At 51.7% G+C, this 57,671-nt stretch carries 51 protein-coding genes and 1 riboswitch (1 of these 52 running past the window's edge); of the genes, 16 read left to right on the forward strand and 35 right to left on the reverse strand.

Annotated features, from left to right (window positions below; genetic code table 11):
* Positions 1-145: 145 nt before the first annotated feature.
* The 8 genes from OMQ46_RS11430 to OMQ46_RS11465 form a co-directional block, all read right to left on the reverse strand.
* Positions 146-403 (reverse strand): DUF1244 domain-containing protein, encoded by a 258-nt coding sequence (locus tag OMQ46_RS11430; protein ID WP_266237058.1) that lies wholly within the window; start codon positions 401-403, stop codon positions 146-148.
* Positions 381-2,411, reverse strand: a complete 2,031-nt coding sequence (locus tag OMQ46_RS11435) for an ABC transporter ATP-binding protein (RefSeq protein WP_266237059.1) — start codon at positions 2,409-2,411, stop codon at positions 381-383. Before OMQ46_RS11435 ends, OMQ46_RS11430 begins: the two co-directional genes overlap by 23 nt.
* Positions 2,408-3,820 (reverse strand): ABC transporter permease, encoded by a 1,413-nt coding sequence (locus tag OMQ46_RS11440; RefSeq protein WP_266237061.1) that lies wholly within the window; start codon positions 3,818-3,820, stop codon positions 2,408-2,410. Before OMQ46_RS11440 ends, OMQ46_RS11435 begins: the two co-directional genes overlap by 4 nt.
* 15 nt (positions 3,821-3,835) lie before the next feature.
* Complete coding sequence (gene ispH / locus OMQ46_RS11445; RefSeq protein WP_266237063.1) at positions 3,836-4,792, reverse strand: 4-hydroxy-3-methylbut-2-enyl diphosphate reductase; 957 nt, start codon at positions 4,790-4,792, stop codon at positions 3,836-3,838.
* Positions 4,793-4,937: 145 nt separating this feature from the next.
* Entirely contained in the window at positions 4,938-6,032 is a 1,095-nt protein-coding gene (gene pheA, locus OMQ46_RS11450) for a prephenate dehydratase (RefSeq protein WP_266237064.1), read from the reverse strand.
* A 9-nt stretch (positions 6,033-6,041) separates the two neighbouring features.
* Positions 6,042-7,088: a 3-phosphoserine/phosphohydroxythreonine transaminase gene (gene serC / locus OMQ46_RS11455; protein ID WP_416234845.1), complete on the reverse strand. Its 1,047-nt coding sequence runs from the start codon at positions 7,086-7,088 to the stop codon at positions 6,042-6,044.
* 35 nt (positions 7,089-7,123) lie between these two features.
* Positions 7,124-9,706, reverse strand: a complete 2,583-nt coding sequence (gene gyrA, locus OMQ46_RS11460) for a DNA gyrase subunit A (protein WP_266237067.1) — start codon at positions 9,704-9,706, stop codon at positions 7,124-7,126.
* Positions 9,707-9,813: 107 nt separating this feature from the next.
* The gene (locus tag OMQ46_RS11465; protein WP_266237068.1) at positions 9,814-10,452 is read right to left on the reverse strand and encodes an ABC-type transport auxiliary lipoprotein family protein; all 639 of its coding nucleotides are present in this window, start codon (positions 10,450-10,452) and stop codon (positions 9,814-9,816) included.
* 100 nt (positions 10,453-10,552) lie between these two features.
* On the opposite strand from OMQ46_RS11465, the gene OMQ46_RS11470 reads away from it, so the two are divergent.
* The 4 genes from OMQ46_RS11470 (at position 10,553) to OMQ46_RS11485 (ending at position 14,642) form a co-directional block, all read left to right on the forward strand.
* Positions 10,553-11,068 carry an adenine phosphoribosyltransferase gene (locus tag OMQ46_RS11470; RefSeq protein ID WP_266237069.1) on the forward strand — a complete coding sequence of 172 codons (516 nt, stop codon included), beginning with the start codon at positions 10,553-10,555 and terminating at the stop codon, positions 11,066-11,068.
* Positions 11,068-11,916: a flagellar protein MotY gene (locus OMQ46_RS11475; RefSeq protein WP_266237070.1), complete on the forward strand. Its 849-nt coding sequence runs from the start codon at positions 11,068-11,070 to the stop codon at positions 11,914-11,916. The genes OMQ46_RS11470 and OMQ46_RS11475 overlap by 1 nt, the downstream gene beginning before the upstream one ends.
* An 80-nt stretch (positions 11,917-11,996) precedes the next feature.
* Positions 11,997-13,874 (forward strand): cation:proton antiporter, encoded by a 1,878-nt coding sequence (locus tag OMQ46_RS11480; protein WP_266237072.1) that lies wholly within the window; start codon positions 11,997-11,999, stop codon positions 13,872-13,874.
* Positions 13,875-13,940: 66 nt separating this feature from the next.
* A complete protein-coding gene (locus OMQ46_RS11485; protein WP_266237073.1) occupies positions 13,941-14,642 on the forward strand; it encodes a hypothetical protein in 702 nt (233 codons plus the stop codon).
* Between the two features lie 2 nt (positions 14,643-14,644).
* On the opposite strand, the gene thiE is transcribed toward OMQ46_RS11485, so the two are convergent.
* From thiE to thiC, 5 genes are all read right to left on the reverse strand, one after another.
* On the reverse strand, positions 14,645-16,096 hold the full coding sequence (thiE, locus tag OMQ46_RS11490) for a thiamine phosphate synthase (protein WP_266237075.1): 1,452 nt from the start codon (positions 16,094-16,096) through the stop codon (positions 14,645-14,647).
* A gap of 1,191 nt (positions 16,097-17,287) precedes the next feature.
* Complete coding sequence (locus tag OMQ46_RS11495; RefSeq protein WP_266237076.1) at positions 17,288-18,082, reverse strand: thiazole synthase; 795 nt, start codon at positions 18,080-18,082, stop codon at positions 17,288-17,290.
* Positions 18,083-18,090: 8 nt separating this feature from the next.
* A complete protein-coding gene (gene thiS, locus OMQ46_RS11500) occupies positions 18,091-18,303 on the reverse strand; it encodes a sulfur carrier protein ThiS (protein ID WP_266237077.1) in 213 nt (70 codons plus the stop codon).
* On the reverse strand, positions 18,293-19,372 hold the full coding sequence (locus OMQ46_RS11505; RefSeq protein ID WP_266237078.1) for an FAD-dependent oxidoreductase: 1,080 nt from the start codon (positions 19,370-19,372) through the stop codon (positions 18,293-18,295). Before OMQ46_RS11505 ends, thiS begins: the two co-directional genes overlap by 11 nt.
* A 202-nt stretch (positions 19,373-19,574) precedes the next feature.
* On the reverse strand, positions 19,575-21,395 hold the full coding sequence (thiC, locus tag OMQ46_RS11510; RefSeq protein WP_416234842.1) for a phosphomethylpyrimidine synthase ThiC: 1,821 nt from the start codon (positions 21,393-21,395) through the stop codon (positions 19,575-19,577).
* A gap of 101 nt (positions 21,396-21,496) precedes the next feature.
* A riboswitch (TPP riboswitch) is annotated at positions 21,497-21,602 on the reverse strand.
* 92 nt (positions 21,603-21,694) lie between these two features.
* Between thiC and OMQ46_RS11515 the strand changes: the two genes are divergently transcribed.
* The 5 genes from OMQ46_RS11515 to OMQ46_RS11535 all read left to right on the forward strand — a co-directional run bounded on the left by OMQ46_RS11515 (position 21,695) and on the right by OMQ46_RS11535 (position 26,426).
* Positions 21,695-22,249 (forward strand): Smr/MutS family protein, encoded by a 555-nt coding sequence (locus tag OMQ46_RS11515; RefSeq protein WP_266237079.1) that lies wholly within the window; start codon positions 21,695-21,697, stop codon positions 22,247-22,249.
* A gap of 288 nt (positions 22,250-22,537) precedes the next feature.
* Entirely contained in the window at positions 22,538-23,257 is a 720-nt protein-coding gene (locus tag OMQ46_RS11520; RefSeq protein ID WP_266237080.1) for a hypothetical protein, read from the forward strand.
* Positions 23,258-23,332: 75 nt separating this feature from the next.
* Positions 23,333-24,007: a hypothetical protein gene (locus OMQ46_RS11525; protein ID WP_266237082.1), complete on the forward strand. Its 675-nt coding sequence runs from the start codon at positions 23,333-23,335 to the stop codon at positions 24,005-24,007.
* A 54-nt stretch (positions 24,008-24,061) separates the two neighbouring features.
* The gene (locus tag OMQ46_RS11530) at positions 24,062-24,400 is read left to right on the forward strand and encodes a thioredoxin family protein (RefSeq protein WP_266237084.1); all 339 of its coding nucleotides are present in this window, start codon (positions 24,062-24,064) and stop codon (positions 24,398-24,400) included.
* 196 nt (positions 24,401-24,596) lie between these two features.
* Positions 24,597-26,426, forward strand: coding sequence for a lytic transglycosylase domain-containing protein (locus tag OMQ46_RS11535; protein ID WP_266237086.1), 1,830 nt, complete (start codon positions 24,597-24,599; stop codon positions 26,424-26,426).
* A 63-nt stretch (positions 26,427-26,489) separates the two neighbouring features.
* Here OMQ46_RS11535 and OMQ46_RS11540 read toward each other — a convergent pair whose 3' ends face one another.
* Positions 26,490-27,791 carry a GspE/PulE family protein gene (locus tag OMQ46_RS11540; protein WP_266237087.1) on the reverse strand — a complete coding sequence of 434 codons (1,302 nt, stop codon included), beginning with the start codon at positions 27,789-27,791 and terminating at the stop codon, positions 26,490-26,492.
* 187 nt (positions 27,792-27,978) lie between these two features.
* Positions 27,979-28,290 carry a hypothetical protein gene (locus tag OMQ46_RS11545; RefSeq protein ID WP_266237088.1) on the reverse strand — a complete coding sequence of 104 codons (312 nt, stop codon included), beginning with the start codon at positions 28,288-28,290 and terminating at the stop codon, positions 27,979-27,981.
* 353 nt (positions 28,291-28,643) lie between these two features.
* On the opposite strand from OMQ46_RS11545, the gene OMQ46_RS11550 reads away from it, so the two are divergent.
* The 3 genes from OMQ46_RS11550 to OMQ46_RS11560 all read left to right on the forward strand — a co-directional run bounded on the left by OMQ46_RS11550 (position 28,644) and on the right by OMQ46_RS11560 (position 32,144).
* Positions 28,644-29,078 carry a DUF4174 domain-containing protein gene (locus OMQ46_RS11550; protein ID WP_266237089.1) on the forward strand — a complete coding sequence of 145 codons (435 nt, stop codon included), beginning with the start codon at positions 28,644-28,646 and terminating at the stop codon, positions 29,076-29,078.
* A 74-nt stretch (positions 29,079-29,152) separates the two neighbouring features.
* Entirely contained in the window at positions 29,153-29,668 is a 516-nt protein-coding gene (sodC, locus tag OMQ46_RS11555; protein WP_266237091.1) for a superoxide dismutase [Cu-Zn] SodC, read from the forward strand.
* Between the two features lie 352 nt (positions 29,669-30,020).
* Positions 30,021-32,144 (forward strand): TonB-dependent receptor, encoded by a 2,124-nt coding sequence (locus tag OMQ46_RS11560; RefSeq protein ID WP_266237093.1) that lies wholly within the window; start codon positions 30,021-30,023, stop codon positions 32,142-32,144.
* Positions 32,145-32,218: 74 nt separating this feature from the next.
* On the opposite strand, the gene OMQ46_RS11565 is transcribed toward OMQ46_RS11560, so the two are convergent.
* Together OMQ46_RS11565 and OMQ46_RS11570 are read right to left on the reverse strand one after the other, a co-directional pair.
* A complete protein-coding gene (locus OMQ46_RS11565; RefSeq protein WP_266237094.1) occupies positions 32,219-32,698 on the reverse strand; it encodes a hypothetical protein in 480 nt (159 codons plus the stop codon).
* 15 nt (positions 32,699-32,713) lie between these two features.
* Entirely contained in the window at positions 32,714-33,802 is a 1,089-nt protein-coding gene (locus OMQ46_RS11570) for an AI-2E family transporter (RefSeq protein ID WP_266237095.1), read from the reverse strand.
* Positions 33,803-34,003: 201 nt separating this feature from the next.
* Here OMQ46_RS11570 and OMQ46_RS11575 point away from each other — a divergent pair, with 201 nt between their 5' ends.
* Both OMQ46_RS11575 and OMQ46_RS11580 read left to right on the forward strand, forming a co-directional pair.
* Positions 34,004-35,386 (forward strand): dicarboxylate/amino acid:cation symporter, encoded by a 1,383-nt coding sequence (locus OMQ46_RS11575; protein WP_266237097.1) that lies wholly within the window; start codon positions 34,004-34,006, stop codon positions 35,384-35,386.
* Positions 35,379-35,699, forward strand: coding sequence for a cupin domain-containing protein (locus OMQ46_RS11580; RefSeq protein ID WP_266237099.1), 321 nt, complete (start codon positions 35,379-35,381; stop codon positions 35,697-35,699). Before OMQ46_RS11575 ends, OMQ46_RS11580 begins: the two co-directional genes overlap by 8 nt.
* A gap of 62 nt (positions 35,700-35,761) precedes the next feature.
* Here OMQ46_RS11580 and OMQ46_RS11585 read toward each other — a convergent pair whose 3' ends face one another.
* From OMQ46_RS11585 to purL, 5 genes are all read right to left on the reverse strand, one after another.
* A complete protein-coding gene (locus tag OMQ46_RS11585) occupies positions 35,762-36,187 on the reverse strand; it encodes a plastocyanin/azurin family copper-binding protein (protein ID WP_266237101.1) in 426 nt (141 codons plus the stop codon).
* A gap of 203 nt (positions 36,188-36,390) precedes the next feature.
* Positions 36,391-37,359: a universal stress protein gene (locus tag OMQ46_RS11590; RefSeq protein WP_266237103.1), complete on the reverse strand. Its 969-nt coding sequence runs from the start codon at positions 37,357-37,359 to the stop codon at positions 36,391-36,393.
* Positions 37,356-39,008: a cation:proton antiporter gene (locus tag OMQ46_RS11595; RefSeq protein ID WP_266237105.1), complete on the reverse strand. Its 1,653-nt coding sequence runs from the start codon at positions 39,006-39,008 to the stop codon at positions 37,356-37,358. Before OMQ46_RS11595 ends, OMQ46_RS11590 begins: the two co-directional genes overlap by 4 nt.
* Positions 39,009-39,097: 89 nt before the next feature.
* On the reverse strand, positions 39,098-41,245 hold the full coding sequence (locus OMQ46_RS11600; RefSeq protein WP_266237107.1) for a sensor domain-containing diguanylate cyclase: 2,148 nt from the start codon (positions 41,243-41,245) through the stop codon (positions 39,098-39,100).
* A 6-nt stretch (positions 41,246-41,251) separates the two neighbouring features.
* A complete protein-coding gene (purL, locus tag OMQ46_RS11605) occupies positions 41,252-45,136 on the reverse strand; it encodes a phosphoribosylformylglycinamidine synthase (RefSeq protein WP_266237108.1) in 3,885 nt (1,294 codons plus the stop codon).
* 90 nt (positions 45,137-45,226) lie between these two features.
* Between purL and OMQ46_RS11610 the strand changes: the two genes are divergently transcribed.
* A complete protein-coding gene (locus OMQ46_RS11610) occupies positions 45,227-45,658 on the forward strand; it encodes an RDD family protein (RefSeq protein ID WP_266237110.1) in 432 nt (143 codons plus the stop codon).
* Between the two features lie 112 nt (positions 45,659-45,770).
* Positions 45,771-46,121, forward strand: coding sequence for an endonuclease domain-containing protein (locus OMQ46_RS11615; protein WP_266237111.1), 351 nt, complete (start codon positions 45,771-45,773; stop codon positions 46,119-46,121).
* A gap of 140 nt (positions 46,122-46,261) precedes the next feature.
* Here OMQ46_RS11615 and OMQ46_RS11620 read toward each other — a convergent pair whose 3' ends face one another.
* From OMQ46_RS11620 to OMQ46_RS11680, 13 genes are all read right to left on the reverse strand, one after another.
* The gene (locus tag OMQ46_RS11620; protein ID WP_266237112.1) at positions 46,262-46,486 is read right to left on the reverse strand and encodes a DUF2835 domain-containing protein; all 225 of its coding nucleotides are present in this window, start codon (positions 46,484-46,486) and stop codon (positions 46,262-46,264) included.
* A 3-nt stretch (positions 46,487-46,489) separates the two neighbouring features.
* Positions 46,490-46,903: an HIT domain-containing protein gene (locus tag OMQ46_RS11625; protein ID WP_266237113.1), complete on the reverse strand. Its 414-nt coding sequence runs from the start codon at positions 46,901-46,903 to the stop codon at positions 46,490-46,492.
* A gap of 1 nt (position 46,904) precedes the next feature.
* A complete protein-coding gene (pepN, locus tag OMQ46_RS11630; RefSeq protein WP_266237114.1) occupies positions 46,905-49,562 on the reverse strand; it encodes an aminopeptidase N in 2,658 nt (885 codons plus the stop codon).
* Between the two features lie 16 nt (positions 49,563-49,578).
* A complete protein-coding gene (locus OMQ46_RS11635) occupies positions 49,579-49,911 on the reverse strand; it encodes a YqfO family protein (protein ID WP_266237116.1) in 333 nt (110 codons plus the stop codon).
* Positions 49,904-50,956 carry a WD40 repeat domain-containing protein gene (locus tag OMQ46_RS11640; RefSeq protein ID WP_266237119.1) on the reverse strand — a complete coding sequence of 351 codons (1,053 nt, stop codon included), beginning with the start codon at positions 50,954-50,956 and terminating at the stop codon, positions 49,904-49,906. The genes OMQ46_RS11635 and OMQ46_RS11640 overlap by 8 nt, the downstream gene beginning before the upstream one ends.
* Positions 50,957-50,965: 9 nt before the next feature.
* Positions 50,966-51,526, reverse strand: coding sequence for a dCTP deaminase (dcd, locus tag OMQ46_RS11645; RefSeq protein WP_266237122.1), 561 nt, complete (start codon positions 51,524-51,526; stop codon positions 50,966-50,968).
* A gap of 317 nt (positions 51,527-51,843) precedes the next feature.
* Positions 51,844-52,926, reverse strand: a complete 1,083-nt coding sequence (gene apbC / locus OMQ46_RS11650) for an iron-sulfur cluster carrier protein ApbC (RefSeq protein WP_266237124.1) — start codon at positions 52,924-52,926, stop codon at positions 51,844-51,846.
* Between the two features lie 153 nt (positions 52,927-53,079).
* Positions 53,080-53,955: a carbon-nitrogen hydrolase family protein gene (locus tag OMQ46_RS11655; protein ID WP_266237125.1), complete on the reverse strand. Its 876-nt coding sequence runs from the start codon at positions 53,953-53,955 to the stop codon at positions 53,080-53,082.
* Entirely contained in the window at positions 53,955-54,542 is a 588-nt protein-coding gene (locus OMQ46_RS11660) for a GNAT family N-acetyltransferase (RefSeq protein WP_266237126.1), read from the reverse strand. Before OMQ46_RS11660 ends, OMQ46_RS11655 begins: the two co-directional genes overlap by 1 nt.
* A gap of 138 nt (positions 54,543-54,680) precedes the next feature.
* On the reverse strand, positions 54,681-55,088 hold the full coding sequence (locus tag OMQ46_RS11665; protein ID WP_266237127.1) for a ketosteroid isomerase-related protein: 408 nt from the start codon (positions 55,086-55,088) through the stop codon (positions 54,681-54,683).
* Between the two features lie 272 nt (positions 55,089-55,360).
* Entirely contained in the window at positions 55,361-56,233 is an 873-nt protein-coding gene (gene speB / locus OMQ46_RS11670) for an agmatinase (RefSeq protein ID WP_266237129.1), read from the reverse strand.
* A 1-nt stretch (position 56,234) separates the two neighbouring features.
* Positions 56,235-57,401 (reverse strand): carboxynorspermidine decarboxylase, encoded by a 1,167-nt coding sequence (nspC, locus tag OMQ46_RS11675; protein ID WP_266237130.1) that lies wholly within the window; start codon positions 57,399-57,401, stop codon positions 56,235-56,237.
* A 98-nt stretch (positions 57,402-57,499) separates the two neighbouring features.
* Positions 57,500-57,671, reverse strand: partial view of a saccharopine dehydrogenase family protein gene (locus tag OMQ46_RS11680; RefSeq protein WP_266237131.1) — the end only. Its footprint extends 1,025 nt past the window's final position; only the last 172 of its 1,197 coding nucleotides appear in the window; the start codon falls outside the window, past its right edge; its stop codon occupies positions 57,500-57,502.

A 57,671-nucleotide genomic window follows, 5' to 3' on the forward strand; every position in this document is an offset into this window, starting at 1 on the left:
ATTGTCCTGACTGGAATCACTCGAGTTGAAACATCCTGCAGTTGCCATCGTTTAATTTAATCTGTGGAAATCGGTGGAATCTGCGGATAGCTATTATTGACTCTGTGTTCTCTGTGCCTCTGTGGTTGATAAATCAATCAGCGGATTACTGCTTAGGCCCAGTCTGATATTTGTCCTTCCACTCACTGTAGGGCATGCCGTAAACATACTCCCGCGCCTGGTCGTAATCCATTTCGATCCCTTTGTCTTCAGCCGCGGCGAGATACCACTTGGATAAACAGTTACGGCAAAAACCCGCCAGATTCATCAAATCGATATTCTGAACATCCGTGTTGGCCTGCAGATGTTCCAGCAGACGGCGGAAAGCGGCTGCTTCGAGTTCAATTTGAGTCTGTTGATCCATAATTATCCTCATATAAATAGCATTTAACGGTGTGACTGCGACTAAGCTGACTTAAATCCGGATAGGTTTCCCGGCAAATCGGCATTACATGCGGGCAGCGCTGATGGAAGTGACAGCCTTTAGGCGGGTTCGCCGGAGACGGTAATTCTCCTTCCAGTTTAACGCTTTCGCGCTGACTTTTGCTGTCGATTTTAGGTACCGCTGATAACAATGCCTGGGTGTAGGGATGCTTGGGCGAATTTAAGACTTCGTCGCGCAAACCTTCTTCCACCACACGCCCCAGATACATCACTGCCACGCGGTGAGCCAGATAATCGACCACGGCGATGTTATGAGTGATAAACAGATAAGACAAGCCGAATTCATGCTGAATATCACGCAGCAGGTTCAGAATCTGCGCCTGTACCGAGACATCCAGAGCACTGGTCGGTTCATCACAGATAATCACTTCCGGCTCTGCCGCCAGTGCTCTGGCGATGCAGATCCGCTGGCGTTGGCCACCGGAAAACTCATGCGGGTAACGGTACTTGATATCAGGTCTCAGCCCCACCCGTTCCAGCAATTCATCGACTTTTTTTTCCCGCTCTGCTGGGTCTTTGATCGACGAGGTCAGCATGCCCTCTTCGATAACCTGGGTGATCGTCATCCGTGGGTTCATCGATGAGAAGGGATCCTGAAAAATGATCTGCATCGCCGAACGTGCTTCTTTCAGTTCACGTTCATGCATGCGGGTTAATTCTTTGCCTCTGAAACTGACCTCGCCGGCAGTGACCGGAACCAGTTGCAGGATGCCTTTACCCACTGTGGTTTTACCACATCCAGACTCTCCGACCAGAGCTAAGGTTTCTGCCGGCCTGAGATCCAGGCTAATGCCATCAACGGCTTTAACATGACCCACTACACGCTGCAGGATGCCTTTTTTGATCGGGAAATGCACTTTCAACCGATCTGCCTTCAATAGCGCTTTATCCGCCGGCACCACCTCAGATAATCGCGAACTAGTGACAGCGAGTTCAGGCTTGACCCGCTCCGCCGAGACTTCAGGATCATATAAATGACAGCGAACGCCATGACCTTCAGATTCAAGCCAGCGCGGCTCAATATCGTGACAATGCTGCCAGGCAAAGTCACAGCGGTCGGAAAAACGGCAGCAATTAAACGGCTGATTCAATGGTGGCACACTGCCTTTGATGACAGTGAGCTTCTCTTCCCGCTTCTGTTCAGAGGGCAAGGCTTCAAACAGCTTTCGAGTGTAGGGGTGCTGGGTATCATTAAAAAACTGGTGACGGCTCGCTGATTCAACAATCTGACCGGCGTACATCACCGCGACATGATCGGCCATCTGTGCCACAACACCCAGATCATGGGTGATCAACATGATCGCCATGCCGGTTTTCTGCTGGATATCCTTGAGCAAGTCCAGGATCTGGGCCTGGATGGTGACATCCAGTGCGGTCGTAGGCTCGTCGGCAATCAAAAGCTCGGGCTCACCGGCCAATGCAATCGCAATCATCACCCGTTGTTTCATACCGCCGGATAGCTGGTGAGGATATTCTTTGATGCGCTGATGCGGATCGGGAATGCCTACCGATTTCAGCAGCTCAATCGAACGCGCATAGACGCTTTCTTTATCGGTATTGAAGTGCCAGTTCAACACTTCGGCGATCTGCTGCCCCACCGTCAGTACCGGGTTGAGTGAACTCTGGGGCTCCTGGAAGATCATGGAAACCCGGCGACCGCGTATCTTCTCCATTTCGCTTTCCGAGAGCGGTAGCAGGTTCTGCCCTGTGAGCAGGACTTCACCGGCAACGATACGACTTGCCGGATGTGGGTTGAGTCGCAACAGGGATAGGGCTGTCATCGACTTACCACAGCCGGATTCACCCAGCAGTGCGAAAGTCTCACCGCGGCGAATGCTGAAATCAATACCATCGACGGCTCTGGCCGGGTTATCGCCGTCACCGAACCAGGTTTTCAGCCCTTTCACTTCCAGCAGGGTGTCTGTCATCGTGCCCCCTGCATTCTGGGATCAAAGGCATCACGAACCACGTCAGCGAACAGGTTGGCGGCGAGCACCAGAATAAACATCGAAATAAAGGCTGCAGTCAGTGACCACCAGACCACCGGGTCGCGGGCCATTTCCAGACGTGCACTGTTAATCATATTGCCCCAGCTTATCATCGACGGATCGACACCGACACCGACGTAAGACAGCACCGCCTCCGCCAGTACCAAACCGCTGAAGTCGAGCACCACGGCAATCAGAACCAGGTGCATCAGATTGGGCAGGATATGTTTGTGGAGAATACTGAAATTGCTGGCACCCAGCGAACGCGAGGCAAGCACGTATTCGGCCTCACGCAGTTTCAGCGTTTCCGCTCTGAGAATACGGCACAACCCGGTCCAACTGGTGACACCGAGGATAATGCATAGGAACAACAGTCGCATATCAGCGCGCTCGGCGATGGTTTCGAACTGCTCCGGATTGTTGTTCATATACACCTGAAGAATCAGCACCGCGGCGGCAATCAACAGAACGCCCGGAATCGAATTCAACGTGGTGTAAATGTACTGAATAATGTCGTCAATCCAGCCACGGAAATAACCGGCGGCAATCCCCAGCATGATCGCCAGCGGTAGCATCACCAGGGTCGTCAGTGTACCGATGACGAGACCGGTTCGCACACTCTTCAGTGCCTGGTAAAGCACATCCTGACCCACTTTATCGGTACCGAAGACGTGATAATCGGCACTGAGCGCAACCAGGTTGAAAACGGTGGCGGTAAGCAGAAACAACATCAGATAAAAGGTGCGAAGTGGATAATCCGAGCCGCCTCGCGTAATACGTCCTGCCTGACCAAGCAGTGAACCGCCCAGTCGTTTGCGGTTGAACAGGCAGTGCAGGATAAAAACGATAATAACCAGCAGCAGACTCAGCAGCGTGGCCTGGATAACGGTATTGATAATATCGTCAAGTTTGTTATCGGGGTGATCCAGATGGCTGGCGCCGTACTTCAGTCGCGGATAATCATAGACCAGGGTGCCGTCCTCAGTGGTCTGCATCTCCTTGACATAGAGACGATGTGCAAAGGGGGCGGAATAGGTCTTTTCAACCTGCTGGCGCAATGGTTGCGCGATCCGGTCAAAAACACTGACAACTTCAGTGGCGTAATGGGTGCCTGTGGCATCGCCCTCATCTTCCAGTGCCGGCCGGTAATGCAGAGAATCGAGCAGACCGATGACCACATAACAGCTCAGTACCATGATGGCGATCATGCCGCGACGGCGTTGAATAACGGATTTCCAGGGCGCCCTGAGATGCGGACGACGACGGATATAGATTACAGCTGCGGCCACTACTGCCAGTAGCAGGAAAATCAGTATGTCTGTCCAAAGAAATACGGGCAAAAAGGGCATGTAGGGCCTTAATTTTTATTTTCTGAGACTGCTCACATCTATCTTAAGTTCTCTCGGTAACGAAAACTCAATGTCTTCGCGTAAACCGTCATCTTCCTGCACATCGACAATACCCAGTTCTGCGAGTCTGGCAACGACCTCTTCGACCAGAATCTCAGGTGCTGATGCCCCGGCAGTCAGCCCAATACGCATTTTGTCGTTAAACCACTCTTCGCGGATCTCACCAGCATTATCCAGCAGGTAAGCCGGCGTCCCCAGTTTTTCCGACAACTCACGCAATCGGTTGGAATTAGAGCTGTTCACCGAACCGACCACAATAACAAGATCGCAATCTCTGGCCAGCTTTTTCACTGCATCCTGACGGTTCTGGGTGGCATAGCAGATATCATCTTTGCTGGGACCGGTGATATGCGGGAAATGTTCGCGCAGTGCATCAATAACCTTCGATGTGTCATCAACAGAGAGCGTGGTTTGGGTGACAAACGCCAGCCGTTCTGGATTTTTAACCTGGAGTTTGGCGACATCTTCCGGTGATTCCACCAGATACATGCCCCCCTCTTCTGAAGTGTACTGGCCCATCGTGCCCTCGACTTCAGGATGTCCTTCATGACCAATCAGAATGCATTCCATGCCCTGTTTCTCGTAGCGGGACACTTCCATGTGGACTTTGGTCACCAGCGGGCAAGTCGCATCGAAGACTTTCAAACCGCGCTGGGTACCTGCATGCTGGACTTGTTTTGACACGCCGTGGGCACTGAAAATGACCGTGCTGTTGTCCGGCACTTCATCCAGCTCTTCAACAAACACTGCGCCCTTGTTGCGCAGGTCATCAACGACAAAACGGTTGTGTACCACTTCATGACGAACATAGATAGGCGCACCGAAAAGCTCGATTGCCCGTTCGACAATATCAATCGCCCGGTCGACCCCGGCGCAGAAGCCGCGGGGGTTTGCCAGTACCAGCTGTTTCATATGAGTACCTCTGTGAGTGTAGCGAGCCTGTGCCTGGTGGTGTCTGCCAGCGCGCAGCAAGCGGAGTGTACACAGTAGTACATGAGCATTGCGAGCACTGCCGGACTCTGCCAGGTGCAGGCGCAGTAGCTAACAGATGTGCTCATTAGAGTACTGCCTTGGGATAAGACCCCAGAATTCTAAACATTGAGGACTCCTGTTCCAGTCGCTGCAGCGCCTCTGCTACTGCCGGCTCCTGAATATGTCCCTCGATATCAATAAAAAACACATATTCCCATATTCCCTTGCGGGAAGGACGCGACTCGATCCGCGTCATACTGATGCCACTCTCAGCGAGGGGTTTCAGTAGAGACTGTAAAGCACCCGGTTTGTTCTTGGTCGCCACCAGCAGAGCGGTTTTATCGACGCCTGACGGGCCGACATTCTGCCTGCCAATCACCAGAAAACGGGTGGTGTTGTCTGATTCATCTTCAATATTGTTTGCCAGCACTTTCAGGCCATAGATCGCAGCGGCGGTACTCGCGGCAATTGCAGCCGCACTGGCATCCATTGCCGACACCCGCTTGGCAGCTTCGGAGTTGCTGTCCAGCGGAATCAGTTCCGCCTGCGGTAACTGATCCCCCAGCCACTGCCGGCACTGTGCCAGCGCCTGAGGGTGGGCAAACACCTGACGGACTTCATCCAGCGATTCCGCCCGGCCCAGCAGATAATGATGTATGGGTAATGTCACTTCGCCGTTAATCTTGAGCGAAGAGGAAATAAAACGATCCAGCGTGTGGCTGACCACGCCTTCAGTCGAATTTTCGACTGGCACAACCCCGTAACAGGCGTGCTCGGTTTCCACCGCACGGAACACATTGGCTATGGTGCTGACTGATTGTAGTTCCACAGAACCGCCGAAATGTTTAAGCGCAGCTGACTGAGTGAAGGAACCTTCCGGCCCCAGATAAGCCACTTGCAGCGGTTTTTCTGCAGCCAGACAGGCGGACATGATTTCACGGAACAACCGCGCCATTTCCTGCGAAGACAAGGGGCCTTCATTACGCGCCATGACATTTCGGAGCACCATGGCTTCGCGCTCAGGACGGTAAAAATCGGCTTTTTCGCCGTTTTCGATTTTGATTCGCGCCACTTCCTGCGCCATCGATGTGCGCTGATTCAGCAGGTGTTGAATTTGCTGATCAGTGTCATCGATCTGCTGGCGAATCTTTTCAAGGGCCTTTTGCTCTTGCTCATTCATCGGCGGCACTTACCCGTGTTGACGCTCAAACTGTTGCATGAATTCGATCAGTTTATCAACACCGGCTTCCGGCATCGCGTTGTAGATACTGGCGCGCATGCCACCCAGGTCGCGATGGCCTTTCAGTGTGAGTAACTGTTCTTTAGCCGCTTGCTGCAGGAATGTTTTTTCCAGACTGCTGTCAGCCAACGTGAATGGCACATTCATCCAGGAGCGATAACGCGGGTCCACCGGATTGGCATAAAACGGACTGTCATCAATCATGCGGTAAAGCTTGTCAGCTTTACGCTTGTTAATTTCTGCCATTGCTGCCAGACCACCCTGCTGCTTGAGCCAGTCAAACACGAGGCCAGCCAGGTACCAGCTGTAAGTGGCCGGGGTGTTGAACATGGAACCGTTATCTGCATGCGTTTTATAGTTGAGCATCGAGGGGGTTCCGGCCAGTACTTCTCCCATCAGATCCTTACGCACAATCACAATGCAGAGTCCGGCAGGACCGATATTCTTCTGGGCACCGGCGTAAATCAAACCGAATTTAGTCACATCAATCGGCCGCGACAGGATAGTCGATGACATATCAGCGACCAACGGCAAATCCCCCACGTCCGGCACATCATGGATTTCCAGGCCATGAATAGTTTCATTCGGCGTGTAGTGGACGTAAGCGGCATCATCCGATAATTGCCATTCACTTGGATCAGCAACCGTAGTGAAGCGATTGGCACTGGAATCGGTGGCGATATTCACTTCACAGAAACGCTTGGCTTCCGCAATCGCTTTGCCCGACCAGGCCCCCGTGTTGAAATAGTCGGCCCGGGTTTTGCCACGCAGCAGATTCATCGGAATCATCGGGAACTGCAGCGAAGCCCCTCCCTGCAAGAACAGTACAGCATAGTCATCGGGAATCGCCATCAAATCGCGCAGATCAGCCTCGGCCTTCTCGGCAATCGATGTGTACTCGGGACCGCGATGACTCATCTCCATCACGGACATCCCGGTGCCATGCCAATCCAGCATTTCCTGCTGGGCCTGTCTCATCACGGCATCCGGCAGCATGGCCGGGCCGGCACTAAAGTTATACGCTCTCAAAGTTACTCTTCTGTTGCTGTGTCTTCGTCGTCACCCACCGGCATTTCGGCGTCTTCTTCGTCCTCAATAACCCGTTCCAAACCGCATAGTTTTTCATCGTTACTGAGGTTGATAAGACGAACACCCTGGGTGTTTCGCCCGACCAGTGACACATCTTTCACCGGCGTGCGAACCAGCGTACCACCGTTGGTGATTAACATGATTTGATCGTCATCGCGAACCTGTACCGCGCCGACAACACTGCCGTTACGAGCTGAAGTCTGGATTGAGATAATGCCCTGGCCGCCACGACCCTGCACCCGGTATTCAGCCAGATCAGTACGTTTGCCGTAACCGAATTCGGTTGCTGTCAGAATCGCCCCCTCTTCCTGAGCAATAATCAGGGCGATGATGCGCTCATCATCGGCAATCCGCATACCACGGACACCGCGTGAAACACGGCCCATGGAACGGACATCCGTTTCAGGGAAGCGAATAACCTTACCGGCCGAGCTGAACAGCATCACATCGGAATGACCATCTGTCACCGCCACATCCACCAGGCGATCGCCTTCTTTCAGATCAACGGCAATGATGCCACTGGAACGCGGACGGGAATAGTCCACCAGCGGGGTTTTCTTCACGGTGCCGGAGGCGGTGGCCATAAAGATGAATTTGTCCGCTTCATATTCACGGATAGGCAGCACAGCATTAATGCGTTCGCCCTCTTCCAGCGGTAGCAGATTCACAATCGGTTTACCACGAGCAGTGCGTCCGCCCTGTGGCAGTTCATAGACTTTCTTCCAGTAGACTTTACCGAAGCTGGAGAAACACAGCAGGGTGTCGTGGGTGTTGGCCACAAACAGATGCTCGACAAAGTCTTCGTCTTTCATCCCGGTCGCCGCTTTACCCTTACCACCGCGTTTCTGTGCCTGATAGGTATCAAGCTGCGTGGTTTTGGCGTAACCGGCGTGAGACAGTGTGACCACCATCTCTTCTTCACTGATCAAGTCTTCCAGCGTCAGGTCCAGGTGATTAGCCAAGATCTCGGTGCGACGCTCGTCGCCGTATTCATCCTTGACCGCGATGAGTTCATCACGAATCACCGCCATCAAGTTATCCGGATCGCTCAGGATGGCCAGCAGTTCGGCAATCAGATTCAGAACTTCACGGTATTCATCGAGGATCTTATCCTGTTCCAGACCGGTCAGACGGTGCAGACGCATATCCAGAATCGCTTGGGCCTGTGCCGGTGACAAGTAATAGAGACCATCGACCAGACCCAGTTCAGGCGCCAGATCTTCAGGACGCGATGCTTCGGCACCGGCAGCACCGAGCATTTCCTGAATCAGATCAGACGCCCAGCCCTTGGCCACCAGCGCCTGCTTGGCTTCTGCGGGATTGGGTGAAGACTTGATCAGTTCGATGACTTCATCAATATTCGCCAGCGCGGTCGCCAGCCCTTCCAAAATGTGGGCACGTTCGCGGGCTTTACGCAGATCATAAATGGAACGGCGGGTCACCACTTCACGACGGTGACGGATGAAGGCCTGCAGCACTTCTTTCAGGTTCAGCGTACGCGGCTGACCATCAACGATGGCGACCATGTTGATGCCGAACACAGTCTGCATCTGGGTCTGTTGATAAAGGTTGTTGAGAATGACTTCCGGTACTTCACCGCGCTTGAGCACGATAACCATGCGCATGCCTTCCTTATCGGATTCGTCACGCAGGGCGGAAATACCTTCAATCTTTTTGTCTTTAACCAGCTCGGCAATTTTTTCCAGCAGACGGGCTTTATTGACCTGGTACGGCAGCTCGTTGACCACGATGCTTTGCTGACCAGTCGCTTCATTGGTCTCGATGTCAGCACGGGCACGAATGTGCACACGACCACGGCCGGTGGCATAAGCCTCGGCAATCCCTCTGGCACCGTTAATAATCGCTGAAGTCGGGAAGTCGGGACCGGGAATATGTTCCATCAGTTCAGGAATACCAATGCCCGGATCGTCAATCATCGCTACCGCGGCGTTGAGCACCTCAGTCAGATTGTGCGGCGGAATGTTGGTGGCCATACCCACGGCGATACCGGAAGAACCATTGACCAGCAGGGCCGGGATCTTGGTAGGCAGAACAGCCGGTTCGGATTCCGACTCATCATAGTTGGGAATGAAATCGACCGTCTCTTTTTCCAGATCGGCCAGCATTTCATGGGTGATTTTCGCCATGCGCACTTCGGTGTAACGCATCGCTGCCGGTGAGTCGCCATCGACCGAACCGAAGTTACCCTGGCCGTCGACCAGCATGTAGCGCATTGAAAATGGCTGAGCCATCCGCACCATGGTGTCGTAGACCGCGGTATCACCATGTGGGTGATATTTACCGATAACGTCACCGACGATACGGGCAGACTTTTTGTAGGGGCTGTTCCAGCTGTTGCCCAGCTCCCGCATCGCATAGAGAACCCGGCGGTGAACCGGCTTGAGTCCGTCGCGAACATCCGGCAGCGCTCGTCCGACAATTACGCTCATGGCATAATCGAGGTACGATTGCTTCATCTCGGCTTCGATACCTATCGAATCCAGTTCTAAGGCAATTTCACTCATTGATTATTCGTCCAGTTAAAGCTCAGCTATCTGCAACCGGTGGAGTTATCCACCAAAGCGATAATCCTACCACCAAAGGCGATTTCCTGCACGCTAATCTCTAACTGCTACCTAGCATCGACTTTGGCAAAATAAGCGCTTAAATCCTGCTCCAAAGTCGCGAGAAGTTCTCCAAGCCCTTGTTTCCATCCTGTTACAACGTTTCCCGGGGTGGTTTCCTCGATATCGACATCCACTCTAAGTCCGGTCTGGAACAGGTTTTTCTGATTATCCGCAGCTGTCATAAAGAACTGCATTTCCAGGATAGCCTGAGGGGAGTATTCAGGCCGCTTTTCACCGTAAAGCCCGGTCACCGCGGATTCCAGTACAAGATCAGCTTCCACTGACTCATCGGTGACCACCTGACTGAACATGCCGGATTTCTGCAACCAGCGTTTGAGCTGGGCGGTGAACATTTCTTCCGGCTCGGTAAAAAGCTCGTGGGGAGGCTGTGCCTGGTATTCGCTTTCATTGACCCGGAATACAATGGTCTTGTCACGGAAATGAGGCACCACTCTGACCGGCTTAAGCAATAATACCCTGTCCTGAGCAAACTCCTGAGCAACGACGCCGCGGTCTACGTCCACTACGTAATAGCGGGGAGTCGCGTCTTCATCTTCGCCTCCGCCCCAACTGAAACAGGCACTGATCAGCCCTGCCAGAGCGACTACTAAGATGACTTTGAAGAGGTTACTGAGCGCTTTCAAAACGACTCCTTTTAAATGCTGAAATGAACACGGGCTAAAAACTCAAGCCTTGCTGCCGATATAATAAACGCCCACTTTGACTGGACTCAATGCAAGCCCGATGGAAACTTTGAAAAACAAAATCCGCGATATCGTCGACTTTCCCAAGCCCGGAGTGGTGTTCAAAGATATCACACCGCTGGTCAAGGATTCGGCCACGCTCAGACACTGCGTTGATGCCTTAATCGCGCCCTATCGGGAAAGCAGGATAAATGCTGTTGCCGGCATGGAGGCGCGGGGGTTTATCTTCGGATCGCTGGCGGCCTGGGAACTGGGCGTCGGCTTTATTCCGCTTCGCAAACCCGGCAAACTGCCTTACGACGTTCAGCGCGTCGATTATGATCTGGAATATGGCAATGCCTCGCTGGAAGCGCATATCGATGCGATCAGCCCCGGTGATCGCATTTTGCTGATCGACGATGTGCTCGCTACTGGCGGCACCGCCAGGGCCAGCTGTGAACTGGTGGAAAAGCTGGGCGGTGAAGTCATCGCCTGTGCCTTTGTGATGGAACTGACTTTTCTGCATGGTCGTGAGCAACTGACCTCCTACCCTTTGCATTCATTAATACAATACTGATGAAAAAAATCCTGTTTTTACTCAGCTGCTTGCTCACTCAGCCCCTGCTTGCCGAGCAGTTCCAGGCGCCCGTCACCGATACCCGCTGGCAGGTTGTCGAATCCCCCCTGGAATGTTCGTTGACTCAGGAGATTCCGGGATTTGGTCATGGCGGCTTTTATCGCCGTAATGGTGCTTCTCTGAAACTGGTCTTCAACACGCTGTCCCAGCCTGCCCAAGACGGGGAAGTGAGCTTTCAAATCGCACCGGCGCCCTGGCAGAACAGTGATGAAGTTGACATCCTGACCAGTCTGCCGACCGACACGGGTCAAAGCCGTTTCCAGATCGAGGGCAGTGTCGCCCTGGAGGCCCTTGCTCAGTTGCAGGAAGGTCGCTTCCCGATGATTGAATATCGCTCGCAATCCTTTTCCAGAGACATTCGGGTCATGCTGTCGACAATCAGACTCAATGATTCACTGCCCGCTTTTCAGCAATGTCTGCAAAGCCTGCACCCGGACAGTTTCGAGGAAGTAAATAAACTCACCGTGTATTTCCCGCTCGGCAAAGCCACGCTGGATGCTGCCAGCAAAAAAGCACTGGACCGACTGGCTGGTTACGTCAAACTGGATGACAGCATCCGCCAGATCCGCATCAGCAGCCATACAGACAATTACGGTCGGAAACGGGTGAATGAACCTTTGTCTGATGCCCGGGCCCACGCCGTCAAAACATACCTCCAGGCAGAGCATGAGATCCCGGCAGAACTGATTCGGGTCGAATCCCATGTTGATCATAAACCGGCCGCCAGCAATAAAACCGCAGACGGCCGTGCCCGTAACCGACGTGCTGAAATTACCCTGCTTCGCTAAGATTCCCTCTTTCCGCTGGTGACATTTAATGTCACCATTGCAGACTGTTTTAATAACGCTCGTATGAGCCAGGGTAAGGAATGAATCAGGAAGCCGTCGTCGCGCTGTCAGTTATCGGAATCGTTGCCATCCTCTGTCAGTGGTTTGCCTGGTGGATAAAACTTCCCGCCATTGTTTTCCTGCTGATTGCAGGTATCGTGCTGGGTCCGCTTACAGGCTGGCTGAATCCTGAAGCGCTGTTCGGTGATCTGCTGTTCCCCATGGTGTCACTGGCCGTCGCTGTAATCCTGTTTGAAGGGAGCCTAACGCTCAAATTCGAGGACATACGCGGGCTGCAGCGTGTAGTCCGCAACATCCTCACCGTCGGCGTACTCATCACCTGGAGTCTTATCGCCGTTGCCACGCATTTACTGCTGGATTTTTCCTGGGGCTTATCGATCCTGTTCGGCGCGATCATGGTCGTCACCGGGCCCACGGTCATTGTGCCCATGCTTCGAACTGTCCGGCCCAATACCAAAATTTCCAACATACTGCGCTGGGAAGGCATCGTCATTGACCCGCTGGGCGCGATTCTGGCGGTACTGGTGTTTGAAGTCCTGCTGTCGATTCAACTGCAGGGCCATGTCTCGGTCGGCCACACCGTTTATATGTTTGCCAAAACCCTGGCCGTCGGTCTGGGGATCGGTGCTGTGGCGGGTTATCTGTTCGGCATTGTGCTGCGTCGTCACTGGTTACCGGAATATCTACACAACGTCAGTACCCTGGCGCTGGTATTCGGCACCTTCGCGATTTCCAATGAAATTTCGGAAGAATCCGGTCTGCTGACCGTGACCATTCTCGGTATCTGGCTCGCGAACATGAAAAACGTGTCAGTGGAGAACATCCTCGACTTTAAAGAGGACCTCAGTATCCTGCTGATTTCCGGTCTGTTTATTTTGCTGGCAGCCAGGCTCAACTTCGATTCTTTCACGCAACTGGGTATGGGCGCGGTTCTGCTGTTTCTGTTTATCCAGTTTATCGCCCGGCCGGTTAAAGTTTTCCTGTCGACCATCGGCTCTGATTTGAGCTGGCAGGAAAAAGCCATGATCAGCTGGATTGGCCCCCGCGGTATCGTAGCGGCAGCGGTGACAGCCCTGTTTGCCCTGCGTCTGCAGGATATCGGCATGGAAAACGCCGACCTGCTGGTGCCTCTGGCTTTTGCCATCATTATCGGCACGGTGCTGGTTCAGGGCTCTACCGCCAAGTTTATTGCCAAGCGACTGGGTGTTGCTGAACCGGAAGACAGCGGTTTTCTTATTGTCGGTGCGAATCCAGTGGCAAGAACGGTAGCCAAGGCCCTGAATGATAATGGCTTTCGCACCCGCCTGACTGATGGCAGCTGGACCAATGTGAAAGAAGCCCGCATGAACGGTCTCGATACTTATTATGGTAATGCCGTCTCCGAACATGCCGACCGTCATCTGGATTTAATCGGTCTTGGCGGTGTGCTGTCACTCACGCCACAGAGTGAACTCAATGCCCTGGCCGGCTTACGTTACAAATCAGAATTCGGCAGCAATCAGGTTTACTTTCTGTCTACCGAGAAAGAAAAATCCAAGGAGCGCAGTGAGGCTAAATCCCGTAAAGCCATCAGCCATGACTCCCATGTGCTGTTCGGCAGTGAGGTCACCTACGCCAAGCTGGCCAGCCTGCTCTCCCGTGGCGCCAAGCTCAAGCAGACCAAGCTCACCGAAAACTTCAGCTTTGAAGACTACCTGCAACAGCATGGTCGTCGGGTGACGCCGCTGTTTGCTTTTAACCCGCGTCGTCGCCTGCGCTTCTTTACTGCGGCTGCCTCACCTAAACCGGAAACCGGCTGGACAGTGGTCTCACTGGTTCAGGATGATGCTGATCCGACCCAGACCGAGGGACCGACGAATGAAAATGGCAATCTGGACGAAAACCGTTTGCCCAGTTGATTAAAATAAAGCAATTCTGCCTGTGTCCGATAACCCTATCGGACACAGGCAGGACAGATTAGAACCATGGCAGAAAAAAGCGAAGAAGACATTCTGGAAGAAGGTAAAGCAGAACCCGAAGCCAAGAAAAAAGGCTTATCGACCTCTTTACTGATTAAAATTGCAGCCGGGCTTGGGCTACTGCTAGTTGCCCTGATTGTCAGCTATTTTTTCCTGTCCAAATCAGCGGATATCGATCCAGAGACGACAGAAGATACTGCGCAGACAGAGTCTGACGCAGCCTCTGATCCGGCCGCCGAAACCGCTGAAGAGACATCAGAGGACACTACCCAAGAAGAGACCATTGCCCTGCCTGAAGTGCCCGCGACTGACACTGATGAATCAGACAACACTGATAATCCGGCCAGTGAAATAAATCCGGCCGTGGGCATGGCAGCGACCGGCGCTGCGGCAGTCACGAACCCGGTGACACAGCCTTCCTCAAAAATTCTGTCTGAGTTGGTCGCGCTACAACAGCAACTCGCCAACATGCAGGATGAAAATCAAACCCTGATTAAACGTATCGAAGAGCTGGCTAAAGAGAATGAGGCTTTGAAATCCAGAACCCGTCAGGTCGATAACACCAATCCCGATGCCGTGATTAATGATGATCGACTGGTCAACAGCGATGAAATCCCGAATTACTATCGAGGGAATGGTTCAAGCGCGCCACAACCCGAACTTGAACCCAAATGGGGTGAATTTGAGGAGTACAACAACGGCAGCTGAGCTTACTGCCAGAGTGCCAGCAACTCACGTGTCACAGCGCGGTAATCCTCGGCCAGTGTAATCGCTGTGATCATCGCAACCGAGCCCACACCGGTCGGTTTTAACTCCTGTGCCCGCTGATGATTGATACCGCCAATGGCGACCACCGGATAGCGATCACTGAGAATATCCACCCACTGCTGAAGACGTTCAATGCCCTGTGGTGAAAACGGCATTTGCTTACTGGTCGTTTCATAAATCGGCCCCAGCGCGATATAACTCGGGTTCACGGCCAAAGCTCTGGCCAGTTCCCAGTAGGAATGCGTCGAGATACCCAGCCTCAGTCCTGCCTCAGCAATGGTTTGCAGGTTGGCATCATGCAGGTCTTCCTGCCCCAGATGCACGCCATAGGCCCCAGACTCAATCGCCATCTGCCAGTGGTCGTTGACAAAAAAGCTCACCGGGTTGCCATTCAAGTGTGACAAAGCGTCTTCAATTTGCTGCCGGGTTTCAGTTTCATCACGGTCTTTGACGCGCAATTGAATAGTCTCAATTCCCTCATCCACCAGCTTCTTAATCCAGTCACTGTTATCAACCACCGGATAAATACCCAGTCGTGGCGGACAGGCCGGGAATTCAAATTGTTTACCAATGAGTTCCGGCTGGTAACAAAGTTTGGGTATGTCCGCCAGTTGCATGGCCTCACGACTATGGGCGATAAGCTGATATGGGCCAACCGTGTCTGCCAGACGAATACCCCGAGATACGTAGGCCTTGGCCAGGATGACCGCATCACGCATATCCTGACCGGCAGCTAGGTGTGCTGCAATTGATGAAGCCAGCACGCAACCGGTCCCTCGGACCTGCTTGTTGTGCTTGTCCTGATAGCAGTAAAACTCGGCTTCTTCATAAACGAAATAGTCCGTAGCAAATTCGCTGTCCCGGTGGCCGCCTTTCACGAGGCAGGCGTTGAGTCCGGCTTTGCGAAGTTCGCGAGCGCCCAGCTCTACGGAGTCTGAGGTGCCGGTCAAAACATGTAACTCCGGCAGGTTGGGGGTCAATAAAGTGATTTTTGGCAGAAGCTCTACTCTGATAAAAGCCTGCACATCGGTGGGCACCGACTGACCACCACTGCTGCTGGCCAACACCGGGTCAAGTACTACCGGTATATCACCCAGCTTTTCCAGTATTGCTTTAATAGCTCGGCCTATCTGGAGACTGGGGATCAGGCCAATTTTGACGGCGGCAATCTCAAAATCGGCCCGGCAATTTTCGAACTGCGCCATCAGTTGGTCTGGAGTGACCGCGCCCAGTGCTGTCAGACCGGCTGAAGTCTGTTCGGTCATCGCCGTGACCAAGGGCAATGCATGACCGTCATGATGCTGAACCGTGGTGATATCGGCTGCAATACCGGCACAGCCCTGAGGGTCCAGGCCACCAATCAATAAAACTGCAGGTTTAGTTTGTTTAGTCATTAATTGTTTCTGTTAATGGGTCTTGCTTATCTGATTACCTAGAAATACTAGAGACCGTCATCGCGAGGCCCATAGGCCGAAGCGATCCAGGCCCCAGCCTTGAAAAGCGCTCTGGACTAGATTGCTTCGTCGTACCTCCTCGCAATGACGGCTAAGGAACGGGTTCCTATCCAGTACGCTCACTAAAACTCAGATCCCATCATCGCGAGGCCACAGGCCGTGGCGATCCAGGCCCAAGCCCTGAAATATGCACCGGACTGGATTGCTTCGTCGTGCCTCCTCGCAATGAAGGCTAAGGAACGGGTTACTATCCATTTCACTCACTAAAACTCAAACCTGTCATCGCGAGGCCCCTAGGCCGCGGCGATCCAGGCCCCAGTCCTGAAAAACGCACCGGACTGGATTGCTTCGTCGTACCTCCTCGCAATGACGGGTCAATATGAATCCGGTTACTAACCAATACGCTCAATAAACTCAAATCTTGTCATTGCGAGGCCGATAGGCCGCGGCAATCCAGGCCCCAGCCTTGAAAAGCGCACCGGACTGGATTGCTTCGTCGTACCTCCTCGCAAGGACGGCTCTAATACTGGTTACTATCCAGTCCACTCGTTAAAACTCAAACCTGTCATCGCGAGGTCACAGGGCGAGGCGACCCAGGCCCATGCCCTGAAATGCGCGCCGGACTGGATTGCTTCGTCGTAACCTCCTCGCAATGACGATTCTTAAGCGAGGCTATATCCACAACGCATAGGATTCACATCACACTTTCAAACCTTTCCTAACCTGTCATTGCGAGGCCGATAGGCCGTGGCGATCCAGTCCCAGCCCTGAAAAGCGCACCGGGCTGGATTGCTTCGTCGTGCCTCCTCGCAATGACGGCTATGGAACTGGTTACTATCCAGTACTAGCACTAAACTCAAATCCCGTCATCGCGAGTCAACAGGCCGTAGCGATCCAGACCCCAGCCCTGAAAAGCGCGCTGGACTGGATTGCTTCGTCGTGACTCCTTGCAATGACGGACCTGAAACTGGTTACTATCCATTACTAGCACTAAACTCAAATCCCGTCATCGCGAGGCCGTTAGGCCGTGGCGATCCAGACCCCAGCCCTGAAATGCGCACCAGACTGGATTGCTTCGTCGTGCCTCCTCGCAATGACGTTTTGAGACCAGTGAGTGTCAATCCTGCTCCTCTAATCCTGCTGCCAAATCGGCTGATCAAGGGTCGGTGTACTCGGTTTCGCATTATCCCGCTTAGGCATAATCCCGGCTTCATAAGCCAGGCGACCCGCATTAATGGCATCGACAAAGGCGTAAGCCATGGTTTCCGGTTCCAACGCTTCAGCAATGGCCGTGTTTAAAAGAATCCCATCAAAGCCCAGTTCCATCGCCTGCACCGCATCCGAGGGCTTGCCGATACCGGCATCGACCAGCAGAGTGAGTTCAGGCAAGCGCTCACGCAGGGTTTTCAGCGCATAAGGGTTCAGCAAACCCTGTCCGGTGCCAATCGGCGCGCCCCAGGGCATTAGCACTTCACAACCCAGTTCAGCCAGTTTCTGACACAGCACCAGGTCGTCTGTGGTGTAGGGAAAGACTTTAAAGCCATCTTCAATCAGAATTTTGGTGGCTTCCACCAGCGCAAAAGGATCCGGCTGCAGGTTGTAACTGTCGCCCATCACTTCCAGCTTCACCCAGTCGGTATCAAACAGCTCCCGTGCCATATGCGCGGTTTTCACTGCTTCTTTGACGCTGTAGCAGCCGGCGGTATTAGGCAGCAGGTGGCAGTTCAGATCTTCAATCATCTGCCAGAACTGTTCGCCGCTGTTGGCCTGATTGGCGGACTGACGACGTAGCGAAACGGTAATGACCTCGGCCCGTGATGCACGAATCGCATCGACCATGACTTTGGGGGAAGGATACAGGGCGGTGCCGATAAATAGACGGCTGCCCAGTTCCTGACCATAGACTGTCCAGTTAGATGCTTTCATCGTCGCTCCTAACCTCCGCTGATGGGAGACATAATTTCGATCTGGTCACCGGCCTGAATAGCATGCTGGTCCCAGTTTGATTTCGGTACCACTTCATCATTGATGACGACAATAAACCGCCCGGCAACTGATTGACTCTCAAGAAAAGCCGAGACGGTCTGTGGTGGCTCAATCGCCAGTGTTTCACCGTTGAACTCAATCTGTTGTTGATTAGATGTCATATAACTCTCCGAAATGCACCTGCTCCCGCTGCCCCGCCAGAAGCTGAGTCAGGTCCTCAACCACGGCAGGACCAAACAGATAACCATGGCGATAGAAACCGTTCACAATATAGCCCCAGTCAGTGCGTTTGATGGTCGGCATATTATCCGGCAGGCCCGGACGACAATGCGCGGTCATCTCCACAATGCGGGCTTCAGCAAAGCCCTTATGCAGGCTGTAGAGGGCTGACATTAACTCCAGACCACTTCGCACCGTAATCGGTGAACGATCATCACTCTCTATCACTGTCGCACCCAGCACATATTCATTGTTAGGGCGTGGCGCCAGATAAAACGGATAACGCGGGTGCATCAAACGAATCGCATGTTTGAAGTTCACCTCCGGCGCCTGTACCCGAATGACTTCACCACGCACGCTACGCAGATTATTCAGGTTGTCTTTACCACCGTTGCCACGGCAATCAATGACCGCATCAAATTGCTCGGCTTTGCAGTTGAGATACTCCTGACAGAGCCGGTCAATTTCAGCCTGATTGAGTTCACCAATATCGTTGGTCTGCACCCAGTCGCATTCTTTTTCGAGCAGCGCCGTTAACTGCCGATAAAGCTGGCGGTTATCGATACAGGACTCCTGCTCGAACCACATCGCCTGCGAAAAGTTATCTGCCAGTTCCGGCTCACGCGCCTGCAGCCCCTGACGATCCAACAGCTGAAAGTCAGAGGCATCCAGCACATGCGATGCCCGCCGCTGGAATCTGGCCATATCAGCCTGATCCCCGGCATGAGCCACTACCAGCGTGCCTTCATCCTGGTAGTACACCGGCTCGGTAAGATCTTTCAGCCACTGCGGCCACAAAGCATAAGAGCGTAAACCCACGGTTTTTACCATGGGCTCAGCGCTAATCGCCTCCGTGGCAGGAGCCACCATCGATGCCGCGACATAACCGGCACTGTCACTCCCCTGCTTATCATCTTTCGACAGGAGTGCAACCTGATGGCCGGCCTGAAGCAGACGCCAAGCTGTCAGGCGTCCGATCAGGCCACTTCCGATAATCAGATAACGATTCATATGTGCAATCTGTTCATTGAGGTTTGGTTGCCCCTCCCACCCTCACCCTAGCCCTCTCCCATCAAGGGAGAGGTGACGTAAGGAGCAGGGTATATCCATTTAATGATGGAAAGCCCTTAACTAGCCGCTCCTGACTCGCCCCTTCCCCCCCTTGTGGGGGAAGGCTGGGATGGGGGGTAGACTAAAAAGCCAAATCAAATCCTCAGGCTTTCACCTCGTGATAAATTTTGCTTCCGCCTTCTTTGAATTCCTGCGACTTCTCAGCAAACGCTTCTTTCACATCGTGAGAAATCTTCATTGAGCAGAACTTCGGTCCACACATGGAACAGAAATGCGCCACTTTGGCTTTTGGTTGTGGCAGCGTTTCATCATGGAATGCACGGGCAGTATCCGGATCGAAACCGATGTTGAACTGATCTTCCCAACGGAATTCGAAACGGGCTTTGGAAATCGCATCATCACGAATCTGTGCACCCGGATGGCCTTTACCCAGATCCGCAGCATGGGCAGCAATCTTGTAGGTAATGATGCCGGTTTTCACGTCATCTTTATTAGGCAGACCCAAATGCTCTTTCGGTGTGACATAGCAAAGCATAGCCGTGCCATACCAGCCGATCATCGCCGCACCGATACCGGAAGTGATGTGGTCGTAACCCGGTGCAATGTCAGTCACCAGTGGGCCAAGCGTGTAGAACGGTGCTTCGTGGCACAGCTCCAGTTGCAGGTCCATGTTTTCCTTGATCTTGTGCATTGGCACGTGACCCGGACCTTCAATCATCACCTGTACATCGTGCTTCCAGGCAATCTTGGTCAGTTCACCCAGGGTTTTCAGTTCGGCAAACTGGGCTTCGTCGTTGGCATCAGCCTGTGAACCCGGACGCAGACCATCACCCAGCGAGAACGAGATATCGTAGGCTTTCATGATTTCGCAGATATCTTCGAAGTGGGTGTACAGGAAGCTTTCTTCGTGGTGTGCCAGACACCAGGCCGCCATGATCGAGCCACCACGTGACACGATACCGGTCGTCCGGTTCACGGTCAGCGGGATATGCGCCAGACGCACACCGGCATGAATCGTAAAGTAATCCACGCCCTGCTCGGCCTGCTCAATCAGGGTGTCACGATAAACTTCCCAGGTCAGGTCTTCGGCGATGCCGTTTACCTTTTCCAGCGCCTGGTACAGCGGTACGGTACCAACTGGAACCGGTGAGTTACGGATGATCCACTCACGGGTCTGGTGAATATGTTTACCGGTAGACAGATCCATGATGGTGTCACCGCCCCAACGGGTACTCCAGACCATTTTCTCGACTTCTTCTTCAATGGAAGACGTGGTCGCTGAGTTACCGATGTTGGCGTTGATTTTCACCAGGAAATTACGACCGATAATCATCGGCTCGGATTCAGGGTGATTGATGTTGGCAGGAATAATCGCACGACCTTCGGCGACTTCCTTACGCACGAATTCGGCGGTGATGTAGTGCTCCATGTCATCCGGCAGCTCACCACGCTGAGCCAAAACTTCACGGCCCATGCTTTCACGGATGGCAATGTATTCCATTTCCGGTGTGATAATGCCCTGACGTGCATAGTGCATCTGTGAGACATTTTTGCCCGGCTTGGCTTTACGTGGCAGACGGCGATGCTCGAATAACGGGATATCAAAATCCTGCGCATCCTGTTCGCGGGTGTATTTTGAACTGAACTCGCTCAGTTGCTCACAGTCACCCCGCTCTTCAATCCACTTCTGGCGGATCAGCGGCAGACCGGCTTCGATATCAATTTTTGCATTCGGGTCGGTATAAAGGCCGGAAGTATCGTAAACCACGACCGGCTCATTCGGTGTACCCGGCAGGCTTGGGTCTGCGTTGGGTGTATCGGTCAGGTTGATACGGCGGAAAGGCACCAGCAGATCATCGCGGCTGCCTTTGAGATAAAACTTTTCGCTGCCAGCAAGTGGCTCGGTGGTAATACCGGTGCGATCTTTGAGGTTGATTACTTTGCTTGTAGCTTGTGTGGACACGTCACTTCCCCCTGTCTGAAAACCAACGTCGGGGAAGATGAGATCGTTGCGCGAATGCGAACAAGAGGTGGACACATGGTACAGCTACATTACGACTGTTTGCAGGTATCCTGCTTGTTTCCTACGGAAGTCTTAACTTCTTCAGGTTCAACGGGTTTCATCTCAGCCTCCACGGAAAATTCCGCTCGGGCACCCCGACAAGTGACTGGCATGTTAAATCAAAAGCCATTTTTTACACAAGCGGCATCTGGCACAATAAGTCAGATACTACCCACCCGAACTCAGGTTTTATCCCGCTCATGGCTGACAGGCAGAAAGAAAAGGAGAAAGATGACTTTGCGCTTTTTCGTGAAGAAATGCGCGATGCCACCCCGATTCGTCATAACAGTCAGCTTGTTGAGCGCCCCAAACCGGAAGTCAAAACCCGCCGTAAACGCACTATTGAGCATGAAGTCACCGGCCAGGCCTTTTCCGATATGTTCGCTCCTGACACGGTGGGCAATGAGGAATACCTGGAATACCGCGGCCCCGGCATTCAGCACAAACTATTCTCTAAACTCCGCACAGGCAAAGTCCACCTGGAAGCCGAACTTGACCTACACGGCATGACCATCGCCAAAGCCGAACCCGCCTTGGGTCAGTTTCTGGACCTCTGCCAGCAACAGCAAATCCGCTGTGTCCGCATCATTCACGGCAAAGGCTGGGGTTCAAGAGACAACAAACCCATTCTCAAAAGCAAAATTAATTACTGGTTGCGACAAAGCCCGGCTGTACTGGCGTTTTGTAGTGCAACTGTTGAGGATGGTGGGACTGGGGCCTTGTATGTTTTACTTAAGCGCCAACATCAGGAGTAGCCTCAGCCTCTGTAGGTTCGATAAAGTTTAGAGACATCATATTGAGATGAACATGTTCAAAAGGATTACAAACTAATTCGCTCTTCTCCTCCGGTCACTCAATTTAATTTCAAAATTAACCGTGAATGTTTTACGATTAATTTTTTCTCCCAAATCGCCACTTAAAGGCCTTTAAATTCAACAGCATAAAAAAGATTTATTTTCCTCATCGAATCATAATCCTTTCACACTAATAATTAGTGTGAGGCCAGCGGCCTCATTAACACGCTGTTATGTCAAGAAAAAACTATGATCTGCAAAGGGTGTAATCAAGATAAAAAGCTTGTTAAAGCACATGTGATTCCTGAATCGTTTTTCAGGGATTTAAGGGCGGATGAAAAAACTCTCAAATTAATATCTAACGTCGAGGGAGTGCATACTAAAAAAACACCGATTGGTGTATACGACAAAGAGATTTTGTGCAGGGAATGTGAGGATAAATTCCAAACTCTAGACGACTACGCAGCGAAGCTGCTCATTGTTAACTCAGAAATCGAAGAGCTCAAACAGAATGGGGCTTTAGTTGGGTATAAAATTCCAAATGTTGATTACGGGCTACTCAAGCGGTTCATAATTAGCTTGTTATGGAGAGCCTCAATAAGTAAGCACGAATTCTATAGCAAAGTAAATTTAGGGGCCTTAGAAGAGCAAGCTAAAAAATTGATTTGGGAAGAATCTGCAGGCGAAAAAGATGAATTTTCGTTCGTTCTCGCAAAATTCGATGACGAAGGAACTATATCGAAAGCAATGTTAGATCCTCATCAGGAAAGGTGGTATGGAAAACGTTACTATCGTTTTTACATTGGAAGTTTTGTCCTCTATGTTAAAGCTGACTCACAAATAACTCCTGAACAATGGGTAAAGTTTATCCCCAGCGACGACAACTTGTATGTTGTATCTAGGGGAAAAATAGAACAATCAAAAGAGTTTCCGGTGTTGCTAAGTGGCTTCAAAACAAATACATCATAAGGCAAGCCAGCATCGCCCCGTGCGGTAGCTGGACCTTGTTACACGAGGCCGCTGCTGGCGGCATTAGGAGGAAATTTGGAAAATTTACCACCGCAAGCGTTTATACCAATTGGCGTCATTTTGGCCGCTCTGATTGGCGGTTTTTTCTCTGTGGTTAGTTTAATTGTATCCAAAGAGCAGAAGACCTCTGAGTTTCGGCAACAATGGATTGATAGTTTAAGAAAAGAAATATCAGACCATATCGCAGCATCAATCACACTCGCTGCGTTGCGTCAGTATCAAACTGGAACAGACGAAAGCTTTCTAAAAGAAGCTTCAGAGGAGCAACAACAAGTTGCCTCCACTTTCACATCAATAAAGCTAAGGATTAATCCTGAAGATAAAGATTCAAACATACGAAAGCTAAACAACGAATTCCTAGAAGCGCTAGAGGAATGCCGAAGACTCTACAACAAGAAAGAATGGGAAGAATCTAGAAAATACGCCAACGTTCTGACAGATAGATCTATCCCGATGCTGAAAGCAGAGTGGGAAAGGGTCAAACGTGGTGAAAATACATATATCGCCACGAAGTACATAGCAATTTTCATTTCTGCGATTTCCCTAGTTGCGCTTATAACAGTGAGCTGGCAACTTTGGCCGAAACAAGAAGCTGCAGTGGCGCCTGCTCAATCTACTCAGCATGTAACTAAGGAAAATAAACCTCCTTACAAATCATTGCAGTCGACCGCTAACGCGTTGTCTGAGTGAGGAGTTAGCTACTTTCATGAGGCAATCTAAAATAGATTGTGTGGAGTACGTAAGATGAAAACCAATGATATTGGTTTTAACGCAAATTACTCAGAAGAAGCCTTCACCTTTGACCAAGTCAGCGAATTGACCGGTGATGTCCTACTTGAATTTGGCACACCCTGGTGTGGTCATTGTCAGGCCGCGACGCCTGCCATAAGAGAAGCGCTCGCTGAACATTCAGAGCTACGACATATCAGAGTCTATGATGGCAAAGGCAAACGACTGGGGCGACTTTTCAAGGTCAAGCTTTGGCCGACTTTGGTCCTCCTGCACGAGGGTGATGAAGTGGCTCGTCTGGTGAGGCCAGTAAGCACTGACGAGGTTCGCCAGTTACTCTCGAAAATCAGTTAACCGCCGCTGACAAATTAAGGTTTCTAATTCAGTAGCTTGCTTATCCCCCGCCCTCCTCTGTGACGACACTTAGCGGTCTTTTAAACCAATACTATATTTCATGACAGTTCTCTAAAAAGCGCGGATAATATCGCAGCCCTGAATCAGGATCGGGCACACCCCGCGAGTCATCTCGCTCTTACCACTGGAGCATCGAATGAAGCACTTTGGATGGCTGCTTTTCATCTTATTCAGTTCGAACGCGTTATCTGCGGACGAAGTTGAAATCCCGTTGCTGGCTGAAACTACTCATTTGCAGTCTGCGATTAGCCGCGTGCTTGAACTTGATGACAAGGGACAGAGCACGCTCCGCAACGATCTTTGCAACCAGCTTGAATTGTCCGATGTGCAGGTCGCTGTCGATGGTGAAAAACTGTCTGTCGGCATGGCATTGACCGCTACAACCGGTGCCCATGTACTCGGTGTCTGCCGGGGCCCCAAACCGTGGCTGGGACGTCTTGCACTGAAACTGACACCGCAGGTGACAGAATCGGGACTGGCGATCGAGTTTGTGCCTGACTCCATCGAACTGTCACGTCCGGATAATAGCCCCGGCCTCTTGAGCAAACCCGTCAAGCTCATTGCTGATGCGCTGGTGTTGCCACGCATGAAAAGCGTCAAAGTTGATCTGGCAGGGCCACTTAACAATCTTGATGAATTAATCGAGCAATTGCTGGGCCCGGATGGTGAGCCATCCCTGGTTGAGCGAACCCACATTAGCCGCATTCAAACCGAAGAAACCGGCGTCAGAGCCTGGCTGGCTTTCCAGGTTCAACCGCCTGCATTCGCCGATGTATCACCTGAGCCTATTCTGGATGACAGCGAATTGGCTGAATGGCAAACCATTGAAGATGAGCTAGATGGCTTCCTGACCACCATCATTACGATGCTGGCTCAATCTACGGATTCGCGTGCCCTGCGTCTTGAGTTATTCGCTGTGCTGTTGGATGCAAGGCATGCGATTGCCGAAGCGCTGACGATTGATGACCCCGAGTCTGATCCGGTTCGCGAACTGTTCCTGACTACATGGGATCGCTTGCGTCCGTTGATGGGCATACTCGAAGGCTTGGACACACCGGGGCTGGAAGTTGACTTCAGACTGGCCGCATTTCTGGCAGGTGGTGACGCACTGCGGGCACTCGATGCGCTGGGGCCGGAATATGGTCTGGAAATCACCCGTGATGGACTGCGTAGGCTCGCTCGCCTGTTGATGGCTGAGTCGGTACCGCCGAGCTTTACGCCTTTGCCGCTGGAAGTCGACCCCGAGTTTCGTGATCTGTTTGGTTTTAATAGCGAGGGGGAACCAGAACTCCCGACCATGCCATTAAGTGAGCAAATCACCGGGAGTCTGGGCCGTGTGGGTTCCTGGCTGATGCCAACCGCACATGCCGATAACATCAACCCCGCCGAGGCATTAAAGGGCATGGTCCCAAAGCCGGGCAATCTTGATACTTATCTTGAGCTGGTCGCCCGTTTGCTGGAGCAACAGGCCAGCGCCTGGCTGGACAACAATAACAGCCTGCCCGACAGACTGACAGAGCGGCTTGATCCGCTAGTTCGTGCCACCGCCTGGAAGGAATCCTGCTGGCGTCATTTCGCCGGCTCAAGCAGTCCGCCGGAAGTGTTGCGCTCCGCCGGTGGTGCTGTCGGTATGATGCAAATCAACGGCCGGGTCTGGCGCAAGGTCTATGATCTGGCTCGTCTTGTTAATGAGGTCGACTACAACGTGAATGCCGGCATCGATATTCTGACCCATTACCTGGTCGATTACGCACTCCGGCGTGGTGAACACGAGCAGCCCGGCGGTGATGACAACCTGATCAAGGCCACCTATGCTGCTTATAACGGCGGTCCCGGACATTTGTCACGCTATCGTCTTAATGACACTGCCGCGTCATTGAAAGCCATCGACAAGGCATTCTGGAACCATTACACCACCATCAAGAAGGATGAATGGCCAGATATCTCAACCTGTTATAGTCAATAATGAATCAGGTAGGTTGGGCTGAATGCAATGAAGCCCAACATCTGAATCTCAGCCCAACCTACACTAGGATTTCTGAGGTCTGAAGCCCGGCAGTAGCATGCCGGTGTGCAGCAACTCTCGCAGCGTGGTCAGGCCCTCTTCTACTTTTGCCAGACCGTCATCCAGCATCAGCATTTCGCCACGTTCAATCAAAGTTTGTCTAAGTGCCTGCTCATCCTCATGATTGAGGATCATCGCGAGATCTTCTTCCGTCGGCTGCCAGACTTCAAAAATACCCAGCCGACCTTGATACCCCAGTTCATTACAGGCATGACAGCCTTCGGCGCGCCAGACTGTTGAGGGCACATCACGCCCATGCTCCTGAAGCCATTTTTTCTCCATCTCATTGGGCGTGTCTTCGACTTTGCACGTTGGGCAGAGCCTGCGGACCAGCCTTTGCGCTACCACCAGCCCGAGATTGCTGGAGATTTCATAATCGTCCAGACCCAGATTGCGAAAGGCTGTGATGGTGCCCACGGCATCACGACTATGCAATGTGGCCATCAGGGCCCGGCCACTGGTTGCCACGCTGACCGCAGCGCGGGCCGAGGGCACATCCCTGATTTCACCAATCAGGACGTAATCCGGATCCAGCCTGAGCATGGCATCCGCGCCATTAGCGAAGGTGAGATTATGGGTCGGGTTAACCTGGATTTGATTAATGCCGGGGACTTCGTATTCAACCGGGTCCTCCAGGGTGATGACATGACTATCATTGAGTTTCAGTTCATGCAGCAAGGCATAGAGTGTGGTGGTTTTACCGCTGCCTGTTGGGCCGGCCACCACAAACAGACTGCCGTTCGCATCCATCCAGCGCCGGATTGATTCGACACCCTGGCTGTGAATGCCCAGTTGTCTGACCTCTTTCACCGCTTCCGGTGGTGATAACAAGCGAATCGCCAGCTTATCCCCGGAGATACAGGGGACTGCTGTTACCCTCAAATCCAGGGTTTGATCCTCGATCTCGTAACTGAAACCGCCTTCATCACAGTTCACGCTGGGCAAGGGATCGATATTGGCCAGCACCTTGAACTGATGTGCCAGCCGCTGCCCCTGATCACGTTCAATCTCAATGGCGTCAATCATGACGCCATCAATTCTGAGACGAACCTGGTAATGAGTCGGAAACGGGTCAAGATGAATATCAGACGCCCTGGCCTGGAGCGTGTCGTGCAGCAAGGCGTGGGCACCGAGCCCCTCGTCATCTGACAGATCCTCGTTATCTGCAAATAACTGACGGAACTCGACCAGAATATGCTCACGAAGTTGACGGCCAAAGCGTTGTTCGGCTTGCCGTTGTTGGCTTTCTCGGGTGTCCTGGCTCAAGGTAATATCCTCCGAAAGACAAACTACATTCATTGTTTCAACACAGCGCGCGATTCAAAGCAAAGCCGGCGCTCAGTAGGCGGGAATTCTGTATTACAAATTCCCCTAGCAACAGGCCATCCCATGTGCTGCCGACTTCATCCTGATTCCCTATCTGGCTCGCAGGGTTGAGGCTTCTTCATTTAATTCATTGATTGTCATGATAATTGTCCTCAATTCTGTCCCAGCTGTTGTACTCGCCGCGGTCACCGGGATAGGGATCAATCCATTCATTTTCGTCCAGACGATTGTCTTGATTCTGATCCCAGCCTTCATAACGGCGTGTGTCGTCCTCCCTATAGCTGTTGTATTGCGGCTGCGAAATCTGGCCATCCTGATCAGAATCCAGTGATGAGTAGGGCTCGTCGGCCAGCGCGCTGTTACTCAGTAGCGCGAGCATCACGCTGAGGGCCAGAGAATGTAAGCTGAAGATCCTGTTTTTGCTATCAAGCAATGTCATGTTCAGGCTCCTTTCAAATGGCTGAGTAGTGTACGGTTTAATCTGGGCACGCCATTAATAAACGGGGCCAGAATCAATCCGTTCACTTCTCGTGAGAAAAGGCACAAAAGCTCTTTGTGCTTGCTGATAAAACGTTTCTTGTCACTATTTTTCAGACGATCAACAACAACCGTTTTTGAACAGCATCCTATTCCGTTACGACACCCTGATAATGGAGAAGTTGAGCTTGGATGAGGTTCCGCTTTATTAAGTTCTGAAACAGCACAAGTGAGATGAAAAATATCGGGCGTGGCTAAAGTCATCGTCGTGTTTGGCTGGTCACAAAGGTGATTGCTGAAATTCAAGACAGGTGAATGATGAAATATGCAGCGCTGTTAATCGCTTTCTTATTATCTTTTAATGCCATGTCCGAAAATCAACCGATACTGAACAATCTGGAGCCGCTGACCTGGAAAAACCGGGTCATTCTTGTCTTTACCAACGACACTGAGCAATACCAGACTCGCCTGCAACAGGCGAAAGCAGCGATAGATGACCGGGATATCGCCTGGTTCATTATCGATGGCAATGAGACTAAAACCAACTATCAAGGCAGGGTCACGGATAAGTTCGCCGCCACTATCAACCGGCAGTACTCAGCACTGGATGCAGCAGTCATTCTGATTGGCAAGGATGGCGGCGTGAAGGAAACCGGCGACTTGCTGTCACTGGACGGTCTGTTTGATGAAATTGACTCGATGCCAATGCGAATCAGAGAAATGAACCAGAATCAGCTAACCGATGGTTAACAGCAAATGTAGGAACATCTTAGCTTCTGCAAAGTCCAGTTAGGTAAGTTGAGAAATCAAAAAAGGAGGTCTTAATGAAGCTGAAACATGCCCTACTTTCGTCACTGTTTCTGACATCCAGTGTCTTAGCCGCTGATTCCATCACTGTCGATATGACTAACCTGCAAACCGGTGAGCCGGCAGGCACAGTCACCATCAGCCAACACCCTTTCGGCACGGTGTTCACACCGGATATGCAAAACCTGACGACCGGTAATCACGGTTTCCATGTGCATGAAATCGCTTCCTGCGGCCCGAAAAAGAAAGATGGGGAAATAGTCCCCGGTGGCGCAGCCGGCAGCCACTTTGACCCAGCCAACACAGGCCGTCATGGTGAACCCTGGGATTTGTATGGTCACGCCGGTGATTTGCCAGCCTTATACGTCGACAAGAACGGCATGGCGACACAACCGGTGCTCTCCCCCAAACTGACACTGAAAGAGATTCGTAACCGGTCTTTAATGGTCCATGTGAACGGGGATAACTATTCAGACCACCCTAAACCACTGGGCGGTGGTGGCGCCCGACTTGCCTGTGGCGTGATTCAATAAGCACTTTGAATCAAAAGAACCGGTCAATTGACCGGTTCTTTTTTTATGCCTATATATCGTCACTGCAATCCCTGCATTTCTAATCCAGTGTTGGTTAAACACTTATCTAAGCATGCCGAAATTTTTTGGTTACCTTCTTGAGTACTTGCTAATTAATCTGAGGCCATCTCCTTGGATTTATTGGATAGCATTCCAATGAGTGATGATGTTAATTCACGGCGGCAATGACATATAAATAATACTGAGTCTCATTTAGATTTTTATTGACTAACTCAAATCCTCATAAGATAATTGGCACTTTTTTCTAGCCATGATCAGGCAATTCTTGTCTGATAATTTGAGGATAGCACTCATGACTGCAAGCAAGCCACGCCTTAAAACGCTCGACTCCAGGTTAAAACTTAATCCTGCGGTACTTATTTTCTGCTCCCCGCTTGTTCTGGCATCACTCAGCATTCAAGCCCAGGAGAATAAGGAAGAAGAGGTTTTCCGTTTTTCACCAATCATTGTGAACGCGCAGGTAGCAGCTGATGATGATGCAAACTCTGTAGTGGCCCAGGAACTCTGGGTGGGTGGTAAGGTAGCGACGAGTATTTTGGACACACCGGCTTCCGTCTCTGTTATCACAGAAAAAGAAATTGAGCTACGTGATGCCAACACGACTGAAGAAGTGCTGCAGTACACTCCGGGTGTGATCACAGATTATTATGGTACCGATGATCGCAATGATTACTTTCAGATTCGTGGTTTCCAGGCGACAACCTATCGTGATGGCCTGACACTGGGTTCAATGCGTGGGGTCCGTGAGGAAGCATACGCTTATGAGCGTGTCGAGGTCTTGCGCGGTGCCAACTCGACATTGTTCGGCCCGGCAGACCCAGGCGGTTCCGTGAATTTTGTTAGCAAGCAACCCAAGTTTGAAAAGTTTGGAGAAGGCTATCTGACCTACGGTACGTTTGATCGCAAAGAAGTCGGTGTCGATGTTGGTGATACGTTAAATGCCGACTCAACTCTGGCTTATCGCTTTACTGCAAAAGTAAAGGATGCGGAACGTGAATACGATTATTCCCGTGATGATAATGAGTTCATTATGGGTGGCCTTACTTGGGAGCCGACCGACTTTACTTCCGCAACGGTTATTTTTGATTACCTCAACCGTGACAGCACGCCCAATAGTGGTGGCTATCCGAAAGATAGAGAATATGACCGTGACGAATTTTTTGGTGAACCAAACTTTAACTACCATGATGTTGAACGTACCAGTGTGACAGGGCTGTTCACTCATGATTTCGACAACGGTTTTATTGTCAGAGCTAATGTACGATACAGCGACCTGACAGATGACTTCGGTTATGTTTACCTGGCTGATAACCCAAGCACTGCCGGAACAGATCGTTCGTTTTTTGGCAGTGATAGCAAAGCTGAGGAATTAATTGGTAATACTATTCTTCAGTACGATGCCCAGTTTGACTGGTTCGATAGTAGTACGCTGGTTGGTTTGGAATACCGTGACGCCACCAGCGAACAAGTTTCATTTTTTGGGGGTGTCCCATCCATTAATCTTTCAAACCCTATATACAGCGGTGCACCAAGTAGTGCAGACATATTCAATGGTATATACCTCAGGGATAAACAGGACTACACCACCAAGTCAATCTTCCTGCAGCAAAACTTCTCGTTTAATGATCGCTTTATCATTACCGGCGGTATTCGTAACGACGTGCTGGATCTGTCCAGCACAGATATCACTGGCGCAAGATCTTCGGATAAGTTCTCAGAAACCTCTGTTCGTGGCGCGCTGACATATAAAGTCACTGATGAAGTCTCGACCTACATCAGCATGGTTGAATCGGTAGCCCCGCCCACCATTGGGGTTAAACCAGAACGAGGCAAACAGTATGAGGTGGGTATGAAATATGCCCCTATCGATACCAATGCCATTTTCTCGGTCTCTGTCTATGACTTAACCAAAGAAGATGTCACTATCGCTGTAGTCCAGGGTGATGGCTCGATCCAACGTGAGACTATTGGTGAGTCTGACGTAAAAGGTGTCGATTTTGAAGCCAAAGTTGAGTTGACTGACAGCTTCAGTCTGACCGGTGGTTACTCCTACATGGAGACAGAAGTGGTTCGTGGCACGCTTCGGAATGGCACATCACTTAAAGACAATGAATTTGTTGCTGCCCCCAACCATATGGCTTCTCTGTGGGGCCACTACACCTTTCCGAGTAAGGATATGAGTTTTGGACTGGGTGCCCGCTACACTGGCTCCTACTTCTTTGACGCCAGTAATACTGCAAAAAGTGAAGCAGCCGTATTGTTCGACTCATCATTCTCTTACAGAGTCTACAAAAACACTGACCTGACGTTACACGCACGTAACTTGCTGGATGAACAGCATGTTGTGGGCTCAGGTACCGCTGATTATTACAATCCGGGCCGTGAATTATCAGCCACAGTGAACTATAGCTGGTAGGCTTGTCCACGCGTTTGGATGGCTCATAGCCATTCAAACAGAACACAAAAAAACCGGCCTCCAGGCCGGTTTTTTTATCCACTTTCAAAAACGCGCGACGGTTTTGATGCGGTAAACAGATCGTCTCTCAGGTTGTCGACAAAACCAGCGTTGAGCGTGATGTTCTCGTAAAGCCAGTAATGATAGCCCCCCTCATAGACCTTGTATCGCCAGTGATAACGGCACTGCACCCAGCCGTCCGTTAAATCTGCCACTGGTTCAGTTGGCAGCATCGAGTCGGGTTGTGCGATGTGTTCCAGGGTTTTGTTATTTAGGTCAAAACGAAAACGGTCGATAATGAAACGACCATCATCACTGAGTTCATAGCGGATGCGATTACCCATCACATCATCGCCGTGCTGATCCAGCAGCACCTGATGATCAGCCAGATAGCGGGCATTGGGTTGTTTCACTGGGAGGCGATCCGGCTTCTCCGCCCGGGCTTTGAGGTCGGCTTCTGAACGTTGGCCTTTATCCCATTGCTGAATCACAATTTGTACGACTAATATCGTCATGACGTTCCGGCACAGTTATAGCGAAGCTTCACTTGGTTGCTGAGTCCGTTTGAGGCTACGTGGCCAGGCGTTCATCAGGGCTTTGAGTAGCGTCGCCAGGGGAATGGCGAAGAAAATGCCCCAGAAGCCCCAGATTCCACCGAAGAATAAGACGGCAAGAATGATGGAGACCGGATGCAGGTTCACCGCCTCCGAAAACAGCACGGGCACCAGTACATTACCATCCAGTGCCTGAATCACGCCGTAAGCAATCACGACGTAGAGAAACTCATTGGTCAGACCAAAGTGAAAACCAGCCACGGCCGCTACCGGCAACGTAGCCACCGCAGCACCGATGAATGGCACCAATACTGAAAAGCCGACCAGCACCGCCAGCAATGCCGAGTAAGGCAGACCGAACAAGGCAAAGGTGATAAAAGTTACTGATCCAACGATGATAATCTCTACCACCTTACCGCGGACATAATTGGCAATCTGATCATCCATCTCATTCCATATCCGGCTCATCAGCCCCCGCTTTTCCGGCAGCACAGACAAGGTGAAACCGACCAGTTTCTCGCGATCTTTCAGCATGAAGAAAATCAGAATCGGCACCAGCACCAGGTAGACAATCAGACCAATAACGCTACCCAGTGAGGCCAGCGATAGCGTCAGTGCGCGCTGGGCATAGAGATTGAACTCACGACTGACGGCGGCAATCCAGGTCTGGATCTGGTCCTGGGTAACAAAGTTGGGATATTTCTGCTGCAGTTCATCCAGCCACTGCTGGCCACTGGAGAGCATCTTGGGAATTTCCTGCACCAGGTTGACCATCTGGTTCCACAGCAAAGGCATGAGTAAAAATGCCAGTGCCAGCATGGCACCGATAAAGCCCAGAAAAACGACACCGATTGCGACCTTTTCCGGCACATGTCTGCGGGTAAGCAGATTAACAACACCTTGCAACAAAAAAGCCAGCACCAGCGCGGTAAAAAACGGTGCCAACATGCTGCCAAACCAAATGACTGCTGCAAACCCCAAGACCAGCACTATCAGCATGATCACCGCTTCTTCATCGGAGAAATAGCGCTCAGCCCAATCACTAAAAATTGCCCGCAAGGTCATTTTTTTCTCTGTCCTTTTGACCACCCAGATTTGTTGTGTGTATTGTGGCACAACCCTTGTACTCAAGTTGAACAGAATCCTGCTGATGACGCAATTCTTGCTGCCTGGCATTAAAGATAAGCAGGTGCCTAAGATGACTTTTCTTGTGCTATTTTTAGCCTGAATCCATTATTTATCGTCATTATTGAGTCAGAGCAGGCTATGACAGAAGAAAAAAACCCAGGTCCAGATATACCATCTCCCCCCTCTCCACGGCCTTCATTGAGTAGTTATTTATTTGGTCTGGTGCAACACCGGCTCTGGCTGAAAGTGCTGATTGGGATGTTTCTGGGCCTGATAACCGGCATTTTCCTGGGCCCATCTACCGGCCTGGTAGCCCCGTCTACCGGTTCTATTATCGGTAACTGGCTGGCGTTTCCGGGGCGATTGTTTATCGCCACCATTCAGATGATTGTGATTCCGCTGGTAATTGCCTCTGTTGTGCGTGGACTGGCAGCCACTGAGGATATGGAGCAACTGCGCAAAGTTGGCGTTCGTGTCGTGTTGTTTTTTACTGCCACCACCGCGCTGGCATCCGCCATTGGCTTATGGATCGGAAACTTGTTCAATCCTGGCAAATTGCTACAAAACGTGACACTGCCAAAACAGGACACCAGTGATATCGCTCCGGCTGCCATGCCGGATGTAACGTCCCTGCCTGATGTCCTGTTGGGACTGCTACCGGGCAATCCACTGGATGCGATGGTGCAGGGACAAATGCTACAAGTGGTGATCTTCTCAATTATTGTCGGTGTGGCACTGGTATCAATGCCCGCCGAACAATCCCGACCCATGCTGGACTTACTGCGATCTTTGCAGCAAATCTGCATGACCGTCGTGCACTGGGCAATGCGACTGGCGCCTTATGCTGTTTTCGGATTGATGGCACAACTCACCACAAGTATTGGGCTCAGCGCCCTGCTTGGAATGGCCTCATATGTTTTCACCGTGCTGAGCGGACTATTGATATTGATGCTGGTCTATTTATTGTTGCTAAGACTGATGGCGGGTCAGCACCCGATGCAGTTTTTGAAACATTGCCGTGATGTATTGCTGCTCGCCTTTTCTACCTCCAGTTCTGCTGCAGTGATGCCACTGTCCATTCGCACTGCTCAGGATAAACTGGCGGTCAGACCCTCCATTGCCCAGTTTGTTATTCCGCTGGGTGCGACGATTAATATGAATGGCACGGCGCTGTATCAAAGTGTGGCGACCGTTTTCCTGGCACAGGTCTACGGGGTTGATCTCAGTATGGCCAGTATGGCACTGGTTGTCGCTATGGCCGTGGGCGCCTCTATCGGTTCACCAGCAACGCCTGGTGTCGGTATTGTGATACTGGCCATGGTACTGACCACGGTGGGTATTCCACCCAGTGGTATCGCCCTGATAATGGGGGTCGATCGTATCCTGGATATGTCGAGAACCGCAGTGAATGTGACCGGTGATCTGGTGACATCGCGTTTGATGGAAGGCTGGGCACGGAAACAGTCCGGTCCTGCTGATAATCTGGCAGACACTGCGCCGATCACAGTGAAAAATGACTAAAAACAATATTTTTTCAGACATCCCATCATGCATTGATCAGGAAGTCTTTGAAGCGCTTGTAAGCAGAGACAACATACGGATAGAGCGTATTATTTCACACGGTCAGGCCTCACCTGAAACTGGCTGGTATGACCAGGCTGAAAATGAATGGGTTATCGTGTTGAGCGGTTCTGCCAGTTTACTGTTGGAAGGTGACAGTGAAATGGAACTGAAAGCAGGCAATTATGTTTTCATTCCCGCTCACCGTCGCCACAAGGTACTGAAAACGGATAGCGGGCAGCCCACTGTCTGGTTAGCTATATTTTTTGAATAAGTAACAGACAATAAAAAACCGGCTGCCGAAACAGCCGGTTGATTACGTCACGCCGGATGGATTTACAGGCCTTCTGCAAATTCGATTGCTTCATCAACGACCCGGCCCAGGCCGCCTTTGACGTCCTGTGATTTAATCTGCTCCAGATTAACCGGGTTACCCACAATCACAGCGCCCCCCATACCTGCACCGATGTGCGGGTCACATTGATAAATGTAGATGCCCTCTTTTTCGAAGGTATGGTTGATATTCTCACTCATCGGTGAGGTGAATGCTTCAGTTCCCTCTGGGATCAGGTTTTCCAGCATGTTGACGTTATGCGTCATCATATTTTCCCAGTAAACCGTGTCACCGGGCTGGATATGGATATTCATTGGCATAAACTTGAGACCACGTGCATCTACCGTGTGGTTCTCGGCCACTGCTGATCCCGCTGCCAGTAGTCCCGTGATCAATAACGCAGTTAGGATTGATGTGAGTTTTCTCATGTAACCTCCTGTTGATTGTTCGCTATTAGGACAGGAGTCTTTCCCATGAGTTCAATAGAAAAAAGTGGTTGTTTCAATCAGTTAACCCAATGAGCATGGCCGCACAAGGATATGCCTCTACCTGACTATCTCTGCCTCACCGTTTTTTTTCCGCGATCACTGACACGGGTCAGAATAAATGGCAGCAGACCTCTCTACCCCGGTTAGCTTTCAAGCTTCACTGGCGATACAAATTCTGCCGGCTTCACCACCAGCACTGAGCAGTCCACCTGTTCCAACACCATTTCTGCCGTGTTGCCAATAAACACGCCACTCATTCCCGTACGGGCAACACTGCCCATGATCAGCAGATCGGTACCCAGCGACCTGGCCTGCTGGGGAATAACCGTTTGTGCGGCACCTTCAATCAAATGAAAATAGGCATAGCGTCGTCCCTGCGCCGACTCGCCGAGACTTGGATTAATGTAGTCAGCAATACGCTGCAGACTTCGCTGATGGGCTGATTTCTCGTCATGGACGTATTGGTGAGTCTGCTTATCATCCAGGTTTCCCCATGCTCTGAGCAGCATTTCATCAGGCGGCTGCCAGCAATGCAATATATGCATTTGGGTCTCGGCCTCACAGGCCATCTGGGCTGAAAACCCAAGCAGTGTCTCGTTAAACTGGCTTAATGCAGAGCCTGGCTCCGTAGTGTCAAAGTCTAATGCCAGCAGGATATTCTTATATTCTGACCGGCTTCCGGGTTTGATAATCCACAGTGGGCAGGGGCATTTACGCAACAAATGCATATCGTCACTGCCGAACAGTCGCTCCAGCCAGGGTGGATTTTCTGCCGCTTTAATGAGCAAATCATAGTGCTCAGCCATGACCGCCCTGATTGCTTCAACGAAGCGTTTACCTGTCTTGATCTGGATGGCAACCTGAGCCTCTGTCTCCAGTGAGTCAAGTAATGCATTCAGGTCTTGGCGTCGTTCATTCTGGAGTGCTTGTTCCAATTGTTGGATATCCAGATTCTGCGGCAAGGGATTCAACTGAGAACGAACCTCAGGCATCACTTCCAGTATGGTGAGTTCGGCGTCTTGTGCCTGGGCGAATAATATCGCTTGTCTGACTGCATCAGTCTGCTCGGAAGCAGGCTCCGAGAGATAGAGAATCCTTTTTATCTGGCTCATTGTTCGCCCTTTTTTTCTGCTCGCCCAGCCAGTAGTTTATCTACAGCCTCTTTGGCAGCGTCTGAGTATGGTTCCAGCACAACATTGACTCCTTCGTCAGCAAACAGAATCTGATCCTGTCTGTTAGTCACTGAGAAAGCCGTTTTTCCTGTATATCCATGCTGTCTCAGGCCGTGTAGCAACATGCGGTTTATCTGGCTGTCCCGAACGGTACTAACGACCCAGTTAATTTTGTCGAGAGGGAGTGAAGCAACGAATTCGGGGTTTTCAACATCACCATAGCGAACACTGTAACCGTCTCTGCTATGACGTCTCACAGCTTCCGGGTCGAAATCCACAGCCATAAACGGGCAATCTCTTTTGGCAAGATTACTGGCCACCGACGCACCGAACCGTCCCAGCCCGACCAGTAAGATGTCTATGTTTTTCTCCGCTTCGGCCGAATTGTTTATTTCACGATAAGGAATTCGTCGTTCAAACAGCGACAAAAACCGAGAATAGCGTTCGTATATCTGATGCGAGTATAAAATCATGTAGGTTGATGCACTGATGGTAATCAATCCGACCAGGGTGATCAGGCCGACCACTTCCTGATTCAGGTGCCCCAATGACAGTCCCAGTGCAGCCAGAATCAGGGAAAACTCGCTGATCTGGGCTACAGTCAGACCAGCTAGAAAACCGGTGCGTTTGCGATAGCCCATATAGCCCATGATCGCCATCACAATCAGCGGGTTACCAAATAACACGAATAGCGAGAAGATACTGGCAGCGAATACCTGCGCCCCCAGCAGACTCAAGTCCAGCGTGGCCCCCAGTTCCACAAAGAAGAACAGTAACAGGAAGTCCCGCAAACTGACCAAGCGGGCCGCGACCTGTTCCCGATAGGCGGTAGAAGCAATAGAAATACCGGCCAGAAAAGCGCCAACCTCTTTACTGAAACCCAGCACCTCACCTGTCGTGGCGCCTATCACTGCCCAGGCGATAGCAAATAACATCAACAGCTCGGTGGAATGGGCCAGTCGATGGAGCAGCCATGGGAGCACGTAACGCATCAACAAGGCCACAACGATCAGCATGGCCCCGCCTTTGAGAATGATCTCAACCGCTTCCCAGCCCAGACTGGTCTCGCTATCTGCCTGACCATAGGCGGTGAGTCCAATCATCACCAGCACCACCACAATATCCTGAACGATCAGGAAACCAACGGCGATACGGCCATGCAGCGCGTCCACTTCTCTCTTATCAGAGAGCAACTTAACAATAATGATGGTGCTGGAGAATGTCAGTGCCACCGCGATATAGATAGCAGGCACATGGCCAAAGCCAAGCAGTAAAGCTATAAAATAGCCGACGACAGAGGTAAAAAAGACCTGGCCTAAACCTGAGGCAAGCGCCACCGGCCCGACAGTCCGGATTACATGCAGATCCAGCTTGAGTCCGACAACGAACAACAGCAACGCGATACCCAGCCGTGCGAACAGTTCGATCTCACTGCTGTGTGACACCATTTCAAAGCCGGATGGACCTATCAGAATGCCCACCACGATAAAGGCCACTATCAATGGTTGTTTTAGAAACTGCGCGATGATGCCACCGATAGCGGCAAGCGCCAGGATGACACCAATCTGGCTAAAGACACTGTCAAACATACTTATTTCCGGAACATGAGCTTTGACAACTTTAGCAGTATAGCAAGGGAAAGTCGCTCCTCTTCGTGCCCCACAGAATCCGCTTTTCTTTACTGTATTTCTGACCGGACCTGCTTTGTATCATCCGCTGAAACAACGCGATTTCGCCCTCTCTGCTTGGCAGCGTAGAGTGCCTGATCGGCCTGCCGCAGTAGCGTTTCAGCATCCGTGTCCGGTCCTGACAATGAGGAAACACCAATTGAGATGGTCAGGTGGGAAAGTTTCTCGTTACGATAACTGATTTCCAGTGACTGTATTGCTTCTCTTAAACGCTCTGCCTTAGAGATGGCATCTTCAAGTTCAGCATCCCGCATCAGCACCACAAATTCCTCACCACCGAGCCGGCAAGGAATGTCACTCTCACGAAAATAATGCTGCAGCGTGTCAGCGACGGCCTGTAAAGCGGCATCTCCCGCATCATGACCAAACTCGTCATTGAAGTGTTTAAAATGATCGATATCACAAATCAACAGGGACAAAGGGGATTGATGACGCTTTGCCAACTGAATATCACGCGCCAGCGCATCATCAAAAAAACGGCGGTTGCGAAGACCGGTCAGGGAGTCTTCGAAGGAGTAACGCTGCAAATCTTCTCGCAGTTTGATATTGCCCAGTGTCACCGTCATTCTTTGTGTCGTTCTGTGAAGAAAATCGTCTAACTTCGCTTTGGGGAGCGCTTCATCACCCGCATCCAGTGTGAGCGAGGCCAGTACATGACTTCCCCCTTCAAGTGCCTGCAATCGAATCTGTGCATCAGGTAATGCGTTGACATTATCGCCGTCCAGCGTGACATTGACCCGGCTGGGTTTAAAGACACCGGCAAGCTTGTCACGGATCAGGGTCTTGGCTTCTTCAAGGTTTTCACAGGATTGCAGCGCCTGATTAAACTTTTCCAGTTCAGCAATAAAGCGGTTCTCCCTCTCCAACTCCATGCGCCTCTGTTGCTCAGTTGCCGCATAGGCGTGCAGTTCCGCTGTGCGTTCGGTTACCCTGTTCTCGAGTTGCTGATTCAGTTGCTCTATTGCCAGGTTGGTCTGCACATAACTGCGAATTGAGATCACCACTAACACCAGCGCCAACAACAACCCTCCTATGGCGATAGGAAAGTCGACCCATGGCAGGAAGCTGTGTGCCACCAGCATATCTACCAGCAGAAAAACGGCATAGACAGTGAACGCCGCAAGTACCAGTTTCTGTGAGAAGTTGACGCGTCGTGACATTGGCAGCACCACCCGCATCATGATGAGCAGTGAAATGACAAACAAAACGTCAAACACCGGGAAGAAGAGCGCGAGATCGACAGTTCCGCTCAGGGACAACAGGACTGCCAGGAGCAGATAAGTCAGGTGAAACTGGGCAACAAATTTCAGCAAACGACTGCCAGTTGCGCCGTTCAACCAGTGATAAAGCAACATGGAGATAAATATTGGCATGGCGAAATAGCAACCTGCCGCCAGATACGTTTTCAGTAATGGCCACTGCATTACCAGCTGTATCGCCAGATTCTCTCCGATAAGCACACCTGCTGTGGCGAGAGAAAACAAACCCAGGTAGAAAAACTCTTTTTTGGTACCCCGAAACAGGGCGAAAACCAGACTGACAAAAGCAACCAGTAAAGAGAATGCAGCGACGATCAGTTCGTGCATGCCACTACTGATCACATGCAGCAGCATGTCAGAGCGTTCCATCAGTTTGGCTTCGCCCCATAAACCGATGTCAGTGTAATCGGAATAAATTCGAAAATAGATTGGCTTGTTGGAGAACGCTGCAGGCAGGGAGATCTGATGCCAGGGCCAGCCCATGAATGGCTTTTTGCTGTTCTGCTCCAGTTTGCCGAAACGGTAGATTATCTGATCATCGAGATAGACTTCGACGTTAAGGTTAATACTGGTAACAAAAATAACGGGGGCAGAAAGCGCCACATCCGGCAGTTCCGTTTTGAACCAGACATACTGCCGACCCTCACGATCGGGGGGATTCGCTGGAAACGCTATCGGTTGCCATTTGGAAGAGACAGCATCAAAGTCAGGCCGGGAATCACGAAAAGGCAGATCTCCCCAGTAGTATTCCCAGTCAAGCTCGGCGAGTTCAACTGAAGGTGTTGCCGCTTTCACACCGGTGATAGCGATCAGACTGCCCATCACCAGCAATGAAAGCAAAAGCAGTATGCCCCGCAGGGCGAATCTGCGAGGCATCATATCGTTTTAATCCACCCAGCGTCTGGCATTCTGGAACAATCGGGCCCAGGGACCTTCCTTACCCCAGTTATCAGGATGCCATGAATGCTGCACAGCCCGGGTCACCCGCTCTGGATGCGGCATCATAATCGTAACGCGACCATCTGTTGTGGTGAGTGCCGTTAAACCGCCTTTGGAGCCATTGGGGTTAAATGGATAGGTTTCAGTGGCTTGACCGTAGTGATCAACAAAACGCATGGCTCCAATGGCACCTGACTCGGAACCGGTCTCGCTGAAATCAGCACGACCTTCACCATGAGCCACAGCAATCGGCATGATGGAACCCGCCATACCCTGCAGCAGGATGGAGGGAGAATCGAGCACTTCAACCATTGAGAAGCGGGCCTCAAATTGTTCAGACAGGTTGCGCGAGAAACGCGGCCAGTGATCACTACCCGGAATCAGCTCTTTAAGCTGAGACAACATCTGACAGCCATTACAGACACCCAGCGCAAAGGTATCCTGACGCTGGAAAAAGTCAGCGAACTGCTGGCGGGCACGCTCATTATGCAGAATCGTGCTGGCCCAGCCGCGACCGGCACCCAGTACGTCACCATAAGAGAAACCACCACAGGCAACCAGACCGACAAAATCGCTCAAATTGACCCGGCCTTCCAGGATATCACTCATATGCACGTCGATCGCACAGAAACCGGCATGGTCAAATGAGGCTGCCATTTCTACCTGGCCGTTGACGCCCTGCTCCCGCAGGATAGCGACTTTAGGACGCTTACCACTGACAATCAGCGGTGCCGCCACATTTTCCGCGACATCAAAGCTCAATTTAGCAAACAGGCCCGGATCCTTATCATCCAGAATGCTGTCGAATTCCTGCCTGGCGCATTCCGGGTTATCACGCAGTGCCTGCATCTGGTAGCTGGTTTCAGCCCAGAAACGCTGCAACGTGACACGGGACTGATCGATAACCTGTTCACCATCCACCTTGATCCGCAGGCGCTGTTCTTCGGTCACTTGACCAATCACAAAGGAGAGAGATTCAAGACCATTTTCAGCCAGCAGTTTCATGACCTCATCCCGCTGCTCGCGGCGAATCTGAATCACGGCACCCAGTTCTTCACTGAACAGCAGCGGCAGCGCTTCGCCCATGCCGTTGAGTTCAACATCGATACCGCAGCGACCGGCAAAAGCCATCTCAGCCAGTGTCACCACCAGACCACCATCACCCCTGTCATGGTAAGCCAGAATTTTGTTCTGAGCTTTGAGCTGCTGAATCGCGTTGAAGAAATTTTTCAGATCCGCAGCATTATCCAGGTCGGCGCCTTCTGTGCCGATTTGTTTAAAGACCTGTGCCAAAGCAGAGGCTGCCAGACGGTTGCGGCCGTGGCCCAGATCGATATAAATCAGGTCGGTCTCGCCCAGATCAGTGCGCAGTTGTGGCGTACTGGTATTGGCGGCATCGCTCACCGGCGCGAAGGCACTGATAATCAGAGACAACGGTGATGTGACTGTTTTGGTCTCACCCTTTTCATCCCAGACGGTTTTCATCGACAACGAATCCTTGCCGACCGGGATCGCAATACCCAGCTCGGGACACAGCTCCATACCAACGGCTTTGACCGTGTCGTACAAAATGGCATCTTCGCCCGGATGACCACATGGCGCCATCCAGTTGGCCGAAAGTTTGATATCGCTCAGCTTGTCGATTTTAGCCGCAGCGATATTGGTAATTGCTTCACCCACGGCCATACGACCGGATGCCGGACCATTAACCAGAGCCAGCGGAGTACGTTCTCCCATCGCCATGGCTTCACCCAGCAGTTCGTGATGATCTGCCAGGGTCACGGCACAATCAGCAACCGGCACTTGCCAGGGGCCGACCATCTGATCCCGTGCGACCAGACCGGTGACGGTGCGATCACCAATGGTGATCAGGAAGTTTTTACTGGCTACGGCCGGCAGTTTCAGCACCCGCTCCAGTGCGTGCTCTGCAGAAATACCTGTAAAGTCTACCTCTGGATAGACTTTGTCAACATGGGTCACATCACGCAGCATTTTGGGCGGTTTACCCAACAGCAAAGACAGCGGCATATCAATCGGCAGGTTTTCATTGTCCGCGTCACCCAGCATCAGATGCTCTTCTTCGGTGGTTTCACCGACGATGGCCCAGGGGCAACGCTCCCGGTCACAAATCGCCTGGAATTCGTCGACCCTGTCCGGATGAACGCCCAGCACGTAACGCTCCTGAGATTCGTTACACCAGATTTCCATCGGCGACATACTGGATTCATCATTCGGTATCAGACGCAGTTCAAAACGGCCACCCCGGCCACTGTCATCGACCAGTTCAGGGAAGGCATTGGACAGACCACCGGCGCCGACATCATGAATCGCGATAATCGGGTTATCGTCACCCAGGGCCACACAGCGATCGATGACTTCCTGACAGCGGCGTTCCATTTCCGGGTTACCACGTTGAACCGAGGCAAAGTCGAGGCCCTCATCGCTGGTGCCGGAAGCCACCGAGGAAGCAGCGCCGCCACCGAGGCCAATCAGCATCGCCGGGCCACCCAGTACAATGAGTTGCATGCCCGGGTCCATAATGCCTTTTTTGACATGTTGTGGACGAATCGAGCCCATGCCGCCCGCGACCATGATGGGCTTGTGATAGCCTCGCACTTCAAAGCCCTGACTGGACTCCACCTGCATTTCGAAGGTACGGAAGTAACCGCAGAGGTTGGGACGACCGAATTCGTTGTTAAATGCAGCGCCGCCTAATGGTCCATCCGTCATGATTTCCAGCGCCGAAGCCATCCGGGCCGGTCTGCCATAAGGTGTTTCCCAGGGTTGTTCAAAGCCTGGAATTTCAAGGTTGGAGACGGTAAAACCGGTCAGACCGGCTTTAGGCTTGGAGCCACGACCGGTTGCGCCCTCATCACGAATTTCCCCGCCGGCGCCAGTAGCAGCACCGGGAAACGGCGAAATCGCCGTCGGGTGGTTGTGGGTCTCAACCTTCATGATGATGTGCTGGAGTTCGCCTTCATAGTGATACTGGCCATTCGCCATATCGACCTGGAAACGATGACTGCGTGGCCCTTCGATAACAGAGGAGTTATCGGAATAAGCGGTAACCACACCCTCAGGGTTTTTATCGTGGGTATTACGGATCATGTTAAACAGCGTATGCGGCTGCGTTTCTCCATCAATGATCCAGTCAGCACGGAAGATTTTGTGGCGACAATGTTCGGAGTTGGCCTGGGCAAACATCATCAGCTCAATATCATTGGGGTTACGATCGAGCATGGTGAAGTTGTCGTACAGGTAATCGATTTCATCTTCGGCAAGTGCCAGTCCCATGCTCTGGTTGGCAGCAACCAGGGCTTCGCGGCCGCCATTGAGAATATCGACACTGACCAATGGTCTGGAAGCAGCGTGAACAAACAGGCGATCGGCGTCATCAATGCTCTCAAAAACAGACTCGATCATGCGATCATGCAGATGACCGGCTACTTTTTGCCTGTCTTTGGCTGACAGCGGCGCAGTGCTTTTGACAAAAAAAGCGACGCCGCGCTCAATGCGCTCTACATCATTGGCACCGCTGTTTTCAGCAATATCGGTGGCCTTGCTCGACCAGGGGGAAATTGTGCCCGGACGTGGTGTGACCAGGAAAAAGCTCTCGTCTGTTTCAGGCTGAGTATCACCGACTTTGGCTTCCAGCATGGTTTCGACCAGTTTGAGTTCCGGCGAAGGCAGGATACACTCGCCTTCAACTTCCACGAAGTAACGATATTCAGTTCTGATCGCGCTGACAGCAGCGACCTCAGCCTGAATGGCGCTGAGTAATTTCTCCAGTCGGAAAGCAGAAAAAGCCGGACGGCCAATCAATTGCAGCATGCGGAACCCAATTCAAGATAAATTAAAGCGATAATGATACTTTAAGTGGGGTTTAACGCCCAAATAAAATGCGACTTTTCCAGGTTTTATATGACAGATACAAACACCCGTCCCGGCCCGCTGCGACAGCTGATGGTCATGCTTTACGATTTTCTGCTTCTGCTCTCTGCACTGCTTCTCGCGACAGTCATTCCTGTCGCGCTGAACCAGGGTGAAGCCATCCAGGCCGGCAACCCGATATTTCTGCTTTATCTCTTGATGGTCAGTCTGTTTTTTTATGGCTGGTTCTGGACCCATGGAGGTCAGACGCTGGGCATGCGTGCCTGGAAAGTGTACCTGATCGGCCAGAGTCAGGTCGCCATCACATGGAAACAGGCCACAATTCGTTTTGCAGTGGCGATCTTGTCCTGGTTGTGCCTGGGGCTGGGCTTTCTCTGGCAATGGCTCAGCAGGGATAAACAGAGCTGGCATGACCTGATGTCAGGCACACAGCTGATTGTGCATAAGGTGGATAAAAAATAGCTATTCCCCGCACCTTAACCATCTAATGACAAGGGATCTAACTCCTTCCCCCTTGTGCGGGAAGGGTGGGATGGGGGCCCCCAAATCAACCACAGGCAAGGAGCCAATGTTCATGGATGAACGTCAACACCGTGCCCGACAACTCCGCCGAAATATGACTGAGGCTGAGCAAACACTCTGGCGCAGGATCAGAAATCGACAATTATTGAACGCCAAATTCAGACGTCAATTTATCCTGGGTAGTTATATCGTGGATTTTGTCTGCCTGGAACAGCGGTTGGTGATCGAAATTGATGGCAGCCAGCACCTGCAGAATAAGTCTTACGACGATAACCGAAGTGCCTATCTAACACAGCAGGGTTTTGTAGTAATTCGATTCTGGAATCATGAGGTGCTGGGTGATATTGAGGCTGTTTTGGAGGTGATTTTGAATCATTTAGCCCAGTCAGTCCAACGTTCATAAGGACTCTTTCAGACCTTCTCCCCTCACCCTAGCCCTCTCCCCCAAGAGGAGAGGGAATAATTTAGACACTAGCATGCTTCTGGCTCCTTCCCCCCTTGCGGGGGAAGGCTGGGATGGGGGGCAAGCGCTAAAACAAAAACCTAAGTTCCAATTCGCTCCAAAGACTGCAGCTTGTGGTTGTCATCAAAACGTATCCGGAATAAGCCGTTCACGCCTGCAGCGTCAACGAAGGGACGGATGTGGTAGGCAGGAAAACTGATAGTCTGACCGTTGTGAGCACGCACAATGACCGTGCTTACCTGGCCCTGGTAATAACGAAGCGCCTCTTGCCGTGGCAGATGCAGGCGAAATCGCAGTTCTGTCATCGTTTAAATCAACAAATCATCCAGCACTCTTCTCAGCTGTGACAGCATCGCTTTGGCTGCCACCTCCGAATAGGCCTGAGCTTCACCAATCCCCCATACCGGCAGCGGCCAGGTCGCATCGGTAGTAAAACGGGCCACGTGATGCAGGTGCAGTTGCTCAACCACATTGCCTATGGTCGCGACGTTCATTTTCTGTGCTGAGAACAGCTGCATCATCTGCTCCGAGGTGAAGCTGGACTCGTAAATCAGCCTTTGCTGTTCTGCTTCCGTCAACTGATGAATTTCACGTACATTGCCCCGCCTTGGCACCAGAATGACCCAGGGGTAGCGGGTATCATTCATCAACCGCACCTCAGAGAGCTCATACTCGCCGACGCTGAAGGTATCCTGGGCCAATTTCGGGTGCAGTTCGTACATGTCAGGCAGCGAGGTACTTGGTCACAATCTCGTAGACATCGGCTGACAAAGATTCCTCAGCTGCAATTCGCTCCAGTGCCTGCTTCATCAGTGCCTGACGCTTGCTATCGTAGCGACGCCACGAATTCAAGGCCCCGAGCATACGCGCGGCGACCTGTGGGTTGAGTTTGTCGAGTACCAGAATCTGATCAGCCAGAAACTGATAACCGGAACCGTCTTTGGCATGGAAGTTAACCGGGTTATTTCGGCAGAACATACCAATCAGTGCCCGTACATTATTCGGGTTCTTGATGTTAAAGGCCTCATGCTGCATCAGCCCTTTCACCCGGATCAATGTATCCGGCAGCTTGGACGCGGCCTGTACCGCCAGCCATTTGTCGACCACCTGTTTGTCGTGCTTCCACTGTTCGTAGAAGGCACGCAGGGCATGTTCGCGCTCCGGGCCAATCTGATCGGCCATTATCCTCAAACCGGACAGCAGTTCAGTCATATTGTCGGCTTGCTTCATCTGCCGCAGGCAGCGTTGCACCTGGAACGGATCGCCACTGGCCACCAGGTAGGACAGACACAGGTTCTTGAGGCTGCGACGCGCCATTTCCGAGGCATTGAACTCATAAGCTTTATTAACATTCAGACGCTGATAAGTCTGGTCGAACTGCTCTTTTAACGCCGCTGCCAGCTGACGCTTAACGAATTCACGAGCCTGATGAATGGCATCGACATCCGGCGTTTCCATCTGCGCAGCCAGGTAATTCTCTGTCGGCAAGGTCAGCATTTTCGCAATCAGTGCCGGGTCCAGTTTCTTGTCGGTTAATACCTGCTCAAACTGATTGACCAGCAATGGCGAGAGGCTGAGCGGCTTCTGCTGCTGTATGTCGGCGACCAGCGTCAAAATGATGTTGATGATCAGCTTCTGACCTGCATCCCAGCGATTAAAGCTGTCCTTGTCATTCGCCATCATAAAGGCCAGCTGATGATTGCTGAGTCTGTGGTTGAGCTTGACCGGCGCTGAGAAACCGCGCAGCACTGAGGCCAGCGGTTCACTGCTGACATTGATAAATTCAAATGTCTGAGTAGATTCGGTCACTGATAAAACGCGGGTATCAGCCGGATAGGGTTTGCTCTCCCCCGCCAGTTGCAGCGGCAAACTGTCGCCATCTTTGTCCAGTAGCCCCACTGCAAACGGAATATGAAATGGCAGTTTTTTATCCTGTCCCGGTGTGGGCGGACAATGCTGACTGACAGTCATCGTCAGACGCTGTTCCACGGCATCATAGTCTGTCTCGACAGTCAGTTCCGGCGTACCGGCCTGGTTATACCAGCGTCTGAACTGAGATAAATCCAGATGGTTGGCATCTTCAATCGCTTTGACAAAATCGTCGGTGGTCACCGCCTGACCGTCATGACGGTCAAAATATAAATCCGAGCCTTTGCGGAAACCCTCCTCACCGGCCAGGGTTTTGATCATGCGAACCACTTCGGCACCTTTTTCGTAGATGGTGACGGTGTAGAAGTTGCTGATTTCGATATAGGAATCGGGTCTGACCGGATGAGCCATCGGTCCTGCATCTTCGGCAAACTGCATGCTGCGGAGCTTGTCGACATCATCAATACGGGCAACCGCAGCCGAGTTTAAATCGGCACTGAAACTCTGATCCCGCATCACGGTGAAACCTTCCTTAAGGCTCAGCTGGAACCAGTCACGGCAGGTGACACGGTTACCGGACCAGTTGTGGAAATACTCATGGCCGACAATGCTCTGAATGGTATAGAAATCCTGATCGGTGGCAGTCTCCGCACTGGCCAGCACACAAGCCGCATTGAAAATATTGAGGCCTTTGTTTTCCATCGCGCCCATGTTGAAGTCATTCACGGCGACGATCATGAACACATCAAGATCGTATTCACGTCCGTAGGTTTCTTCATCCCATTCCATCGCCTGTTTCAGCGAGTTCAGCGCGTGGTCACATTTATGCTTGTTTTCCGGGTCCACATAAATTCTGAGCGCCACTTCGCGGCCGCTCAAGGTGGTATATTTGTCCTGTTGCACGTAGAGATCACCGGCAACCAGTGCAAATAGATAGCTGGGTTTGGGATGCGGATCATGCCAGCGCACCCAGTGACGGCCATCATCAAAGCGGCCCTGATCTTCCAGGTTACCGTTGGACAGTAATACCGGCCATTTTTCACGATCCGCCACAATGGTGACAGTGAATACCGACATGACATCGGGACGATCCGGGTAATAGGTAATTCGACGGAAACCTTCGGCTTCACACTGCGTGCAAAGAATACGACCGGAATGGTACAACCCTTCCAGCGCCGTGTTCTGATCCGGATGTATATCGGTGGTGATTTCCAGTTCAAATTTTTCCGGTGTATTCGGAATCAACAGTTGACTGTCCGAGCGCTGATACTGGCTGGCAGACAGTGTGTTGCCATTCATTTTGACCGAGACCAGTTCCAGCTCTTCACCATCAAGGATGCAGTCGCCACCGGGGCCTTGAGGATTGCGGCGCATCGTCAGCGTGCTGACTACGCGGGTTTTAGCACTGTCGAGGTTAAATTGCAGCAGTACTTCTTCAACCAGATAGGCTGGCGGCTGGTAATCAGCCAGCAAAGTCACTTTCGGCGAGATTTCAGTAGCGGATGTATCCATGGTTTAAGCTCTTGATTCAGAAATCGTCTATTGTCTTTACAGACCAGACTTCATAGGCCGGGGTTTCGTATGGGTGGGCCGATATCAGTGCCTGCAGGATGGTTTTTATCGAAGAGGCTGGGCAAACGGTTTCAACCCGGAACTCACCCACCCGCTCAATTTCACCCTGCTTACCGATAAAGGGATCACTACCATCCAACGGCCGGAACTGGCCCGTGCCCTGACTTTCCCAGCTGCAGCAATCATAACCATCATAATGCCCGGCACCTGCGGCAAAAATAGCCGCTTTCACCGATTCTTTGTGTGACTCAGGTACGAAAAAGACCAATTTGAGTAATGGCTCAGTCATCTTGAAACCTCCACTTCTGTGCCAGACCGTTACCAGTCTCACTGTAAATGGATTGTCCATCGGGACTAAATGTCAGCGCCTGCAATACGACCCCCGGTTTTAATGCATCTCGGCGCAATGCCTGCCAGCAGCTGATGTTTTCGCCGTTACTGGCACGCCAGGTGCAAATCCGCTGGTTAGGATGGCCGGTGACAATAAACCGGTTATCGCTGGAATAGCCTACCGCGGTGGTGGTTGTTTTAAATACCGGGAAATCACCCCATGGCCCATCCACCGGAATCGGTGACGTAGTCAGTACCGCGATTTCCTTGCCATTGGCGACAGCCCGAATACGGGTCTGATCATTGCCGGCACTGGTGACTGCATAATCATCCTGAGGGCTGAAACTGACAAGCGTCACAGCATTGCCGTGTTTCCACTGACGCAGCTGTTCACCGCTTTGTAAATCCCAGAGCCGGGCGGTCTGATCGTCACCACCGGTTAAAGCCAGTCTGCCATTGCTGGATAAGGCGACAGCATTGATGAGCTGGTTTATCGGGGAGTTAACCGGGGTACCGTCGTGTTCAAATATCTGGCGTACCTGGTTGGCCCTGACATCAAAATAGACGGCTGTGCGGTCCTGCAGGGCCAGCAGCAGGTGGGAGCCATTGGCTGCCAGCGCCATATCCTTGACCGTGGTTGGAAATTGCAGTCGGCTAATCGGTTTGCCGTCTGCCATGCTCCAGAGCACCACGGTGTTGGACTCACAGGTGGCAGCTACCGTGCCGTCTGGTGAGAAAGCCACATCGGTCGCGGTGCTGGCTTCACCCGGCTGATTCTGCCAGGTATAGCGGATTTTGCTCGCTTCGATATCCCAGAGTTTGGCAGGCAAATCAATATCACCGACCAGAGCATAACGTTTGTCTGGTGAAAAAGCCGCAGCGTAATTGCCGTACTGGCTATGCTGCCATGACTCTATAGGTGCCTTTTCACTGTTGCATGCCACCAACAGTGCACTGGCCAGAAACAGCCTGAAAAATGTTGCGATGGGGTGCCTGTTTACCATGCCCCTGAATCAGGACCGCGGCAAAGTGACGCCGGCCTGCCCCTGGTATTTACCACCGCGGTCGGCATAGGAAATTTCGCAGACTTCATCAGACTCGAAGAACAGCATCTGTGCCACACCTTCATTGGCGTAGATCTTGGCTGGCAAGGGCGTGGTATTGGAGAACTCCAGCGTCACCTGGCCTTCCCACTCGGGCTCCAGTGGCGTGACGTTAACAATAATGCCGCAGCGGGCATAAGTTGATTTGCCCAGACAGACAGTCAGGACATTACGCGGAATTTTGAAGGTCTCCACAGTGCGTGCCAGAGCGAAAGAGTTAGGCGGGATGATACAGACATCAGAAGTGACATCCACGAAGCTGCTCTCATCGAAGTTTTTCGGATCCACAATCGCCGAGTTGATATTGGTGAATATCTTGAACTCATTGGAGCAACGAACGTCATAACCGTAGCTGGAGGTGCCATAGGAAATGATACGGTTATCGTTGTGATAACGGATCTGACCCGGTTCAAAGGGTGAGATCATGCCCTGCTCCGCCATCCGGCGAATCCATTTGTCCGATTTGATCATAGTGAGCCGCTTAGCCTTGCATAAAAAGGATAATGATAACGTTATTTTACGACTTGACTGAAGTCGTTTAGCTTATCCGAAGATGACACGGATTATCGCAGATTATTAAATAAGCAAAAAGGCACGGAGACACAGAGAGAAATGTTGTCAGTCGTGCGAATAGCCAGTGTTGGATGGAACCAGTCCCCGCGGGGACTGGACTGCCACGGCCTGAGGCCTCCAAATCACAAAAACATCTCTGTGCCCTCTGTGTCTCTGTGGTTCTTTATTTCTCTGCTTTTCCTTGATTCACACTCAATCTGCGGATGAGCAAAATACTAATCGTTTTTAACGACGATATTGGGGAAGGCTGCGGCATAGTTCTTACCCTGCATCGCCAATCTTGCTGCGAGACGACGGGCAATATGGCGATAGGCCATGGCGATATCCCCTTCAGGATCAGTCACAACGCTTGGCTGGCCACCATCGGCATCTTCACGGATGCGGATATTCAGAGGCAGACTACCCAGCAGGTTGATGCCATATTGATCAGCCATATTCTGACCGCCGCCGCTACCGAAGATGTGCTCTTCGTGACCACACTGGCTGCAGATATGGGTACTCATATTTTCCACCACACCCAGCACTGGCACTTTAACCTTTTCAAACATCTTGTAGGCTTTGCGGGCATCCAGCAGCGAAATATCCTGTGGCGTGGTGACAATCAAGGCCCCGCTGACCGGGACTTTCTGCGACAGCGTCAACTGAATATCACCGGTGCCCGGTGGCAGGTCAATCACCAGATAATCCAGTTGTTTCCAGTTAGTGTCGCCCAGCATTTGCTGAAGCGCCTGGGTCACCATCGGTCCGCGCCAGATCATCGGCTCTTCTTCATCAATCAGAAAACCAATTGACATGCTCTGTACGCCATAGCTTTCAATCGGTTCAATGGTTTTACCGTCCGTTGATTCCGGACGTTTGGTGGTACCCAGCATACGTGGCTGGCTGGGACCATAAATATCAGCATCCAGCACGCCGACGGTGGCGCCTTCAGCCGCGAGTGCCAGTGCCAGATTTACCGCGGTGGTGGATTTACCGACGCCGCCTTTACCGGAAGCAACCGCGATAATGTTTTTGACGTTTTCCAGCGCGGGTACACCCTGCTGGACTTTGTGTTTGATGACTTTGGTGTCAACTTTGACGCTGACACCGTCTGCGCCGGCAGCATTCAGCTTGTCTGCCAGTTGTTGCTGAAGTTCAGTCGCATAGCCTTTGACCGGATAACCAAGGGTGACAGTAACTACCTGTTTATCGCCCTCCTGCTCCACTTTGATGCCTGGTTTGGTCTCACCGAGCTTGATTTCGGTGGCGGGGTCCACAAAATCATTGATGATTTCCTGAACTTGGTTTTTATCTAACATTCATCACTCCTGTCTGTTCAGCGCGTGCACTGTGTTTTTGAGATACCCCTTATTCTAACGGCTGGCTGCGACGGCTTCATCCATACAGCTATTGTGGCTTTTGCAGCAGACGAAAAAAAACGCCATCAATGATGGCGTTTCAGCTCATAAATACTAGTTGGGGCCCCGGAGCTTGTTTTGCAAGGGCCAGTCACGATAATTAAACACCTGCCCGGCCTGACGTACGCGGGCTATTTCGGTCAGGTCCAAATCAGCATAGACCCACTGGGCAGTCTCTGCACTACCCTCGGCCAGAATGCCGTTATCCGGAAAACCATAATCGACCGGGGTATAGACACTGGCACGACCGGTGTTGAAATCGACCGCTTCCGACCATTCAGCATTACCGAAAGTGGGGGACTGCAGCACATAACACTGGTTTTCCAGTGCCCGTGCCTGACAGCCGATACGGACCCGGTAAAAACCAGCCTGGGTGTCAGTGCAGCTGGGTGCCAGAATCACATCGGCACCGGCCTGAACCTGCTGATGGGCAATCATGGGAAACTCGGTGTCATAGCAGATATTAATGCCCAGTCGGCCGATATCCGTATCGATCACCTTGATATCCTGACCTGCGTGAATCAGCCACTGCTCATTCTCAAAGCGGGTCATGATCAGCTTATCCTGGAAGTCAATAAGTCCCTCCACGCCATAGAGGTTGGCACGGTTACGGAATGTGCCGTCTTCCTGCAGGACCGGGAAGCTGCTGGCCAGAATCATCACATCAAACTGACGCGCCAGCTCGATATGCAGCGCTTCGTAATCCTGATAAATTTCCTGCATTGAGTGCAGCTGTTTACCCAAATCCTTGTAGACTCCTTCACCGAACAAAGACGCCAGCTCCATGCTGCCGTATTCGGGAAACACCAGCAATTTGGCCTGATGCGTGGCTGCCTGTTTGACCCAGTGAGTGAGCTTGGTTTCAAACTCGCTCCAATCCTGGAAAAAGCCGATGTCGTACTGTGCGACGGCTGCTTTTACTTTGCTCATTAAATTTTCTTCATCCAGAAAGTCATCGGCTTGGGCGACTCATCCGTTTCATCCAGTTCTTTCCAACTGAAAGTCGTGTTGAGATCATCATATTTTTCATAACCGCGCTTGCGCCAGAAATTATCCAGCGGCACGTAATCGGCCGGTCGTCTCGGGTGGTTTTCAGGACGCTGCACACCGCAGAAGCAGCTGTACTCAAAACCGCCGATTTCCTGCGCATGATCTTCACGATGATCGAAGAAAGCGACACCGGCCCCCTGCCCGCGGTATTCCGGCAATAAGACCGATTCACCGCAGTAGAAAATCTTGTCGACATCATAGTCGGCAGCGATAAAGGGCGCTTTGACCTCTTCCGTTTCATGCTTAAGCGGGATGCCGGTTGAGGCACCCACCACTTTATCACCATCAAAAGCCAGCACGATCACGCTGTCAGGGGCTTCAATATAGGTTTGCAGATACTTTTCTTCGTAGGCCAGATCGCCGTCGTAGAGATAGGGCCAGTCACGAAACACCTGAATCCGGAGCCGGGCAAGCTCCGGAATATATTGGTTCAGCTTATCGCCGGAGAGTCGTTCCAGTTTCAGCATTGTCATTCCAATCGTCGTTTTATGCTGTGAAGATTTTTCCTCAGGCTAAAGCGGATTCAAACTAAGAATGGCTTTGACATGATGTCAGTGAGCACTTTAGTTTGAATCCGACACCATCGCGGAAAAAGACGCAGCAGTTTAACCTGCGACTTGGGCGATCCAGTCTTCCAGGTTGTAGTAGTTGGTGATACGGGCGACTTTGCCGTCACGAATCACAAAAAAGGCACCGGCAGGCAGACGGTAAGTCTGACCGGCAGCTTCAGGCAAGCCTTCGTCAGTTGACAGGTATTCACCCAATACAGTGAATTCAACCGCAGCGCGATCACCTTCATCATTGGTGGTGATGGAAATATCAACGATTTGCTCTTTGTAATGCGCGTTCATGCGGTCCATGAACTTGGAGAAAGCTTCCTTACCGACTTCACGACCGCTCTGGTTAACGTCATGGATCACGTCGTCAGTCAGCATGGCCAGGAAAGCATCCATATCCTGACGGTTAAAGGCATCGTAGTAGTCTTGCAGCAGTTTTATAGTGGCTTGGTTCATGGTCAAAATTCCGCACAGAAAAAACGGCGGATTTTAGCCCGTAAACGCTTCAATGAAAAGCATAAATATTGATTAAACACATTTGTTTCACCACGGAGGCACAGAGGTCACAGAGAGAATCCGGCCGCGGACACTCGGAAGTGCTGTTGAGGATAAAACGCAAGGAAGGTTAAACCAATCCGGGACTGGATTGCTTCGGCTTGGGCCTCGCAATGACTGGCTTAATAAATTCCTCTATGTCCTTTGTGACTCTGTGGTTACTTTTATCAGAATCAACGCTGATTGCGCTGGACGATACCCATCAGTTTGTAGGTCAGCATGGAGGCAGCGAAATCATACGCATGAAAGCCTTCAATCGGCGCAAACTCCATTACATCAAAGCCGATGATCTCGCGTTGTTTGGCGACGGATTCGAACAGATTCAGCGTCTGATACCAGCCCAACCCGCCTGGCACCGGCGTGCCGGTGGAGGGAAACACGGAGGGATCCAGTCCATCGATATCAACAGTAAAAAAGACTTTCTGCGGAAAATCATCCGGCAATGTGATGCTCTGAATATTGTTCTGCACCAGTTCATCAGCATCTTTGAAATGCACACCGAACTCCTCGCGAAAGCCCATTTCTTCCTCGCAGAATGCACGGATACCCAGCTGGTAAAGCGGAATGCCCATATCCACCACCCGCTTCATCACCGAGGCATGACTCAGCAAATCGCCTTCATAGGCCTGACGTAAATCAGCATGGGCATCAATCTGTACCACGCCGAAATCGCTTATGCCGGCATCAACCAGGCCTTTGATCACGCCATAAGTGACGGTGTGTTCGCCGCCCAGCACCACGGGCATCGCGCCCTGACGAACGATATTGGCAGTAGCCGTAGCGATGTTGTCGATAACCTGTTTGGCATCGACACTACAGTCAACCGGCTCACAGGTGTAAATACCGGCATCACAGGGCTTGCTGTAACCGTCCCACTCTTCCAGTTGCCATGAGGCTTCCAGAATCGATGAGGGTCCCAGACCGGTGCCGCCACCGTAAGAGACGGTTTTCTCAAACGGGACCGGCAGTACATGAAACATCGCTTTATCGGGCGCTGGCTGGTCGATTTCCGAGCCAAGAAAAATGGGATATTCGAGTTGTTTCATATCAGGAGAGCCTGTGTTTAAAGTCCTGGTAGCCAAACTCTTTGACTACTCTCAGCGCGTCAGTTTCCGAGTTCCAGATCGCGATCGCCGGTAATTTGGTGCCGTTAAAAGTCGTGGTTTTGACCATGGTGTAATGGCTCATATCTTCAAATATCAGCCGCTGACCGATCTGCAACGGTTCGGGGAAGCTGTAATCGCCGATCACATCGCCGGCGAGACAGGTCAGACCACCCAGACGATAGGTATGTTCAAACTCATCCGGCTCACCTGCGCCGGTAATATCCGGTCGGTATGGCATTTCCAATGTGTCAGGCATATGGCAGGTGGCTGAGGTATCCAGAATCGCCTGATTTAACTGATTCCAGGTGATATCCAGCACTTCGCAACTGAGGATACCAGTACCGATCGCCATGGCTTCGCCCGGCTCCATATAGACCTCGACATCATGCCGCTGTTTGAATGCCTGGACCAGTTCCACCAGGCCATTGATATCGTAGCCCTCGGCGGTGATGTGATGACCGCCACCAAAGTTAACCCAGTGCATTTGCGGCAATAGATGGCCGAACTTGTCCTCCACCGCTGCGACCGTTCTGGCCAGTGGTTCAAAGCCCTGCTCGCAGAGGGTATGGAAATGCAGACCGCTAATCCCCTCCAGCGCCGCCTCATCCAACTGAGACAGCGGAATGCCAAGACGTGAGCCCGGTGAACACGGGTCATAAATCGGCACGGTGCCCTCGGAATGTTCTGGATTGATTCTCAGTCCAAAGTGCAGTTCAGGCCGCTGCTTTTTGGCAGCAAGGCACTGTTCACGAAACCGCAACCACTGGCCGCAGGAGTTGAACACAATGTGATGGGCAAAAGTCAGCAGTTCATCGATATCTGCCTGACTGAAGGCGGCGGCAAAAGCATGCACTTCACCGCCGTATTCTTCATAACCCAATCTGGCTTCATGCAGACCACTGGCGCAGGTGCCGCTCAGATATTTGTGGGTCAAATCACCAAAAGACCACATCGAGAACGCTTTCAGCGCACCCAGCACCTTGGCGCCGCTGGCCTCAGCGACTTCGCTCAGAATACGAAGATTACGCTCGACCGCGACTTCATCGACCACAAAACAGGGTGATGGCAGGCGTGAAAGATCGAGTTTGGAGAAATCGGTGAATTGCATTGAAAAATTTTTATCCGCAGATTACGCCGATTTCACAGATGAAAACGCCTTTCAAAATAATCTGCGTCCATCTGCGAAATCAGCGGATTTATGTAAACCTAATCCAGATCGAAGTTATCGAGCTCAACCACCTGCCAGGGCAGGCCATATTTGTTCATGTCTTCCATAAAAGGATCCGGATCGAACTGCTCCATATTCCAGACACCCGGCTTTTTCCACTTGCCTTCCAGGATCATTTTAGCGCCGATCATGGCGGGTACACCGGTGGTG

The organism is Methylophaga sp. OBS1 (assembly GCF_026319365.1).

Bases quoted from the DNA above. Each gene is read 5' to 3' on its own strand.
- OMQ46_RS11430 (WP_266237058.1), bottom strand. From the start codon at position 403: ATGGATCAACAGACTCAAATTGAACTCGAAGCAGCCGCTTTCCGCCGT.
- OMQ46_RS11435 (WP_266237059.1), bottom strand. From the start codon at position 2,411: ATGACAGACACCCTGCTGGAAGTGAAAGGGCTGAAAACCTGGTTCGGT.
- OMQ46_RS11440 (WP_266237061.1), bottom strand. From the start codon at position 3,820: ATGCCCTTTTTGCCCGTATTTCTTTGGACAGACATACTGATTTTCCTG.
- ispH (WP_266237063.1), bottom strand. From the start codon at position 4,792: ATGAAACAGCTGGTACTGGCAAACCCCCGCGGCTTCTGCGCCGGGGTC.
- pheA (WP_266237064.1), bottom strand. From the start codon at position 6,032: ATGAATGAGCAAGAGCAAAAGGCCCTTGAAAAGATTCGCCAGCAGATC.
- serC (WP_416234845.1), bottom strand. From the start codon at position 7,088: ATGCTGCCGGATGCCGTGATGAGACAGGCCCAGCAGGAAATGCTGGAT.
- gyrA (WP_266237067.1), bottom strand. From the start codon at position 9,706: ATGAGTGAAATTGCCTTAGAACTGGATTCGATAGGTATCGAAGCCGAG.
- OMQ46_RS11470 (WP_266237069.1), top strand. From the start codon at position 10,553: ATGGAAACTTTGAAAAACAAAATCCGCGATATCGTCGACTTTCCCAAG.
- OMQ46_RS11475 (WP_266237070.1), top strand. From the start codon at position 11,068: ATGAAAAAAATCCTGTTTTTACTCAGCTGCTTGCTCACTCAGCCCCTG.
- OMQ46_RS11480 (WP_266237072.1), top strand. From the start codon at position 11,997: ATGAATCAGGAAGCCGTCGTCGCGCTGTCAGTTATCGGAATCGTTGCC.
- OMQ46_RS11485 (WP_266237073.1), top strand. From the start codon at position 13,941: ATGGCAGAAAAAAGCGAAGAAGACATTCTGGAAGAAGGTAAAGCAGAA.
- thiE (WP_266237075.1), bottom strand. From the start codon at position 16,096: ATGACTAAACAAACTAAACCTGCAGTTTTATTGATTGGTGGCCTGGAC.
- OMQ46_RS11495 (WP_266237076.1), bottom strand. From the start codon at position 18,082: ATGAAAGCATCTAACTGGACAGTCTATGGTCAGGAACTGGGCAGCCGT.
- thiS (WP_266237077.1), bottom strand. From the start codon at position 18,303: ATGACATCTAATCAACAACAGATTGAGTTCAACGGTGAAACACTGGCG.
- OMQ46_RS11505 (WP_266237078.1), bottom strand. From the start codon at position 19,372: ATGAATCGTTATCTGATTATCGGAAGTGGCCTGATCGGACGCCTGACA.
- OMQ46_RS11515 (WP_266237079.1), top strand. From the start codon at position 21,695: ATGGCTGACAGGCAGAAAGAAAAGGAGAAAGATGACTTTGCGCTTTTT.
- OMQ46_RS11520 (WP_266237080.1), top strand. From the start codon at position 22,538: ATGATCTGCAAAGGGTGTAATCAAGATAAAAAGCTTGTTAAAGCACAT.
- OMQ46_RS11530 (WP_266237084.1), top strand. From the start codon at position 24,062: ATGAAAACCAATGATATTGGTTTTAACGCAAATTACTCAGAAGAAGCC.
- OMQ46_RS11535 (WP_266237086.1), top strand. From the start codon at position 24,597: ATGAAGCACTTTGGATGGCTGCTTTTCATCTTATTCAGTTCGAACGCG.
- OMQ46_RS11545 (WP_266237088.1), bottom strand. From the start codon at position 28,290: ATGACATTGCTTGATAGCAAAAACAGGATCTTCAGCTTACATTCTCTG.
- OMQ46_RS11550 (WP_266237089.1), top strand. From the start codon at position 28,644: ATGATGAAATATGCAGCGCTGTTAATCGCTTTCTTATTATCTTTTAAT.
- sodC (WP_266237091.1), top strand. From the start codon at position 29,153: ATGAAGCTGAAACATGCCCTACTTTCGTCACTGTTTCTGACATCCAGT.
- OMQ46_RS11560 (WP_266237093.1), top strand. From the start codon at position 30,021: ATGACTGCAAGCAAGCCACGCCTTAAAACGCTCGACTCCAGGTTAAAA.
- OMQ46_RS11565 (WP_266237094.1), bottom strand. From the start codon at position 32,698: ATGACGATATTAGTCGTACAAATTGTGATTCAGCAATGGGATAAAGGC.
- OMQ46_RS11570 (WP_266237095.1), bottom strand. From the start codon at position 33,802: ATGACCTTGCGGGCAATTTTTAGTGATTGGGCTGAGCGCTATTTCTCC.
- OMQ46_RS11575 (WP_266237097.1), top strand. From the start codon at position 34,004: ATGACAGAAGAAAAAAACCCAGGTCCAGATATACCATCTCCCCCCTCT.
- OMQ46_RS11580 (WP_266237099.1), top strand. From the start codon at position 35,379: ATGACTAAAAACAATATTTTTTCAGACATCCCATCATGCATTGATCAG.
- OMQ46_RS11585 (WP_266237101.1), bottom strand. From the start codon at position 36,187: ATGAGAAAACTCACATCAATCCTAACTGCGTTATTGATCACGGGACTA.
- OMQ46_RS11590 (WP_266237103.1), bottom strand. From the start codon at position 37,359: ATGAGCCAGATAAAAAGGATTCTCTATCTCTCGGAGCCTGCTTCCGAG.
- OMQ46_RS11595 (WP_266237105.1), bottom strand. From the start codon at position 39,008: ATGTTTGACAGTGTCTTTAGCCAGATTGGTGTCATCCTGGCGCTTGCC.
- OMQ46_RS11600 (WP_266237107.1), bottom strand. From the start codon at position 41,245: ATGATGCCTCGCAGATTCGCCCTGCGGGGCATACTGCTTTTGCTTTCA.
- purL (WP_266237108.1), bottom strand. From the start codon at position 45,136: ATGCTGCAATTGATTGGCCGTCCGGCTTTTTCTGCTTTCCGACTGGAG.
- OMQ46_RS11610 (WP_266237110.1), top strand. From the start codon at position 45,227: ATGACAGATACAAACACCCGTCCCGGCCCGCTGCGACAGCTGATGGTC.
- OMQ46_RS11615 (WP_266237111.1), top strand. From the start codon at position 45,771: ATGGATGAACGTCAACACCGTGCCCGACAACTCCGCCGAAATATGACT.
- OMQ46_RS11620 (WP_266237112.1), bottom strand. From the start codon at position 46,486: ATGACAGAACTGCGATTTCGCCTGCATCTGCCACGGCAAGAGGCGCTT.
- OMQ46_RS11625 (WP_266237113.1), bottom strand. From the start codon at position 46,903: ATGTACGAACTGCACCCGAAATTGGCCCAGGATACCTTCAGCGTCGGC.
- pepN (WP_266237114.1), bottom strand. From the start codon at position 49,562: ATGGATACATCCGCTACTGAAATCTCGCCGAAAGTGACTTTGCTGGCT.
- OMQ46_RS11635 (WP_266237116.1), bottom strand. From the start codon at position 49,911: ATGACTGAGCCATTACTCAAATTGGTCTTTTTCGTACCTGAGTCACAC.
- OMQ46_RS11640 (WP_266237119.1), bottom strand. From the start codon at position 50,956: ATGGTAAACAGGCACCCCATCGCAACATTTTTCAGGCTGTTTCTGGCC.
- dcd (WP_266237122.1), bottom strand. From the start codon at position 51,526: ATGATCAAATCGGACAAATGGATTCGCCGGATGGCGGAGCAGGGCATG.
- apbC (WP_266237124.1), bottom strand. From the start codon at position 52,926: ATGTTAGATAAAAACCAAGTTCAGGAAATCATCAATGATTTTGTGGAC.
- OMQ46_RS11655 (WP_266237125.1), bottom strand. From the start codon at position 53,955: ATGAGCAAAGTAAAAGCAGCCGTCGCACAGTACGACATCGGCTTTTTC.
- OMQ46_RS11660 (WP_266237126.1), bottom strand. From the start codon at position 54,542: ATGCTGAAACTGGAACGACTCTCCGGCGATAAGCTGAACCAATATATT.
- OMQ46_RS11665 (WP_266237127.1), bottom strand. From the start codon at position 55,088: ATGAACCAAGCCACTATAAAACTGCTGCAAGACTACTACGATGCCTTT.
- speB (WP_266237129.1), bottom strand. From the start codon at position 56,233: ATGAAACAACTCGAATATCCCATTTTTCTTGGCTCGGAAATCGACCAG.
- nspC (WP_266237130.1), bottom strand. From the start codon at position 57,401: ATGCAATTCACCGATTTCTCCAAACTCGATCTTTCACGCCTGCCATCA.